This is a genomic window from Ruegeria lacuscaerulensis (genome assembly GCF_013031245.1).
Taxonomy (GTDB): Bacteria; Pseudomonadota; Alphaproteobacteria; order Rhodobacterales; family Rhodobacteraceae; genus Ruegeria; species Ruegeria lacuscaerulensis_C.
Genome location: NZ_WPZL01000029.1, coordinates 1 through 46,257, shown reverse-complemented (window position 1 = coordinate 46,257; position 46,257 = coordinate 1). Strand labels below are relative to the sequence as shown.

Here is a 46,257-nt window from a genome sequence, read left to right as displayed (position 1 = left end):
GGTCTGGCTCTCCTTGCTGGAGACCAAGACCACCCAAAAGGGTGAAACCCCGCGGCTGGTGCTCAAGACCCGCGCGGCGCAGGCGCTGGTACATTGGATCGAGGTGGGAGAGATCGAAGATGGCCCCCTGTTCCGGCCAATCTCCAAAGCGGAGCGGGTGCTGAAACGCCGACTCAGCCCGGATGCGATCTACCAGATTGTCAAACACCGGCTGAGGCTCGCTGGCCTGCCCGAGGGCTTCGCCTCGCCGCACGGGTTGCGCTCGGGCTTCCTGACCCAGGCTGCGCTGGACGGTGCCCCGATCCAGGCCGCCATGCGCCTGTCGCTGCACCGCTCCATGGCCCAGGCGCAAAAGTATTATGACGATGTCGATATTGCAGAGAATCCAGCAGCGGACTTGCTGGGGTGAAACCTTAGCAGTGATGGTGGTGGCCGCCATCAGTGACTAAGGCATCCCGGATTACGATTTGGCTGCATACGAGCTGGTTCTGGTGCCCGACATACAAAACGTTTTGAAAATCACGGGGCAAAGTATCGGTCCGACACCGAATGAGGATGTGATCCCTGGTGGTCAGAGGCTTATTCCCGTCGGCAGCTGACTGAATATCGATATATGTTGACAGATATTCCCCGCATAAGGACACTTTCCGGGAAAACCCTTTGATGGTTCAGGAGCGATAATTGCAGGTTTCATCAGCTGTCCCGTCTCAAATGAAATCGGCCTCTCCACAATTGCGCGGTGAATATCTGATCAGCATTGCCATCCTGGCGAAAGGCGATATCGCAGATATCGAGAAGACAACGCTTGAGGCGCTGGAGTTTCTGGAAAACACGACTGAATTTTTTGAAATCCTGCTGCTTGTCGCAACAACAGATTATGAGCGCAACCGGACGGTTTTTGATCGCCTGTTCAACCTGCGCAATCTGCGCAGCCTTATCCTGCGCGAGGGGACAGGTGAATATCGTGCGGCTGTAATCGCCGCAACGGAAACAATCGGTGATTTTGCAATCATTGTTTCCCCGGATGAACGAAACCTTATCGACCTGCACAAAATCTACGACACCATGACCCGCACCGGTGCCTCTGTCAGGTTGCGAAACACAAATAGGGCCAGTTTTCCAGCACGCATTGCGGCCCGGCTGCTGAGCCTGATTTCAGGTTATGAAGTCGATCCCCAGATTCTGCGATCGGCAGCATTTCACCGCTCTCATATCGGATGGATCGCCTCGAGGGCCGACCGGGAAATCGCCTTGCGCTTCATGCCACGCAACGGGGGGCATTCTGATGATGTCACGACACTGGACGTCGAACCGGGCCAGAGTTTTCGTAACAGACGCTCGATCTCCCTCAAACTTGGGATGGCCATAGAGATTCTGTCTAATTCCCCCCCCAGCATTCTGCGTTTTCTCGCAATGCTAAGCTTTTTCGTATCATTCTGCTCTGTTTTGTTTTTCTTCTACGCGATCTGCCTGTTTGTCTTCGGTGCCACGCTGCAACCCGGCTGGTTTACGACCAGCATTGCAATCAGCGGCTCAACTGCACTGGCGGGGCTTTTATTCGGTGCCATTTCAACAGCCCTTTATCAGATTCTCAGCCGGCTTCAGGACAATACGGGTGACGAAGTTATCCGGGAATTGAACAACACCGATTTTTTCAAGAATTTCCGGAGGGTCAATGTCGAAACCATGGCCCCGGATTGATTACCCGATCCACCGTGATGAACAATTCTGAAACTCCAGCACCTACGGACCGCGCAGATTTCGACGTTGTCATAATTGGCGGCGGCTTCTTCGGCTGCGCACTCAGCCTGCTGTTTCGCAGCATGACGGATCGGGTTTTGGTGGTCGAACGCGGCACGGAACTGATGACCCGCGCCTCGGCGGTCAATCAGGCACGGGTTCATTCGGGGCTGCATTATCCCCGAAATTTTGTCACCGCGCAGCGGTCCCTGAAGAATTTTCCCATTTTCACGAACGCGTTCCGGAATTGCATTCAGGACGATTTCGAAATGCTTTATGCCATCTCAAAGCGCAAGTCGCATGTACAGGCCAACCGGTTTGAGGCGATGTACAAACTTATGGGAGCCCCCATTCAGCGGGCCAGCCCATCGCAATGCGCCTTGTTCGATGCAAATGAAGTTGAGGCGGTGTTTACCTGCCAGGAATACGCGTTTGACTGGACCAGACTGCGCCAACACCTGCAAACAAGAATGTCCACGCACGAGGTCCCTGTCTGGTTCGAAACCGAAGCACACCGGGTCCGAAAAACCGCAAGCGGGCATCTTGAAATCGATCTGTCGAATGGCGCTACAATTGGTGCGAAAACCGTTTTCAACGTTGGTTATGCTCAACTCAATACGCTGCTCAGAAACAGTGGCCTCGACCTGTATCCCCTCAAGCATGAGATGGTCGAGATTGCGCTTGTCAAACAACCCGCTGAACTGAACGGCCTTGCCGTCACCCTGATGGATGGACCATTCTTTTCAATCATGCCCTTCCCGGCCGAAGGAGCCTATTCGTTGTCCCATGTCCGCTATACTCCACAGGCTTCGTGGATCGATACACCTGCTGGCCCGTCCGCATATGAACAGTTTGAGCAGCTGCAACGTCACAGCCGCTGGCGGCATATGGTCAATGACGCGGCCCGCTATATGCCCTGCCTGGCCAATATCGAATGGCAGAAGTCCCTCTTTGACGTAAAGACAGTGCTGCTGCGCAACGAATTTGACGATGGTCGGCCAATCTTAATGGACGAACACGAGCAATTGCCGGGGCTGTTCTCAATTCTGGGGGGGAAAATTGACAATATTTTTGACCTGTTCGAATTTCTCCAGGCCAGACGTCCGGACTGGGCCGGTCTGTCACCACATTTGGTGACCGAGACCTGATGCGCTTTCTTAGGTTCACAGCTATCAGTGGAATCGGCCTTGTCGTCGATATTGCAGCAGCCCTTTTTCTGCATCGGGTTATCGGATTTCCGCTGTGGCTGTCGGCAACGCTGAGCTTTTTGGTTGTCGGCGCATGCAACTATCTGATCTTCGAATTCTGGCTGTTTCGTTCTGAAACCAGTGCGGTTTCGATGCGGCGTTTGGCCGGAGTTCTGCTGAGTGCGACTTTTGCCGGATGTGCACGCATCGCGACAATCGTGATCCTTGAGTCTTTTGTTGACGTTGTGATGACAGCCAACTGGCTACGAGATGTTTTAATCCTGCTGGCGGGTGCAGGCGTGTCACTTACTGTAAATTTTATTATAAATTCCCGCGTTGTATTCGGTCGGAATATGCAAGAATTGCCGCCGGAGGAATTGTGAGCCTGAATTGCACGTCAAAGAGTTTCAAAGGAATGAGTAATGGACTGTCTTGTCGGGTACACAGGATTTGTTGGCGGTAACTTGACCCGCCAGCACAGCTTCTCGGGCCTTTTCAATTCATCAAACATTGATCAGGTGGCTGGGCATGACTGCGACACGCTTGTGGTTTCGGCTGTCCCCGCCACGATGTGGCTGGCCAATCAGAACCCCGATGCGGACCGGGCCAATATTCTGGGGTTGTTCGAAAAGCTGCGGCAGGTGCGGGCAGACCATGTTGTTCTGATTTCGACAATCGCGGTTTACCGCGACCCGTCCAGGCCGGTGACAGAAGACAGCGGTGATTTTGAAACCGAGCTTGCCTATGGCCGCCATCGCCGCGAGTTCGAGACCCTGATCGCAGACCGTTTCCCAAGCCATCTTGTCCTGCGCCTGCCCGCCCTGTTCGGACACAATCTGAAAAAGAACTTCCTGTTCGATTGCATGAACCCGGTGCCGTCCTTTCTGAAGTCTGAAAAATACGACGGCTTGTATGCCGCTGCCAGTTCCGCCGACAAACAGGTTATCAAACGCGGTTTCAGCTGGGATGAGGGCGCAAGAATGTGGCGCTGCAACCGCGACGAGATTGCAGGTACGGACACAAGCGTACGCCTGCGCGATATCTGTGAGGATGCCGGGGTGACGGCCTTGGCCTTCACACACGCGGACAGCATGTTTCAGTTCTACGGCCTGTCCAGATTATGGGATGACATCACAACAGCGCGCGAAAACGACCTATCGGTCCTGAACCTCGCAACCCGGCCACTGCGGGCGGGCGACATCTACGAAAACCTTACGGGCAACGCATTCCCATATCGCGAAGCATCGAAGGTCTCGCAGGATATGCGCAGCCGATACGCGAACCTCTGGGGGCGTGAGGACGGCTATCTGCTTGGGCGAGACGCAATCCTGTCAGGTATCCGGACGCTGACCGGGTTGGGTCAATGAAGCTCTCGGTCTCGAATATCGCCTGGTCCCCTGAGCATAAGCTCGAAGCTTATGCGCTGCTGCGCGATCACGGGGTGAGCGGCCTTGAATTCGCGCCGGGGCTGCTGTTTCCCGACCTCGATGCACCGCTGGAGGCGACCACACAGGAATGCGACCGGGTGCTTGCCGAGCTTGACGAATTCGGGCTGCGCCCGTCCTCGATGCAATCCCTTCTGTTTGGTGTCCCCGAGGCCCATCTTTTTGGCTCGTCCATGGCGCAAGAGACCCTGCAAGAGACTATGAAAGGCGCAATCGGGCTTGCCGCGCGCCTGAACTGCCGGAACCTTGTCTTCGGCTCTCCCCAAAACAGGGTGATCCCGGATGATATGGCCGCCACACAGGCAGAAGCGATCTGGCGCGACAATTTTCTCAGGATGGGAGATACGGCTGCCGCCAACGGTGTGGTCGTCGCACTGGAACCCAATCCGATGCAGTATGGCACGAATTTCATGACCAGCATTGCCGACACCCTGGCGGTTGTCAGATCGGTCGATCACCCTGCAATCCGCATGAATCTGGATCTTGGGGCGGCCATCCTGACGGGCGAGATCAAAACATTCGAAAGCTGGCTCTCCAACGCTTTGGAGATTTCGCACCATGTTCATCTCAGCGTCCCGGAACTGGCCCCACTGTCAACACAGGCACCAATTGTTCAGTCTATGTCCGAAGCTCTTGAAGCGGCGGGCTGGCAAAATTGGATTTCGGTAGAAATGCGCGGCGGGCTTGATGCGCTGTCCGAAACCCTTGCCGCCTGTTTTGGGCAAGAGTGAAAGGGGCCGAATGTCCGAGATAGAACCAGACCGGCAAGTTCCCACATATGAAAGTGAGGTCTTTCAGCCCCGTAATTCCGCAGTGGCGCTGGTCATCCCGGTCATTAACGAAGGCAAACGGTTGCTGGGTCAGTTGGATGCCATAGCCGCTCTTGCACCACCGGTAGATATCATCATCGCGGATGGTGGGTCCAATGACGGTTCAACAGATGCGACCCAGCTTGAACCCAGACGGGTCCGGGCCTGTCTGACAAAGACCGGCCCCGGCAAACTGAGCGCGCAATTACGAATGGCCTATGCCTGGGCGCTGGAACAGGGCTATGAGGCGATCATCACCATGGATGGGAACGGCAAGGATGGTGTCGATGGCATCCAGCGCATCCTCGACAAGCTCGAGGCCGGATTTGGATATGTCCAGGGCTCGCGCTATTCACGCGGGGGCCGCGCAATCAACACGCCCCTATCACGCTGGATTGCCGGCCGTTTTATCCATGCCCCTCTGGTCAGCCTTGCCGCACGTCATTGGTTCACCGACACCACCAACGGGTTTCGAGGCTATTCCAGTGCCTTTCTGGCCGACCCGGGTGTCCGCCCTTTCCGGAACATCTTCATGCGGTACAGCCTTCTGTTTTACCTGTCCGTCAGAGCATCACAGCTTGGATATAAAGTGACCGAGGTTGGCGTGACCCGCACCTATCCCGACAGCGGCGCCGTACCGACCAAAATCAATGGGTTCAGAGGGAAACTGGATCTGCTTGGAGAATTATTTGGGGCTGTAACAAGGAGATATCACCCCAAGAACTAAACACCTGAAGTGGTCCTGAGGGCAGACATGCCTGATATATCAAAGCAATTCAGGATCCCCCGCCAATACGAACTGCTGACCTATGACGAGAACGGAGATGCAAAAAAATACCAACCCCAACTGGCGAAGCGTTGTTTTTACGCTGGCCTCGTTCATTCTGGTCCTGCCATTGATAGTGTGGCTTCCGCAAGCATTCGGGCACGCGCCGGGTGTCATCAGCACGGCGCAGGCCGAAGGATATAATAACCGAATTGCACATATCACGACCGTGCTGTGGATATTCTTCACCGTAACAGGCGTCTGGGTGTTGTCACGCGGGGCGGAATTCTCTCCACGTTCCCCGGCCCAATCTGCTTCAAAATCCGGATGGGCGGCGACCCTGCTGTTGCCGTTGCTTGTATTTATTGCAATCGTATTTGCTTACTTCCCTCCGGCACTTGCACCAAGTGGGCCGTTTTTCGAAGAATCCATCCATCTGACAGCACTGCATCGAATGCTGGGTGGAGACGTACCTTATCAGGATTTCGAATTTTTGTACGGGCCTCTTATGCTCTACCCCGCATATTGGTGGACCAAGCTGACTTCGTTTTCCCTGGTTTCATTTTATACTTACGTGATGATTTTGGAACTGCTGGTGATGCTGGCGCTGCTCATCCCCATCCAGACCTACATTTCGTCTTTCTGGGCCCGATTAGGGGCGTTCCTGCTACTGTCCAGCCTGTATTTCAACACCATGCTCGGACCGAACCAGAACGGTCTGCGCAAACTGGCAGGTGTGCTGATCCTGATCAGTGTGGCCCATCGCCCTTTCCACACCGGGCTCTGTGTGCTGCATGGCATCGCTCTTGGGCTGTTGCTCAGCTACTCTCAGGACTTCGGCGCCGCCACCGCCATTGGCATTTTTGCAATCTACGCATCCATCTTCGCCAAACTCCGGGACTGGCGCGCAATCACCGCGCTTTTGCTGACGGCGGGGATATCATTCGTCATCTGGGTGGGGTGCCTGTGGTTGCTTCTGGGTCCCGCCGTCGGGGATTACTTTTCCGTCGTCCGCTATCTGACCGGGCAGTTTGATGCGGGTGAGGCAGCTTTCCGCTTTTATTGGACCGCGTCGGGCCTTGCAGTCTTTGCACTGGTCCTGATCGCCATCTGGCTGACCGGATCAGCGCTAAGCCGCAACTGGATAGATACGCCGGGACCCTCTGATCTGTTGATCATCGGTGCTTTGGCTTATGCAGCAATCCTGCTTAAAAGCGGTCTTAGCCGTGCCGATCAATGGCACCTTGTCCCCAGTGTTCTGCCTATTGCGTTCTGCCTTATACTGCCTCTACGCGCATCCTACGCCCCTATCGCCAACTCATTGCGGGGTTTAGGGATTGCCCTGACTCTGATCCTGGCACTGACATACACTTTCGGTCAGTTCACGATCGCCCGATATGTTTTCCGCGACGGATTACTGGCCAACTATCAAGCCATGATTTCCGGTCAGTTGGCGCGGCCCGACACCATCGTCAACTCCGTGCAGCAGAACCTTCTACGTGAAAAGAGCGATCCGGACGAAAATATCGTAGAACTGTCGCGCTTCCTGTCAGAACCACCGCAAAGAGGTAAGCCCGTCTTTGCCTATGACCGCCTGTGGTCTTTGCCAGCAAAGTTAGGGGTCTCAAAAGTCGGCTTTCTGACTGATAACTATATCTATGGCGATGAACGTGGCCAGTTGTTGCGTCAAATGCTCAACGAAAACCCGGATGTTCTCGTGGTTATCGATCGGGAATCCTATGACTGGATGTCATCGACCCCCGACGATGCTCCGCCCCCGCCTGGCAATCATTGGGTCAGCCGTGGCAAATATGGCGAGTTGCGGGCGATGCTGGCTTCGGTTCATGTACCTGCTGTCCCACTTGAAGCCATGCAAATGCGGACGCGCTGGCGCCGGCTCGTCGGGAATTATCTCATGGGTAACTATGCCCCGATCTTCAGCAATGATCGTTTCGTCCTTCTTGAGCGCAGTGAGAACGATCCTGCTGATGGATCGGATTGATCAACCGCAGGGCGCTGCCAGCAGGATGAAATTCTAAATGTTTCGCGCGCGAAACATCAGGTGCCACGGGCGTGCAGCCAATCTCGCAAGTCCGAAAGGAATGCCTCCGACACTCCGCGACCGGACAGCGTAAGCTGCTTCCCGTTTCGACTCTGTTTCACCTGAATATCGCCAATCGTCTCCGTTGGCGGCGAAACAGAGTCTGAATCGGACATTTTTAGAGAATTAGACCCTATTTCATTCGCCGCACGTGTCAGAACTGAGATTTCGGCGTCCCCTGTCGCTGCCCGGGTTTCATCCAGCGCCTTGGCAATCGCAGGCAAAGTCCTGGGATCGTCCTTCAGAGTCTTTGCAATCGACAGCCCCAACCGCTCGGGAATGGCCGAAGGGAACCGCAAATGTTCATCCAGCGCATGATAGATCGCGACGAAAGATCCGATCTTCGACCGTTTGGCGCGACTCGCCGAGGCGAATAGCCCGCGAAGGGCCGCAGTTTCATCCGGGTAAACCCCCTGCTCTGCCGCACGGGCCACGATCCGGGCGCGTTCGTAATAGCTCAGCCCGACACGGATCTCGTTTTCCTCGACCATGGCCACATAGGCGTCCGAGGCGCTCTGCGGCTGCCTGAGGAACGCGCGTACGGTGTCAAAGCGTGCCTCGCCCGTTTCCTGCGCCAGCGCCCGCAGCGCTGTCATCCGCCGCCAGCCTGAGATCAGGCCGTATTGTCCGCCTTCCAGTTCCACGACTTCAATCGGGGTTTGCTGCCCGCGCGCTTTCAAGCTTTCCTTCAGCGCGTCCATCTCGGCATCGTCGGCAGCCATCCGGTCGCGGACCAGGTGGGTTTCCTCGATGGCGTCCAGCGGCAGGTCCTGCACCAACCGCCCCTCAGCGCGGGCGGCACGCAATTCTTCGGACAACTCCTCCAGCGCGGCCTGAGCGGCCGTGGCACCAGCCACCTGCGCAACCGGAGGTGCGGACCGGGGCGTATCCGCCGGAAACATGGAATTCACCCCATGGGCAGGGCGGGTGTCGTCCAGATAATCCGGTCGGGCAGGGGTCAGTCGTTTGCGTTTTGCCATCGGTTTCTCCTTTTCCTGCGCGGATCAGACTCTGTTTTGGGCCACGGCAGATGTGTTTCGCGCGCGAAACATGCCTGTCAGAGTGTCAGTTCCGGCGTTCCCGCCTCTTCGTTTTGCTGTGCCAGTTCCTCGCCCCGCCAAACCCCGATCAGCAGCTTCTTGAACGAGGCATAGGTGGCGTCAAAGGTTTCCCGCCCGCGCACATAGGTCTCGCGGTTGAAGTCGCGGTAATCGGCCTCGTAAATGCCGTTGACCTGCTCTCCGGCCTGCCCGATCAGCGCTGTGTAACCCTGCCAGTGCGGCGACAGGGTACGCCCCAGATAGGCCTGCATCAGCCCGGCCAGTTCCGCCTGCTGGCTACCGTCATAGCGGGTGATGACCGTGCGCACTGCATCCCATTGAAAGGCCATCTCGGGGCGTCCCAGCGCGCGGGCGGCCATGTTTTCTCCGTCTTCGATGGACTGGAAGGTGGAATGCAGCATGTCGAAGAACCGACCGGTGGAATCGAACTCCAGAAACGACGCCCCCATGGGCACCAGCAGGATGTCCGAGGCCGCCAGCCCGTTGATGGTCAAATAGCCCAGGGCTGGGGGGGTATCGACGAAGACGATATCGTACTCGTCCAATACGCCATCTTCTTCCAGAGTGTCGGTCAGCGCATCCCACAACTTCCAGCTGCGGCCTTGCATGCGCCAGACGGGAATCTGGAATTCGGCCCAATAGAGGTTCAGCTGAGCGCCGATCAGATCGATATTCGGCCAGTGGGTTTCCTGGATCAGATCTCCGCCGCGTACTTTCAGCGCGTCTGACAGCGTGTCATCGATCGGGTGGGGGGCCTCGCCCCGGTCAAGCCGTCCCTGATTGTCGCGGCGCAGATGGGTGGCATAGTGGCGGGCGAGCAGAGGAAACACCGTCTGCCATTCATCCGTTACCTTGCCGCCGAAGATCGAGGTCATCGACCCCTGACTGTCCAGATCGATAACCAGAACCTTGTAGCCGTCCAAAGCCGCGGACATGGCCAGATGGGCGCAAGTTGACGTCTTGCCGACGCCGCCCTTGAAGTTTGCCACCGAGACGATCTTGGCCGGCAGCCCCTTGGGGCGGTAGGGGCGATACTCTTTGGCCTTGGAGCCTTCGGAGGCGAAATGCAGGCGCAGGCGCAATACCTCGTCCAGCGTGAACCACTTGGCACCACCTTCGGTTTCCGACCGCCCTTGCGGCAGATCCGGGTTGCCCTTCAGGACCCGGCGGAAATGAGCGGGCGCGACGGGGATCAGATATTTGGTAATTTCCCAGGTCGACAACAGCCGCAGTTTTTTTTGACCGTCATCCTCCAGCCCCCGGTGCGCCAGATCGGCCCGGCCTCGGGCACAGGCATCTGCGATGTCCGAGAAATCATGCGTGCCGGTGGGATCTCCAAGCTCTTCATAAGCCAGGTCCGGATCGATATTGAAATACGGGGGGAGTCCCTCGGATGTGCCTGCTCGCATCGAAATACTGCCTGTGTGCTATGTTTTCCTTAATATACCACAAAAGATGGCATGCGAAAGCATTATGAGTACAAGACTGGATTTTCTAAGCAAAAATAACGGGTAAAAGCCGTTTGAGGGGCGGTTTTAATGCAGGTTGCAAAAAATTGTTCTGTTAGAATTCTGTTATCTTATTAGTTACGGCATTCGGCCACCTCCTTTAAGTATAAGAAAAAAAATAGGTTTTTGTGACTTTTGATATCCTAAGTGAATCTGATCCCACGAAAGGGTGACTCTGAACCCACGTTGGACTGACTCTGAACCCACGATCCGGCGGCTTTACGCCTCCTGTGGATAACTTTACGGTGAGCGTCAATAAAACCACGAACGCAGATTCGGGCAGGAACATATGGGCAGGGCAGTATGAGCGGGTCAGGGGCATTGTTGCCTGACCGGCATCCAACGGGTGATTTTTTTGTATGCGATATCTTCGATGCGCTGCCCAAGACCGATATGGGGTCGATGGAGCATCCGATGTTTTCGCTCTCGACCCGACCGGACCGGCGGATTCTGAACTACGAACATAACGGGGTCGAGATTACGGTGACGCCGTCGGTGCGCGGCCTGGCGACAATCCACGACAAAGACATCCTGATCTTTTGCATCAGCCAGCTGATGGCGGCGATCAATGCAGGCCGGACGGTCAGCCAGGTGCTGCATCTTACGGCGCATGATCTGATGGTGGCGACAAACCGCGAGACCAGTGGTGACGGTTACAAGCGCCTGCGCGAAGCGTTCGAGCGGCTGGCCGGTACCCGGATCACCACCAACATCGTCACCGGTGAGACCGAGACCACCACCGGGTTCGGCCTGATCGAAAGCTGGGAAATCGTCCGCCGTACCCGGGCGGGCCGGATGGTCAGCGTCAGCGTGAAACTGTCGGACTGGCTGTTCCGCGCGGTGTTGGCCAAATCCGTGCTGACCCTCAGCCGCGATTACTTCCGTCTGCGCAAACCGCTGGAACGGCGGATTTATGAGCTGGCGCGCAAACATTGCGGGCGCCAGCCCGAATGGCGGATCTCGGTCGAGGTGCTGCTGAAGAAATCGGGTTCGGCCTCACCCCGGCGGGTGTTCCGTAAAATGATCCGGGACATGATCGCTGCCGATCACCTTCCTGATTATGAGATAACCGAAGAGCCCGGGGACCTGATCCGGTTCACGCGCCGCGGGCAGGTGGTAGAGGGGCCGGACAAGCCGATCCTGCCACCGGCAGCTTTGGAGGAGGCCAGAGCGATGGCGCCCGGCCGGGACGTCTATGCGCTGGAGGCGGATTGGCTGGCCTATTGGGCTGCGTCGGGCCGTCCACAGATCAGAAATCCCCAGCGGGCCTTCCTGGGATATGTGGCCAAGAGGGTGGCGGGTCGGGATTGAACGATCAGCCGGAATAGGCGTGATTTTGTTTCCGGATTCGTATCTTTATCGCTTTCACCGAGCAGCTAACGATGATGGTCGCCAGTATGAACATCCAGCCAACCAGCATATAGGCCCCGAATGCCATCAGGATGGAAGAGCCGGAATACAAAGCAAACCCGCCAGCGCACAGGCCGACAAGGATAGCTATTCCGATAATTCCCAACATGTTTTTCGGTCCTCCGGCATTCGCCTTGGTATGAGCGCAACCCAAAGTGGGCGATGGTCTATGCCATGGGCAGGCGCCCATACTGATTCCGTGACGAAATCATGGCAAAACTATGAACCACCTTGGGTTAAAATTTGGTTATTTTTACCTGACGGGGCTTTGCCCCACTACTCGTTCAACACCGCGTGCTTTTTTGCGGCATGAAGATGCCTGCACTTGTCGTTTTGTAAGTTATATATGGCAGCCATATCTGGCAATGGGCCCGCCAAAAACGTGCAAAGCTCCGCCGATCTCTGGGGGTGGCAGGATCACATCTTGACCAGTCGCCCGCCTGTCACCGTGATCCCCAGCTTTGCAAACACGTTTCGAGTATCGAAAACCAGTGCCGCCTCGCGCGCGACCAGAGCGTAATCCGGGGCGCTGTGATCGGTGATCACGGCCACCGCCGCATAGCGGCTCAGGTTCTCGGCTGTCAGCGGTTCGGAGGTCCGGCCGGCAAGCTGTGGGAATTCTCCGCCTTCGGGTAGACAGGGGAAGTAAGGGTCGTGATATGCGACCTCGGCCCCCAGTTTCTCCAACTCGTCCAGCAGCACCAGTGCAGGGCTGCGACGGGTGTCCTCGACATCGCGCTTATAGGCGATGCCCATCAGCAGGATGCGCTGTCCGGTCAGGGGTTGTCCGGTTTCGGCCAAGGCCGAGCCATTGCGCGCCGCCAGTTCCGCAGCCATCCGCGCGGCCAGCATGGACGGAACAGCGTCGTTGCTGGAGCGGGCCAGATTGATGATCGGTGTGTCTGATCCCGCATCCGCCGCGCGCCAGGCCAGATAGGCGGGCGAGACCGGAATGCAGGCCCCGCCAATGCCGGGGCCGGGATAGAAGGGCATGAAACCAAAGGGCTTGGTGGCTGCCGCCTCGATCACTTCCCAAACGTCCACATCCATCGCCTCGAGTGCGGTTTTCAACTCGTTGACCAGGGCGATATTGACGGTGCGAAAGCTGTTCTCGACCAGCTTCACCGCCTCGGCGGTGGCGGCCGAGCTGACCGGTACGGCGCTGGTGACGATGGCGCGATAGAAATCCTCGACCAGTTGCCGCGACAGGGGGTCGTCGGCCCCCACCACTTTGGGAATGCTGTGCGTGTCGAACTTGTCATTGCCGGGATCTTCGCGTTCCGGCGAGAAGGCCAGAAAGAAATCAGAGCCAGCACGCAGGCCACCCGCCTCGAGGATGGGTTGAACCAGCGTTGTTGTGGCGCCGGGCCAGACGCTGCTTTCCAACACCACCAGCTGTCCCGGGCGCAGATGCTGCGCAATGGTCTGGGCGGCGGCGGCGACAAAGCGCATGTCCGGGTCCTGCGCGTCGGTCAGCGGCGTCGGTACGCAGATCAGCACGATATCGGCCTCGGCCAGTGCTGCGGCGTCCTGCGTCGCGCGGAACCTGCCACTGTTCATCGCGTGCGCGATCCGGTCCTGCGCCAGATACGATATGACCTGATCGCCCTGATTGATCCGCGCAACCCGGTCGGGGTTGAGATCAACGCCGGTGGTATCGAACCCCTCATCATATGCGGTCAGCGCCAGCGGCAGGCCGACATAGCCCAGCCCCACAACGGCAACCCGCGCGTCGCGTGTGGCGATGAGCTGTCTGAGGGACTGATGGTGCGAAGTCTCGTAGTTCATAATTTACCCTGATCTTACAAAGGCAGACTGAAATCAATTCACGGTATGGCTGTCGGAAATTCTAACCCCATCCACGGATAGGGTGGAAGGGGTGCGAATCCAACAAATTTGTCAGCCTGGTTCCAGACTGCAGTACTGTGTTTCTGAGGTGGGTTCAATTTTCGTCGCAAGGTGGCATTGTTGAGGATTTCTCAAAAAAATAAATCAGGGGGAGAATTAAATTATTTTGGGTGTAATGCCTGCCGAAACGACTTTTCAGCCAATTCCGCACCTTTGTCCCAGCTAAAAATCGAAGCCTGCGCCAGCGCCTTTTGCGACAGGGCGTTCCGCAGGCCGGGTTCGGTCAGCAGGCGGACGGTCTGATCGGCCAGAGCCTGGCTTGACAGAGGATCGAAATAAAGCCCGCCATCGCCCACCACTTCCGGAAGGCTGCCGCGATCCGAAGACAGAACGGGCGTGCCGCAGGACATCGCCTCAAGCGCGGGCAGGCCGAACCCTTCCCAGAGCGAGGGGAAGACCAGCGCATCTGCAGCATTGAGCAGGGCAGCCAGTTCCGGGTCATCGATCTCGCCGGTGAATACGATGCTTTCAGAGCGGGCGGCATCAGCGGCAGCGCTGGCTTTGAGGTCCTCGACATTGTCCCAGAACCGCGCACCGGTGGTGCGTCCGACGATGGCCAGGCGGGTGTCTGGTACTTGTGCCAAGATCTGAGGCATGGCCTCGATCAGGCGCAGCACGTTTTTGTGCCGGTTGAAGCCCCCGAGATAGACCAGAAGCGGTGCTTCGGATGGGATGCCATGAGCCTGTCTGGCCTGAATTAGAGCCGAATTATCGTTGATAGGCCTGAAAATGGCTTCAGCCCCTTCGGTGATCGTGTCTATCCGGTCGCGGGGAATGCGCAGGATACGCGTCAGGTCATTTGCCGAGGCGTCCGAGATTGTCATCACCCGCGTCGCCCGCATTTTGGCCAGCCAGCACTTCGCCTGCCACAGGCGGAAGTTCAGCTTTTTGGGGAAGATGAGATCGGGAAAACGCTCGGGAATGGTGTCATGAAAACACACGACCGAGGGGCGCCGGGTCAGTTGCGGGAAATAAGAATAGACCGCCGGGTAGAAGAACAGATCACACTCCATCCGCTGCGCGGATCTCGCCATGGTGATCAGGTCCGCCCCGCCGCGTGCCGAGGCGCCGGATGAGGCCTCTGACATCGACCGGTCCGACCCGGCGATCTGGATGTCGACACCTTCGGGCACGGGCCGCGTCGGTTCCTGATCGAACAGCAACGTATAGCGGAACCCCGATTGCCGCGCCGCCAGAGCAGGGATCAGATTGCGGGTGAACCGTCCAAAGCCACGTTCATTTTCCCAGGAACTGGCGTCTACACCGATATGCAGCATGCTTTTGCCTTGATAGGGGCCCTGAAATCCGGGCCATGCGGTTGCGTTTCAAATGATGGGCATGGCGTCAGCCAAACCGGCCCCGCAAATAGTCTGCTGTCGCGGCCAATCCTTTTTCAAGCGGATAGTCGGGCTGATAGCCCAGCCGTTCCTGCGCCTGTGCGATGCTGCACCCGCCCCTGGCGGCAAAAAGCTCCAGCAGATGCCGGTTGGGATAGGCCACACCATCGCCCGAAGACACGCGCCTTTTGATGGCGCGCACCAGCACCTCGAACCGCTCGCGCCCCAGCAGGGTACGGCCAAGCGCACTGATCCGGGCCGCAACCGAAAGGGTCTCGGGGCCTGCCTCATGCTCCTCCGGCTCGGGGCCCAGCCGGTCCGAGAGGGCCTGATAAGGTTCCAGGCGGATGTCGCCCTTGCCGATGATCCGGGAATAGCCGGTCAACAAGGCGGACCATGCAACCGGTTCGGGCCCTGAAATGACAAAGCGTTCCTGCCCCAGATCCTCCAGCACCGCCGCCCGGAGAATGGCCTGCACCACATCATCGACGAACACACCATTACACAGCCCCTCTGGCTGCGGCAGAATCTGTGTTCCGGCGGCGAGATTTTCTGTTAGCTGATCCGTCCACAAGGCGCTGCCGGGCCCATAAATCAAGGTGGGTTGAAGGATGGCCGCCGGGATCGGCCCGGCCATCAGCTGTTTTTCCATCTCGATCTTGGCCTGACGGTACGGGCTGCCGCCGGGGCGTTGCATCGGACTGGTTTCATCCAGGTCCTCGTTGGGCCAGGCGTCATAGGTTACGATGGAACTGGTATGGATGATCCTGCCGATGCCAGCGTCCTGCGCCGCGCCGAATAATGCGGCAAAATCCGACAGGTTCTTTTCGGCGGTGGCCCGTACGTCATAGGCCAGATGTGCTAGTATGTTGTGTCCACGCAAGGTCTCTGCGACCGCCGCATGATCGCCAAGCGCGGCGGTGACGACATTGACGCTCTTCGCCTCCAGATCTTTCGCGCCATGGCGGCTGCGCAGCAAGGCCGTGACCCGCGCCCCGCTTTCCAGAAGGGCCGGAACCAGCCGCGCCCCAAGAAATCCCGTCGCGCCGGTCACGAAGACCTTCTGTCCCTGCAGTTTTTCCGATCCGGTGACGTTCACTGTTGCCAATCCCTCTTCAATTCAAATCAAGGCATGAAATCGTTGCGTCTCAGAAGCCTAGCGCAGGGTAGTTGCGCATGCTACTCCGCTAGCAGATGATCTGCTGTTATAGATGTCCGGGGTGTAACACCCCATGGTTTTGAGTGAGGAATTTTATGAGGATCGGTGTGATCGGAGCTGCCGGCAAGATCGGGCAGATGCGCGTGCAGACCATTATCGACAACCCCGACACCACGCTTGCCGCCGTTATGGATACGGATATGCACCGGGCCGAAGCCGTGGCCAATGGCGCGTCGGCCTTTACAGATGCGGACAGGTTCTTCGATGTCGACATGGACGCGGTCGTGATTTCCACGCCGGCGCATGTGCGCGAACCTGTGTGCCTGACAGCGTTTGAGCGGGGGTTGCATGTGCTGTCGGAAAAGCCACTGGCCAACACGGTCGAGGCCAGTCGCAGGATTGTTGCGGCGGGCCGGGCCGCGGGAAAGGCCTTGGGTGGCGGGTTCAACATGCGCTATTACCCGGCCTTCTCATACGTGAAGGATGTCATCGGGTCGGGCCAGATCGGAGAGATCGATCATGTGCGTATCTATGGCGGTCATGAGGGTCTGACGAAATTCGTGTATGACTGGGAATACAAGTCCGACATATCGGGCGGCGGAGCGTTGTGGGATGTGGGGATTCACATGTCCGACATGGCTCGTCACATGCTGGGTGAAATCACCAGCGTTTACGGCGTCGCCACCGAAAAGGTCTGGAACGAGCCCGGTTCCGAAGACAACGCAATGGCAATTTTCAAAAGCCCCGAGGGTATTCCGGCGATCTATCAGGCGACCTGGACAGACTGGAAGGGCTACAAAAGCCAGGTCGACGTCTATGGCAGCAAGGGCATGGTGCGTGGCGCTTATGCGCCGATGGAAACATTGCTGATCACCATGGATCGTCCGGGTGGCAAGCCCACTCGCCAGCATCGCCGCTATCCCGGGATCATACTGCGGGAAAAACTGAAATCCTGGAAAACCACGGCGCTGCTGTCTTTTGCCGATGAGTTGCAGGAATTTGTCGGGCTTTGTGAGGGGCAGACGGGTTTGCGCATTTCCGACGGCCATGCTGCCCTGCGGGCGATTGAGGTTGCGGATGCGGTGCGCGAAAGCAGTGCAACCGGCCAGCCGGTCACGCTTGAGGCGCTGGGGGACATGGCCGCATGACATCCGACCGGTTTCCAGACGGCGCTTGGCATCCTGACCGGGCCTTGTCAGTATCTGCCTTGAAAGGGCAGGGTTTTTCCAGTTGCAGGAGCTTGCGGTGACAGATCATCCAACGCTTTCCATTGTCGTGACGATTGTCGATGGCGGCTCTTACCTGCGCGACTTTCTGGTGTCGGTCGCCGCATTCGAAGACCCGCCGCCGCTGGATATCATCGTGCCTTATGACGCAAGCGTCTCGGATGCCGCCAATTATGCAGCGGAGTTTCCGGATGTGAATTTTCTGGACCTCGGGGCGATCACACCTGCCCGCCCCATTACATCCGAGGCGGGCCAGCATGAGCTGTTTGACCGCAGGCGCGCGGCAGGGCTGGCTGCCGCTACCGGCGATGTGATCGCGATCCTCGAAGATCGCGGGCATCCGCATCCTGACTGGGCCCGCACCGTCATGCGCCTGCATGCGGAAACCGGCAAGAATGTCATTGGCGGGGCCATCGACTGCAAGGAACCGGTCTCGCTGCTCAACTGGGCGTTCTATGTGACCGACTTTGGCCGCTACGGCCTGCCGTTTGACAGCGGCCCGGCCGAATGGGTTTCGGACGTGAATGTGACCTATAGCCGGAAGGCGCTCGAGGCGACCCGCCATCTGTGGAAAGAGCGGTTCCGCGAACCGGTCGTTCACTGGTTCCTGATCGAGCAGGGTGAAGAGTTGTTGCTGTCCAATGAGCTGGTTGTCGATCATGTCCGTCCTCCGGCCACGCTGGGTCGGCTGTTGCCGGAACGGTTTCATTGGGGCCGTCTGTTCGGCCATATCCGGGCGATGCATATGAGCGGTCCGAAACGGCTGGCCTATATCGTGTCCAGCCCGCTGATCCCGCCGGTTCTGTGGGTACGCCATGGTCTGACACAAGCAAGCAAGGGGCGGCTTCTGCGGTATCCGACAGCGCTGCCCTATATCATCATCCTGACCATCGCCTGGACCTGTGGCGAGGTCTGGGGCTATATCACGCGCAGGCCCTGAACGATGCAGGCAACCGGACCAGAATACGACGTCATCGTCATTGGCTCGGGTGCTGCCGGGGGATGGGTTGCGAAGGAAACAAGCGAACGCGGCTGCCGGACATTGATGCTGGAAGCCGGGCGTACGCTGGACCCCAAGGAAGATTTCCCCGACAGCGACCGCGCGGGCGGGTCCCGTGTCAGCATCCTCAGCCGTGTCATGGCGATCCTGCGGGGACAGCATGTGCAGGCGCGCTGCATGTCCTTTACGCCCCTGACCGGGCATCTGTTCGTCAATGACCGACAGAACCCCTACACCACGCCATCCGGCGCCCATTTCAACTGGTTCCGGTCCCGTCAGGTCGGCGGACGGCTGCATCTGTGGGGCCGCAACGCGCTGCGTCTTTCGGATCAGGAATTCAAGGCCGCCGAGCAGGACGGGTTCGGCGACAGCTGGCCGATTTCCTATGCCGATCTCGATCCCTGGTATGGCCGGGTCGAACAGTTTCTGGGTGTTGCGGGCGAGGCGGCGCAGATCGAAAACCTGCCGGATGGTATCTACGACGCACCGCACTCTCTGACCAAAGCCGAACGTGCGCTCATGGCCGAACTTTCTGAGAAATGGCCGGATCGACCCGCGACCACCTGCCGGATCATCCGCCATGTTCCCGCGCGGACGCCTCTGCCCCTGACAGCAGCGCAGGCAAGCGGGAATTTTGAGTTGCGCAGCGGGGCGGTGGTGTCAAAGATCGAAACCGATGCGCAGACGGGTCTGGCAACCGGGGTTCGCTATATCGACGCGGCCAGCGGGCAGGAGCATACCGTGAGGGCGCGGGTGATTGCGGTTTGCGCCTCGACCATTGAATCCGTGCGGCTTTTGCTGAATTCCCACGGGCCGCGTCATGAGAAGGGTCTGGGCAATTCATCGGGCAATCTGGGGCGCTACCTGTCGGATCATCTGATGGTTTTTCGGGCAGGCACCCTGCCCGAGGTCGAAGGGCTGGGGCCCGATCATGATCCTTATGATTTCGGGGCTCAGTCCGGCATTTATATTCCCGGTTTCCGCAACCGTGGGGGCCGTGAGGATTGTGGGTTCCTGCGCAGCTACTCTTTGTTGGGGTCTGTCGGGCGGATCGAGCCCGGCTGGTTCTTCATGGCAATCGGAGAGGTTCTGCCGCGCGCCGAAAACCGGATAGAGCTTGACCCCAATAAACGCGATGCCTGGGGCGTTCCGGCGCCAAAGGTCACGCTGCGCCATTCCGACAATGAACGCGCGATGGTGCAGGATATGAAAGACACTCTGAAGGACGTGTCGCAAACTTTCGGCCTGCCCGATGACCTGCTGGGGCGCGAAAGCCTGGTGTCGAAACTGGCCTACAAAATGGCCGGGCCACTGGTCTATACCCCCGACGGGGCCCTGCAGCCGGGGTCATCGATCCATGAGACCGGAGGGGCATGCATGGGAGATGATCCTGCCCGACATGTGCTGAACAGGGATCTGGAAGTGTTCGATTGCCCCAATGTCCATGTCACGGACTCGGCGTCGTTTCCAACCAATCCGTTCCAGAACCCCGGCCTGACCATCATGGCCCTGTCAGCCCGCGCAGGCGCGCGGATCGCCGAGAAGGTCACCGCAGACCGCGCACGCGGCGTCTGACGCGTCAGCCCCGCGACCGCCCTGCCAGATCGTAATAGGTTTTTTCAAACTGGTGATGCACCCAATTGGGGTCGAACCGGTCCTCCCGGCTGCGTTGCAGGGCGTTGTCTGCCAGTGTTTGACGGCGGCTCTCATCTGACAGAACATCCGCCACTGCCGTGCAGATCGCGTCGATATCGCCGATGGGCACCACCGCACCAACGCTGTCGTCGATCAGTTCGACCACGCCGGAACAGGCGGTGGCCACGGCGGGCGTTCCAGCCTGAAACGCCTCGGCGATGGTGAAGGGCAGCGCCTCCCACCGCGAGGTCAGCAGGAACAGGTCCGCCGCGCGCAGATGACGGATCGGTTTATCCGTCCGGCCGATGAATTGCAGATGTTTGCCAACCCCTTTTTCCCGCGCCAGAGCATGCAGCTTTGCCTCGTCTGGTCCGTCGCCTGCAACAACAAAGCGGTAGCCGGGATGGGTCTGCTTCAGCCGGGTGACGCAATCGATCAGAATGTCGATCCCCTTCTGCGGCTGCAGGCGCGCCAGTGTCAGGATTACCCGTTCGCCATCCCCAAGCAATTTGGCCCGCAGTTCGGCGATATCCTCTGCGCTGTCCTTGGGCGGAGGCGATACGCCCAGACCGATCACCTTCAGCTTATCCATTGGCACATTGCCGATGGTTGCCAGATCTTCGGCCGAGCGATGGCTGGGTGTGATCACCAGATCGCATTTCGCGGCAATCCGGCCAAAGGCCGCAATCCGTTCGGGCTCCGACCCGTGATAGGTGACGGCCACCGGAATGCGCCGTCCGGTGCGGGCCAGATTGGCGACCAGAGCAGGTGCGGATTCATGGCAATGGATCAGATCGACCGGATTTTCCGCCAGCCAGCGCCGCAACCGCCAGGCCGCGCCGGCCGTATGGCGCAGCCGGTTGACGATGCTGCCGCCTTCGCCTGCGACATAGCGGGTGGGCAGGTCCAGAAATCCGGCCCCCCGGTCCGGACCGGCCCAGATATCGGCGGTGCCTGCCAGCGTGATGCGATGGTTCCTGGCCTCCAGCCAGTCGCTCAACCCCAGGATATGCCGGGTGATGCCGCCCATGCCAAACTGGGAGCCCATTTCGACGACATGAAGGGGGTTTGAAGAAGGGGCGGTCTGCATCTTATGTGGGTCTGGGCCAAATTTCTCAACAATCGCGCGATCATAACACGCGCATAGTATTTGCCCATGTCATGATGGCGGACCACCGCAGCTTGCATTTATCTGCAGCAAGCCCGCAACACCGGGCACGAACCGGGTAGCCGCGTGGCTTGTGTCTTTCGATTGTTGCCGGGATCGTGTTTGATACTGGATAGTTATTAGTAGCCCGGTACAATTCGCATGCAGTCGTTGCGCATTTTGATGTTCACCACATTCTACCCGCCTTATTCCTTCGGTGGTGATGCTGTGGGAATTCAGCGCATGGCCCGCGCGCTTGTGGCGCGGGGCCACGATGTGACGGTGGTGCATGACGAGGACAGCTATCTGATCCTCGGTGGCAAGCCCCAGCCCGAAGGGGAACCTGATGGGGTACGGCGGATCGGGCTGCGCAGCCGCAATGGCATGATGTCGAACCTGCTGACCCAGCAGCTTGGCCGCCCGGTGATGCACGCCGCCAGCATCCGCGAGATACTGGGTGAACGAAAACCGGATATCATCTGGCACAATAACACCTCGCTGATCGGCGGGCCCGGCCTGTTACCGATGGGTGAGGGGCTGAAGGTCTATGAGGCGCATGAGCACTGGCTGGTCTGCCCGACCCATGTTCTGTGGCGGCATGGGCGTGAACTGTGCGATGACCGCCAATGCCTGCGCTGCGTTCTGAATTACAAACGCCCGCCGCAACTCTGGCGCTATACCGGCGCGCTGGACCGGGCGCTGGATCATATGGATCTGATCATCGCCAAAAGCGAATTCAGCCGCGCCAAGCACCGCGAATTCGGCCTGCGTCAGGACATGCAGGTACTGCCGTATTTCCTGCCCGATATCGACCAGAACGCATTACCGGACCCGGCGGCGCATGAGCGCCCCTATTTCCTGTTTGTCGGGCGTTTGGAAAAGATCAAAGGGCTGCAGGACGTGTTCCCGGCCTTCGACCGCTATCCCGATGCCGATCTGCTCATACTCGGCGATGGCGACTATGCGGATGAGCTGAAGAAACAGGCTGCGGGCAACGACCGGATCAAATTTCTGGGCCGCAAGACGCTTGAAGAACTCAACGCCTATTACCGGGGCGCCATTGGGCTGATCGTGCCGTCGGTTTGTTATGAAACCTTCGGCATCATCCTGATCGAAAGTTTCCGGCTGGGCACGCCGGTGATCGCCAGGCGGCTGGGGCCATTTCCTGAAATCGTCGAACGGGCCGAGGGCGGGTCGCTGTTCGAAACCGAGGACGACTTGATCGCCGCAATGTGCGCGTTGCAGCATCAACCCGACCGGCGCGATGCGCAGGGTGCCTCCGCGCGTAAGGCCTTTATGGAAATCTGGCTCGAGACATCTGTGCTTGAGGCATATGGGGCTGCACTGGCCCGCGCGGCGCATGGGAAAGGCGATCGGGCACTGGCCCGGGCGCTGGAGGGTGGGGCATTTGAACTTGGAACAATGAGCCAAATGCCCACCGGGGCTCCGGGAAAGCAAGAGGGATATTTGAATGGCGTTCGGTAGAACTTCGGCCAAACCAGAGAAAAGCTCCTTTGTCGGAGCAATGCTCCGACGGGTGCTGCGGCTGTTCTGGGTCATGCTGTCCGGGGTATTGGTGGTCTTCGCACTGTTGGCTGGTCTCCTCATGCTGATCGTAATTGCCAACACGGCACTGCGCGACCTTGAGATCACCATGCGTAAGACCACGGAGAAGGAAGAATTGCCTGAACCCAGGCTGTCAGGTCTGCAACAGGCCGCACTGTTCGCAACAGCTCAGGTCCTTCCGCTGCATCAGCCCGGGTATCAGATGGCCGCACCGGGTCGTGTCTTCCGCGATTGCGTGGATTGTCCGGAAATGGTTGAGGTTCCCAAAGGGTATTTCCTGCTCGGTTCCCCGATTTTTGAAGAGGGCCGGTATGCGCATGTGTTTAGCTACACGCCTCTTCGGGCTCAGTTAAAGTTCGCCAATCGGGAAGGCCCGAGGCGTCTGGTGCGCATTCCGCGCGCGCTGGCATTTTCCCGCCACGAGATCACGTACGGGCAATGGCGGCAGGCACAAGAAGACCCGGAATGGTTCGCGATAACCGGGCGCGAGCCGTATTTTCCCGAATTGGAGGCTGACTATCGTGACGACCAACCCATGACCCCGACCGAATGGAGTGATGCGAAGGCTTACGCGGCTTATCTGAGCGCCAAGACGGGGTACAGCTATCGCCTGCCAACAGACGCAGAATGGGAATACGCCGCCCGGGCCGGGACGGTAACACGGTTTCCATGGGGCAATGATATCGGAAGGAACAATACCGTTTGCCTCAATTGTTCCTCCATATGGTCCAAGCGCGAGCCGGGACCTGTTGGGCTGCACCCCCCCAATGGATTTGGGCTTTATGACATGCACGGTAATGGTTTCGAATGGGTCGAGGATTGTCATAAGGACGATCATGATTCAGGGAAAACCGACGGTTCCCCTTATGTTGAAGACGAAGAGTGCGAGTTCCGGACAATTCGCGGTGGTGGCGCGGGTGTTCCGGCATGGCAGAACCGTTCTGCGTTTCGTGTTGGCCCACATCACTACAATCGGGGTCATGGGCATGTGATCCGTCTGGTGCGGGAACTGGACTGATCGGGTCTAGGTGTCAGGGCACCAGCATTCCGACCCGATGCGCATTGGCCATGACCGAGAAGGTGATGGTCGTGGCCGGAATATTTGGCAGGCTTGAGGCATCGACAAGATGCACCCGTGACAGACCATGCGGTCGCCCAAGGATGTCGGATTGCCCCGCACCGGGCGCTTGGGCCATGGGGACCGAGCCGCCAACGTGAAAGCTGGACCCCACATCGCCCGGACGAAGGGCGAAGCTCAGCGGTGTAAGCCCCGCCAGTTTCAGGACCTGTGCCATGCGTGCCGTGGCGCGGGCCATGACCTGTTCGGTTTCGTCATTACTCTGCACGGTCGGGACAAGCCGCCCATCCGGGGCTAGCGTCAGATCGATCCGGGCGGAATGGGCCGAATGCAGAAACGCCTGCGCCACAATCAGCCGCCGTGCCAGCATTCGCCATAAAGGGGCCGATCCCGGCAGTTTAGAGCCGTAACTGCTGATCAGGTCATGGGCGTAGAACTCGTTCCAGGTATAGACCTGCGCGTGCACCAGATGGGGTGAGATATCGGGGTCGTCCAGCTCGATGAAAATCTGCGGCAGGGTGTGATAGGGCCTGCGATCCGGACGGCGCCGCGCGCGCCAGCGGTGCAGGCTGGGCAGAAAGAAATGCTGACTGTCCTGCAATTGCAGACGCGCTGCCGGGCCCGGGGATGAAGCCAGCATCAGGCGCGCCGTTTCCAGAACGCCTGCGGCGACAAATATGCGGTCAGCGTGCAGGGGTTCACCATCGTCCAGCGTGACGGTGACATGATCGGCGTGTTCCTCGAACCGGCGGACAAGACCTGTGCGATAGTCGAAAGCCGGATTGCGACGCAGAGCGTCAAGCGTTTGGCCGGACGCGTAGATCAGACCCCAGGGGCAGCCATGCAGGCACTGGCCGCAATACCGGCAGCCGGTCCCGACAGCCAGCCGCGCGGCCCCGGCATGGGCCCCCAGTTTTGCTAGCCGGGTTTTGTGATGATCCAGATACACCAGCATCCGCTCGGCCTGCGGCGACGGGGTCAGAAGGGCGCGATCCTGCATGGAAAGGGCAGGGAACAGGGTCTGCAATGGGTCCACCCGGCCACTGATGGGAAGGAATTCCGAGATGGCCCGGTAATGCGGCGACAGATCCTCGATCCCGATCGGCCAGTCGGCGATATCTTCGGCGCGATTGGGTAAAACCGCCGAGCCCCAGAGGTTGGACAGCCCGCCTGTGGCGTGCGAGGCGCGCAATCCGATCCGGTCCGGCGACACCAGCGTCTCGGCCCCCGGCACCATGGCGAAATCCGATCCGAACCGGCGCACCTGTCCGGGTGGCGTGTCGAACTGCGGAGCCTGCCAGCCCTGTACATCGGCAGCGGTCCAGGTATCCGGGTCTTTGGCGGCCAGCCCGTCGCGGCCGTCCTGGGCCGGGGCTTCCAGCCGGCGGCCTCCGTCCAGCATCAGAACCTGACGGCCCCGGTTCAGAAGGGCCGTGGCCACGGACACGCCCGATGGCCCCGATCCGATGACCAGATCAGTCACGGGACAGGACCTGACCGCTCATGCTGAAACTGGATGTTTCATTTCGGCGACGATATCATCGATGATCTGCTGCAGCGTCCGCATCGGACGGAACCCGGTGACGCGTTGTAGTTTCGAGACATCGGGCAGGCGGCGCTGCATGTCCTCGAACCCTTCGGGGTAGACCGTGTCATAAGGCACGCATTGGATTCCCGAGCTGGACCCGGTGGTCCGGATGACCTGTTCGGCCAGTTCGCGGATCGTGACCTCCTGATCGGTGCCGACATTGAAGACATCGCCGCGCGCCTCCGGCAGGGTCATCAGTCGGCACATGGCCTCGACCACATCGGCCACATGGCCGAAACAGCGCGATTGCTCGCCGGTGCCGTGCACCATCAGGGGGGCGCCTTCCAGCGCGGCCTTCACAAAGTTTGGCAACACCATGCCATAGCGCCCGGTTTGCCGCGGGCCGGTGGTGTTGAAGAACCGCAGAACCGTGACCGGCAGCCCGGATTCCCGCGCATGGGCCAGCGCCAGAAACTCGTCCAGTGTCTTGGCGCAGGCATAGGACCAGCGCAGGTTGCGGGTGGCACCGATGGTCAGATCATCCTCTTCCTGAAACGGGAATTTCGTGCTTTTCCCATAGACCTCGGAGCTGGAAGCGATAAAGGTATGCGTCTTGTTCACCAGCGCGGCATCCAGCACATTCTCGGTGCCTGCCACATTGGTCAGAATGGATCGGCTGGGCTCGTCCATGATCAGCTTGACGCCCACGGCTGCGGCCAGATGAAAGATCACATCGGCGGGGCCGGCCAATTTGGCGACCAGTTGGCGATCAAGAATACTGCCTTTGACAAAGGTGAAATCCGGATGATCGGCTACGGCGGTAAGATTGGATACCAGCCCGGTCGAAAGGTCATCGAGGATCGTGACCTGATGACCTTCGCCGATCAGCCGTTCTGTCAGATGAGACCCTATGAACCCGGCACCGCCGGTAATCAGAATATGCATATGTTCGTACCAGTCACTTTTTGAGAACCAATTTAACAGATATCACGACTCTGCAGACGTTTGCCGCTACGGCCAAGGGCGGAGTTTAACGTATCTACCATGATTTCCCCCGCACCATCGCCCGAACACCGCGCATCATTTTGCGCGCTGCAAGATAGGTTTTGCCGCGCCCCGCCAGATATGCCTTCCAGCGAGGAATATCGGTGAAATAGAACATCTCGAGTCGGGGCAGGTCGTGGATGTTATCCCCTGGTCCGGCCGCACCCAGCCTTGTGCCGACCGAAGTGTCGTAATGCTGCGCGATCTGCCTGAGCACGCTGTTGTTCGACGCACCATAGGGCGGCGCGAAATGCCGGATGGGTTGGCCGAGCCGGGCGGCAATGTCCTGACCAGAGCCGGTGACTTCTTCCTCCAGCGCCTCGGGGCCCAGCGTGGACAGATCGGGGTGGCTGACACTGTGTGCTCCGAAACAGACCCCTTCACCGGCCAGCGCTTCGACCTTGTCCCAGCCCATCAGCGGGCGGGGCGGGATGTTGCCTCCGGCCCAACTGTCGGTGCTGCCCATCAGGCCCGAGGGCAGATAGACGATCGGGCAGAAGCCGTGATCGCGCAGGATGGGCCAGGCGGTATCGGCGAAATCGGCAAACCCGTCATCGAAACTGATGATGACCACGCGGCGACCGGGCGGATTGGCCAGAGCGTCCGGCGTCACCACCGGCAGGCCGGATGCGGCCAGTGCCTGCATTTGTGCGGCAAAGATGTCGGGCGCGATCGAGGTTGGCCCCGGCGCGTCCGAGATCGAGTGATACATCAGGATATCGGCCTGCCAGTCGGGCATGAGTCAGTCTTCCACCACATGGGTGGCAAAGACCTCGCGATATTTATTCCATTTCGCGCGGTCGACCTGACCTTTGCCGTTGATGCAATCTGCTGCGCCGTAGGCCATGGCAAAGGCGTGGTGGGTATTGTCATGGGCAAACAACCCCTGCCGTCCAAATACGAGCAATCCGTCCATATCTGAGAGCCACTGATCCACAGTTTCGAACCGCGCCTCATAGCCGATATCGTAAACCGGATAGGCGTGGCTCAGCCGTCGGGTTTCGCAGCGGCGCACCGGAACGGTGACCGGCAGGCCCAGTTGGCCCAGCCATTTGGTGAACTCCTGCCCCAACTCTTCGTCGGACATGCTCCACCACTTTTCATCCGGATCGCAGGGCAGTTCCGCGCACAGCACGGTCATGCCCTTTGGCTCGCCACTGGCGTTATAGTTCTTGGGTTCCGACATCCGGCTGATCGGGATCGACAGTTCCGGGAAATAATGCGCGTCGAATTCGGTGAACTGGTCTGTCTCCAATATCAGGTACAGCAGGATCATGCCCCGAAAGCGGATCGCGCGGGCGGCTTCGACCACCTCGGGCGGGGGCGCGTCGATCAGGCGTGTCAGCCCGGTCAGCGGAATGGTCGACAGGATCAGATCGCCGGTCAGGTGCCGTTCGCCCTCTGCATCCCGGATCGTGAGCCCGGTAATGCGGTTGTCTTGTTGGTCGATGGCGGTGATTTCAGTGTTGAACAGGAATTCCGCACCGGATGCGCGTGCGCTCTCCTGCATCGCGTCCGAGATTTGCCCGAACCCCTTGCGCGGATAGAAAAAACGCCCGGCGGTTTCGCTGCGCAGCCCGGGCAACAGGCGCAGCATTTTCATCAGGATCTTGCCGACCGAGCCGCTGCCGACGCGGCGTTCGGCGAGCTTGACCGCCAGCTTGTCTGGGTCCAGCCCCCAAAGCTTGCGCACGTAGGGGAAATAGAAGTTGTCCGAAATCGTCGGCCCCAGCCCGTCATAGAGCACGGTCGAGAAGGTCTCGGGGCCGCTGTTTTTCTTGCGGAAGGGCTTCAGCACCATGTCCCCGATCAACGACAGCGCAAAAGGTTTGGGCAGACGCATCAGCGCGTCGGTCAGTTTCAGCGGGAAGTGAATCCATTTGCCACCCAGCCGGATGCGCCCATGCCGGGGGCGCAGCAGCAGATCGTCGCCCAGCAGCGTTTTCACGTCCTGCAAAACCTCAGGCTCTGCCGCCGGGTGAAACCGGTGCGAGCCATAGTCGCAGATCACGCCCTCGACCGGGAATGAGGCCGAATTGCCGCCCGCAATGGGGGCGCGTTCGATCACGGTCACCTTGGCCTGACCGGTCAAAGCATACGCGGCGGCCAGACCGGCAGGTCCGGCGCCGAGGATAATGATTTCAGGCTTGTCCTCGCCTGTTGGTCGGGAAACATCCGTCACTTGCACTCTTCCTTTTGGGAATTCGCCGGAGTGCCAAACCGCATCCCGGACATTGTCAGAACCAGCGCGCCAAACCCGCCCGCTGTAAACAGAACAACCTGCCAGACCAGCCCGGCAGCCACGACCGCCGGGGCGCTGGCGCCAAAGGGGGCCAGAAAGCCTGCCAGCGTCGCCTCGCGCAGGCCCAACCCGTTCAGCGACACGGGCAGCACCGCGATGATCTTGGCCAGCGGCCAGGCAAATATCCACGGGCCGGCAGCCACATTGACACCCGCCGCGATGGCCAGCCACCAGGCCAGCATGACCAGCAACAACTGGATCAAAACCGACGCGACAAAGGCGATGCCCAGTGTGCCGGGTTTACGCCCCAGCCCGGCCAGCGCGTCGGCCAGACGATGGGCAAACCCTTTGCCGGGCAGGGATGGGATATAGCGCCAGGGCAGGGGCAGCAGGCGCGGCAATGCGACCATACCCGCCAGTGCCGCCAGCAGGATCAGCGCCACCGGCGCGATCATATGCCCGCCTTCGGCGCTTTCCCATGTCAGGACCAGACCCAGACAGGACAGGGTCAGCAGGGCAACCATGTCGATCAACCGGTCAACGGTTGCGCCCGCGACAACCTGCGCCCCGTCTTTCATGGCGGCCTGCGCCATCCCGGCGCGTACCGTATCGCCGCCAATCGCACCGGGCAGGCACAGGTTGGCGGCCAGCCCGGCAAAATGCGCCCGGATGGCCAGCAGGGGCGGAATACCCCGGCCCAGCAGAAGCCACCATTTCAGCGCCGCACCCACATGGGCCAGCAGGAACAGGAGCAGCACGCTCAGGAATACCCAGATCGGTATCGCCTTGAATGCCGCCACGATGGCCTCGGCCGGAAGAATCCAGAACAGGATCGCCAGCACCAGCGCCGATCCGGCCAGCCGGATCAGCCAGCGCCGTTGATTTGGATCGGAAAGCAGTTTGCCGCTCATGTCAGGGTCTGAGATGCAGCCGCGAGATCATGTCGGCGATCAGCCCCAGCGACCAGATCATGATTGCTGCCAGGAATGAGAACACTGCGGTTTCGCTGAGGTTCCAATAGAAGATGTCGACGATGAATTTCACCGTGCCCAGAGTGAAAAACGCCAGACCCAGTGGAATGAAGACCCGAAGCGGGTTGAACAGGGTGCTGATACGCAGGATCAGAATGATGAAGTTCAGAAAATCGATCGGCCGGATTTTCGATTTGCCCACCCGTTTGCCGTATTCGATCGGCGTATAGATCATCCGCTTGCCGTTCGAGGTCATGCACAGCGTGATCGTGGTAGTGAACGAGAAATTCTGCGGCAGAAGCGGCAGGAATGGGATCAGTTCGGATTTGCGGAACACGCGCAGGCCGGAATTGAGATCGTTGATCTTGCGCTCGGCCAGGAACGAGGCGAAGGCGAACAGGAATTTCTTGGCAGGCCGCCGCAGCAGCGGCACGTTCTTCATCGCGGCCCCACGGTCACCCACCACCATATCCTGATCCCGGCACATCGCCAGCATCTCCGGCAGATAGCGCGCAGGGTATGTGCTGTCGGCATCAAGAATGGCCACATATTCATGCTGCGCCATCCGAACGCCGCGCTTGAGGCTGGCCCCATAGCCGGAATTGACGTCGTTGAAAGTGACGGTGGCGCCGCTGGCTTCGGCTTCGGCGCGGGTGTTGTCCTGGCTGGCATCGTCCACCACGATGATCTCGTAAGGAATGCCCAGCGGTTCGAGATGGGTGCGCACATCCTCGACGGTATGACGGACGGCGTTTTCTTCGTTATAGGCGGGGATGACCACGCTCAGGCTCATGCCTGATGTGTCCGGCTCACCGGGTGTTGTGTTGTCCGGGGTGATCTGCTCGGCAACCTTGTTCATGAAAATGGAAACCCTTTACGTACTTAATATGTATTCTGCCCCGCCTCGTCCGCATGGCATGTGTGATATTCAGCGTGCGACGGGCTTAATTCCTTCTGACGCCCATAGTATTCAAACACAGACAAGCTGAACATAGACAATAATTTTGACCAAATTCGATCTTTCTGGCGTCATGTTTTGTACGGCGCCTACGGTTTGTAATCTTTGCTTGTTTTTCCAGAAAGGTAACGATGGTTTCAACGGCCCCGATGAATGTGTCTACGCGCAATCGCAGGTTTTCCAATATGTTCGACCATTTTGGGCTGTGGGCATCGCGCCGCGAATGTTTCCAAATTTGCCCCTATAAGGACCAAGGGTCTGGTTTGATTTTAAATTAGCTGAAAAGTTCAGATTTGCAGCGCCGGTAAGTGCTGATGGGGTATTGGCAGGATATGCCAAATGTCCGCGACTTTTGTCCGAGAGGGTCTGAGAATGGAGGCTGACCAACAGCCGCGTCCAAAAACCAAAGAGCAGGAAGGAGTGTGATGTCACTGGGGCAGCGTTTCTCCCGCGGCGTTGCTTGGATGTCCGTTGGCGTCTGGGTGGAACAGGCGTTCAATTTCATAATCATTGCCATCCTAGCACGGTTGCTTGGTGCCGAGGCCTTTGGTCTGCTGGCAATGGCGGCGGCCTTTGTCCTGTTTTCTGAATTCCTGGTGCGCGAGTCGATCTCGGATATCCTGTTGACCCGTGACGAACTGTCTCCGGCCCGGTTGAATTCGGTGTTCTGGCTTTTGGCGCTGCTGGGCGCGGTCCTGATGGCAGTGCTGTTTCTGGCCGCAGGTCCGGTTGCGAGGTTTTATGGCGAAGACGTGGTGCAGGGTCTGCTGATCGGGCTGTCGCCCACCGTCATGATGATCGCACTGACCGCTGTTCCCGTTGCAATCCTGCGGCGCAAGATGGAGTTTCGGGTGCTTGCCTTGCGGGCCATTGCCGGTGCGGTCATTGGCGGCATCGTGGGTATTGGTATGGCGCTGGCGGGGTATGGGGTCTGGGCTCTGGTCGGCCAGCGACTGGCCCTGACTGCCACGAACATCGTTATGGCCTGGGGGGCGGTCTCATGGCGGCCGGGCCTTTCCGTGTCACGCAAGCATATCCGGGAGATACTGCATTTTGGCCACCGAATCCTCGGGCTGCGAGCGGCTGAACTGGCGGCAGTGCAGTCGCCGGTCGTGATCATCGGTGCGCTTATGGGGCCGGTTCAAGCGGGATACTATGCCATCGCCTGGCGTGTTGTCGAAGTCGCGTTTTTCGTGTTGATAACACCGCTTCGGATGGTTGCTCAGCCCGCGTTCGGTGCGGCGGCGCGCGGGGGCGGGCGGGCGACGGATTTGTTGCTGGATGTCATGCGCCTGACCGGGTTTCTGGCCTTTCCGGCCTTTGCCGGGCTGGCGATATTATCGGAACCGGTGCTGGTGCTTCTGTTTGGTCAGAAATGGTCTCCGGCCGCTCCGGTCCTGAGCTTGATGGCAGTGTTTGGCATGTATCTGAGCGCTGAAAAGGTGCAGCAGACTTTCTGCCTGGCTGCGGGTCGGCCCGGTCGTCTGGCGATCCTGTCCTGGATTGAGGTGGGGCTGGCCGTGGTGGTGATTGCAGTGGTTGCCCCTTATGGGTTGTCGCTGACAACTGCCGGTTTTGTGGCGGTTTTTCTTCTGATTTGGCCTTTCAAGTTTGCCAATTTGGGACATATTGTGGGACTGCCCGGCATGGAGTTGATGCGACAGCATGTTGTGCCGCTTCTGCTATCGGCGGGTATGGCCGCCTCGGTGCAGGGAGTTGCGTGGCAATTGGACGGGAAGTCACCGGCTCTGATCCTGCTCGTCGGCACCGCGGCCGGAATTGCAGTTTATTGCCTTCTGGCAGCTTTGTTTCAACGCAACAGATTGCGCCTGCTGTTTTCGATGGTGCGCTCTCATGGCGAAATCGATACACGGGAAGTCGGAGGATAGACGGCGATCACTGTTTACCGTCTATGTGGATAGTGCCCAAGAGAAGCTTACCTACCACAGCGGGGTCCCCAGACGGAAGTTTACTATCTTTTCCTCGCCATTAAGTTTCTGGAGGCGAGCAGTGATATTGTTTTCCGTGTCTGAAGGAGCCAGCTGAAAATATGCCTTGGCCGTGTCACCATTCTGCGTGAAGCTAACCAATTCTGCCATGTCACCGTTAACCTCAATCGCGGCGGCGTGAACATCAGGCTCGCCGATCAACATCTCGACATCAAGAGGGTCTCCGCGCCTGAGAGGGGTCTCCATGACCAGCCGGGCCACCAAGGGGGCTGCGTCGATCGGAAACGCTCTGGTCTTGTCATGAGACGTGGGGCCAAATCGGTAAAAGGCGGTGACCAGAATGCCTGCCAGCAGCAAGAGATAGCCCCACCGGGTCCATCCCATGCCATGCCAGATTCGCCGTAACGGCCCGCGAGGCGTAGTATCAGACGTCAGCCGGGCGGCGAATATCAGGGCACCGGTAAACGCAAGACCGGTGGCTGTCAGCCCGAGTACAATCCAAAGCGCCATCGAAAACCCACCGCCCCAGGTGCCGAAATGCAGCTTGTTCATCAGGGGCTTCCAATAAGAAAGGCCCTGGATGTCATTCGGTGTGAACGCCCCCAGAACCTCCAGCGTCACCGGGTCGATTGCCACGCCGGAGTTCGAGAAGATTTTGGCGCCCCCCGAGGGGCCCTCGAAACGAAGGCTGTCGGTCTTTTTGTCGGGGAAGAGGATGATGGATGGTTCAAACCCCGTCAAAGCGTCACGGGCACGCGCTTCGGCCTGATCGATAAGGGTCGCGTCGAAATTGGCCGGCAAAACAGCCTCGCGCGGGGCGGGCGGTTGCGCTTTGGGTTTGGCACCTTCAAGCCCCAGACTGCCCAGCAGGAAATAGAAACTGGTCACCGAGATCAGGATCAGCAGCGTCGCCGCCCACACGGCGGTCAACCGATGCGCGCTGCCGGTCCAGGACCGGAAGCCACCCGAACGGTTGGGCAAGCGGAAAAACCCTTTCCAGAATCTCCGATATGTGATGAGCCCGCTGACAATCTGAAACAGCAGCAGGACCGACGTGGCGCAGATCAGCAGAAAGACGATCCGTTCCTGGGTCAGGAATGTGTCATGCAAATCACGCAGGATGTTGCGAAATCCATTGGGCCGCGTTTCCTCGACGACTTCGGCGGTCACGGGGTCTGTCCACAAGCTGACCTTTTCCCCCCAGCCCATGCGGACAAACGTGCGGTCCACGAACCAGGGGGTCGGACGTCTGACGATGACGGAAATTTTGCTTTCGGGATGGGTTTCCCTGATGCTTTCGTAAATCTCGCCGAAGCTGGCGGTGCGATCTTCTTTGGCCGCGGTGGTCCAGATTGCCGGACGACCAACGGATTCCAGCTCGAAACCGGCGACAAGCAACGTGCCCGTCAGAAACATGAACGTGAAAAACAACGACAGGTGCAGACCCAGCCAGGTGTGCAGCTTAAAGAGTGTGTTGCGGGTTTTGCGGTTCATCTAAATAGCTGTCGGTTTACAATTCCTAAGCATACTAAACGGAGTAATTGCATAGGAAACAATAGCTGTACGATTTTATTGCCGGGCGTGAATGGATTTGGCCTTCTGTATGGCGGCTGGCATAGGGTATTGTGCGATATTTCTGCAGGTTAGGTGTTGTGCGAATCCCGAACTTCGCGGGATGGTGTGATTGTACCTGAGTATTGGTGGGGTAAGCCGTTCTGTTTGGTGTTAAATAGAGTTATGAAAACAATTTCCATTGTCTCGCCATGCTTCAATGAAGAAGACAACGTGGCGCATTGCTATGAGACCGTAAAGGCGATTTTCGAAAGAGAGCTACCGGGCTACAGGCTCGAACATATCTTCGTTGATAATGCTTCGACCGACCGGACCGTCGAAATTCTCCGCGAGATTGCGGCAAAGGACCAGGATGTGAAAGTCGTGGTCAATGCCCGTAATTTCGGGGTGTTCCGCTCTGCCTTCAACGGGTTGCGTTATGCCGAAGGGGATGCGGTCATCGTAATTTTGCCGGTCGACCTGCAGGACCCACCCGAAATGATTCCGGAATTCGTAAAGCTTTGGGAAAGCGGTTACGATGTGGTGGCCGGCGCCCGCAGTACGCGCGAGGAAGGTTTCGTGATGCGCACCGCACGCGGTATTTTTTACACTATTGTCAATAGCTTATCGGACGTATTGCTGGAACCTTCGGTGGGAGAGTTTCAACTTATCGACCGCAAGGTTCTAAAGGCGGTGCTGTCGCATAATGACCATTACCCTTATATTCGTGGCATTATCGCAAGCTGTGGTTTCCGCAGGATCATCGTTCCCTATGTCTGGCGAGCCCGGGAAAGAGGTTTGTCCAAACATAGCCTGATGGCGCTGACGGATCAGGCGCTGAATGCAATTTTCTCATTTACACGGGCACCAATGCGGTTCTGCACGTTCAGCGGGCTGGTGATTGCCATAAGCTGTATTCTGTTTTCCCTGTTTGCCGTGCTGATGTATCTCCTCAACCCGGATCTGGCACCGCGCGGGACGACGACCATCATAGTGGCATTGTTCTTCCTCTCAGGCATTCAGATGCTGTTTATCGGCATGCTGGGGGAATACATCACCTCGATTCATAATCAGGTGCGTGGCGGGCCGATAGTGACCGAGCAGGAACGTATCAATATCGAAGGTCCGGCGCGGGATCCCTCATTGATCAAAAACGAACATCTGGCATGATGACACGTCTGGCTCCACTGCGGTGGTGTGGTGTTGCGTTAGCCTTCTGGGCATATGGCGGGCAAGCCTGGGCCGCGGAATCTGTGGCCACAAATGCCACGCTGGCCGAGATGCGATGGTGGTTTGTCGCGGTAGTTGCAGTGTCAGTGCTTTTGCTGGTCGCGTTTTGGCATCGCGGGCAAGCGCTCTTTGGTCTTCTGGGCGTGGCCATTCTTTTGGGCAGTTCGGCCCGGTTGTGGCTGACCCAGCCGCTTTGGTTTCCACGACTTGAGATATCGCCCGATCCGCCCGAAAATCTGATCATGCTGGTGATCCTGGCGGCGCAGGCAGTCTTGACCGGAGTTGTTCTGATGCGGCCTGCGGGGCGGGCAGTTATACGCGGCCTTGTCACGGGCGCGGGGATTTTTCGCCTGTTTCTGCTGATGGTTCTGGTCGGGGTTTTCTGTCTCTCCGCAACGCCTTATGTGGCCTATGGCCATCATGTTGCCTTTGGGTTGCAGATCGGTGTTGGTGGGGCGCTGTCCTTTGTCCAGATGGCCACACTGGTTGTCATGTTCGCCGTGGCGGGGCCGGATCGCATACCGCGCATCCCCGTCGGTGCTCTGGCGTTTTTTGCGACGTTCGTCAGCGCCATACTGGCCTGGACGGCGTTTGACCGTGTCCCCCATGTCCAGGATGAGGTGGTGTATCTCTTTCAGGCGCGCACTTTTGCGGCTGGCGCACTCTGGAGCCCGGCCCCGCCCGATGCAGCGTTGCCTGCACTGGAATACTATCTTCTCGATGTGACCGGTGATCGGTGGATTGGCGTACCGGCACAGGGCTGGGCCGCTGTTCTAAGCCTGGGCGTTCTGATCGGGGCACCCTGGTTGGTCAACCCGATCCTGACCGGCATATCCGTATGGCTGGCCCATGACATTGTCCGTCGTGCCCTTAGCCGGGAGCGTGCCGATATGGTCGCACTGCTCATGGCGACCTCGCCCTGGGTGCTGGCCACCGGAGCCTCGCTGATGGCGCATTCAACGATGCTGATTGCGGTGCTTCTGGCCTGGTGGAGTCTGATCCGGGCCGGGGAGAGTTTAACCCGCATGGCGGTATTGCTGGCCTTTGTCGCCGGGCTGGCGCTGGGGTGGGGCTTTGTGACCCGGCCGCTGGACGGGCTGATCGTGGGTGGGTTGACGGGCCTGTGGCTGTTACGACGACTGCCTGCCGGATTAGGTCAGGTCCTAGCCTGTGCCATGGGCGGTATCTTGTCCGGATCTGCTCTGTTTCTGATCAATTACGGGATCACCGGCGACGCGCTGCTGACTCCGCAATCCGATTATCTGAGCCGGTTGTGGCCTGAAACGAAGAACGCGTTCGGATTTGGCCCCCATGTGGGCCCGCCTGCCAAAAGCTGGGGTTCGCTTGACATCTGGGTTGGCCACAGCCCGGCCGAGGGTCTGCTCAATTTGCTCAACAGTATTGCATCGCTCAATCTTGAGCTTCTGGGTTGGACATTCGGGTCCCTGGTGCCGATCTGGATCGTCTTTATCTGGCGCAAAAGGCTGACCGGGTTTGACCGGGCTATGCTGGTGATCATTGTGACGTTTGTGGGGGTGCTGTTCTTTTATTGGTTCACGGGCACGTTCTATCTGGGGCCACGCTATTGGCACACGGCGCTGCTGCCCATTCTGGTTCTCTCAGCTGCTGGCATTGAGGCGACCAATGACCGGCTGTCCGAACAGTATCGAGGCCGGCTGTACTGTGTTGTCCTGCTGCTCTGTGCGGTATCCGTTGTCAGCTTCACGTCCTGGCGCGGGGTCTCCAAGTACCAGGGATATGGCAACTATTCCGGGGATATAAGGCGGCAGGCTCAGGCCGCAGAGCTGGGCAATGCCCTGGTCTTTGTCTCTACAAAAGGGGATATCGGATCCGCGCTTTATCTCAACGACCCGTTCTTGCCGCTGGACCGGCCAATTTTCCTGCGTGATCTCGGGCCAGAGCAGAACGCGGCTGTCATCGCAGCGTTCCCAGGACGCGAGACTGTCTATCTGAAGGGTGCCGAATAGGCACGGGCTTATTCAGCGGCGTGCTGTTTTTTGGTGGCCACGAAATTGCGCCTGAAGTCATTCGCGAACATCGTTCGCGTAAACCGGCCAAGCCCCGATGCATGTTCACCGAAGGTCTCGATCCGGGACAGCAGCGTCGTTTTCACGCGCGGATCGACCTGCGTCTGGAAATCGCGGGGTGTGTCGAACCGATAGTCTTGAAGCGCACCTTCATATCCCGAATTTCGCCAGGCCTCGACATCGAAGGATGAACTCCAGACTGGCTCGTGTTCCAGACTCTCGGAAAATGGTACATGCAACATCACGGCACTGAAGTAGTTTATGATTGTATCAAGCATCATGTGTGCATTTTGGTCGTCCTCGTCCAGCAGATCGGAAATGGCCTGTCTGAGGAAATCCAGCGCCTCGGTGAGCACAATGAAACGGCCAATCATCGAATACTTGCTGAGCAGATTGCCACCTAGTTCACCGCTGATCAGATCGTCATAATTCCTTTCTGCCCAAGCCGCACAATCGCTACGGGTTGCGAACAGTTCTTTCTGGTTCTCTGCCAGATACCCGGTGATGGTATCGCGCAGGGCTTGTGGCGCTTGATCGAGAATCTCCTGCATATGCCGGACAACCTGAAACGGTCTTATGCCGTGCGCCCGAGCAAACCGGAACGCTTCTTCGAAATTGTCCTCATAATAAAAGATCGTCAGCAGTAGGTGGAAAACCCGCGTATCCAGATAGTCCTGGAACGAGAAATGTTCGGATTCCACAACCATCTCTTCAGTCTCGACCACCACGTCACCGGTATATTTACCCAGGCAACGTGCCACCACGCGATGGCGGGTCTTGAAGCTGAACTTCTCGCGGCTGTCGGGATTGGCCAGCGGCGCGCCATGCAGCAGCATCAGCTGATGCGCTGCCACCCGGCTGACACCGGTTTCGATCAGCTGATCGACAGCATCCATGAAGGATGCCTTTGTTTCTCCCGGCATGCACAGGATCAGTTCGCCATAGGATTGCATGCCGTTGGCATGCAATTCCTGCTGCACCTCGGAATAAGTATCCAGGCTGATGTTATCGCGCTTGATGTTTTTCAGGACTTCCGGATTCAGGGATTGCACCGACGAAGTCATCGGCAACCGGCCCTTGGCTTTGCGCATCACCTTGATGATCCGATCGCCGCGGTTCTTGCCGGTTGTGGTCCGGATGTACTTGGGCCAGTCGTATTTCTCCATCAGATGACCCAGATAGTCGGCCACCTCTTCATCCTGCAGGTACATGCCGAAATTATCGTCGGCAAAGCAAAGCGGGCTGGCATGGTTGATGCGGGCCACGACATAGTCAAGGTCGGCCTTGGTCCGCTCGAACGAATGGCGGAATACTTTCGAATTCGATTTGACAGCCGAATTGCAGAAGGCGCAGGTAAAGGGGCAGCCCCGCGCGAGCTGCATCAGGGCAAACAGGCCAGTGTCAAAGAATTTGTCCATTAGCCCGGCAAGGTAGGGGGATGGAATCTCGTCCAGGTCGCGGATGCGGAGCAACTCTTCACCGCGTAGGATCTCTTCGCTTTGGGGGTGAACGAAAATCGCGCCGTCGATGGCCTCGTCCCACATACCTTCGCGGTGGGCGCCCACGTCGATGAACCGCTGCAGCGTATTCAGAAAGGCGCGCTCGCCCTCATAGGTGGGGCCGCGCACATGCATGTCGATCTGCGGCATCGTTCGAATCCAGCTGTCCTGTTCTTCCTCTGTCAGCGGAAAGTTGGGCCCGCCCATCAGGGTCAGGGTGTCGGGATTGGCAGCTTTGGCGTAATCGGCAAAGGACAAAGCCAGATGATGGTTCCAGGAATAGCTAGAAAAGCCGATCACATCCGGAGTGGCTGTGTCGATTGCGGTTTTGAGCTCCTGAGGATCGCGAAAGATCGCAACGTCAATCGGTGACGGGCTTCTTGCATACGCTTTGGCGAATGTCGCGAGATTTCCGACACCCAAGGGGTAGGTGTCTGATGTTGCGGTCACAAGATTGTGGCCCAAATCTGCTAGATAAATACGCATCAAATACCCTTATGTCGCAATACTAGTTACAGGATACGGTATGACTTAGGTAAACAGTGAAAAGGCTAATGTACGAACCCACCTTCTGTCCAGTTCACCAAGCCACACCTTACGTGGTCTGCACAAAGTTTATGATTTTTTCGTTTTGTTTACATATTAGACCCAATAAAACGCCTATTTAGCGCGTGCATTGTGGCATTGTCTCGAAATAGTCCGGGGCCAGCACTTCTGCGTGCGTGACCACTTTGTTGTAATTTTCGTTCAGATAATTGTTGAATTCACGCACAGTCTGGCCATTTGCGGCGATCTCGATCACGGCGCTGACGCGATGTACCTCCTTGTCGGACGTAAAGCCCGAAATCAGCGTGGCCCCGCACGCGAAGCCGGATCATGGACGATCTACTGCGACGGCACGTTGGAGTATCTGAAGATTTGCCATGGCAGCCGCTACCGCCGGTACTGAATGAATGTCTTAAACTCCGCAATCGCGATGGACATCAAGGCGTATGGCGGTGGGCGGTAGCGAGCCGTCGCGATTCCGAAAAAGTACGTCGTCACTGAGCAACCGGCTGCAAACGTCACAAGGTGAGCCGGTTTCGGACTTTCCCCTCCTTCGTACCACCTCTACTCAAGCGCTTACGTTCCTTTCTCATAAGCCGTCGACGAAATGCCCGGTTCTGATTGTCACCGCACCCGCCGCGCACAGCATCAGTGCTCCTGCGCAAGCAGCCGCAGACTTTGCAGGTTATGCCGGCGCTGCCCATCCAGAAGGTTGTCAAAGTCGATGTTTTCAATCGGACGGGTGGTGACCCGCCCGAGTTCGTCCACCAGCCTGTCAGCGTGAGGAGAGTCCCGACGCACATAAAGGAAATGCGTGTACTCCTCCGGGGAGGGGTAAGGATAGGGGATCTCTCCGACCGCAATCCAGCGATCGCGCAGCTCGCGCATCCGGATGTGCAACATCTCGAGCCGTTCGTCGTAGGTCATCTTGCCTATGATGCGGTCGTATTCGGCAAAGATCACCGGCTGCAGCAGGATCTTCTGCACGTATTCGCTCTGCACCAGCGGGTCGTCGCGGCCACTCTCCGCACCCGCGCTTGCCGCCGGCACCGGGCCGAGATAGACGTCCGGATCGGACCCCCAGATATACTGTTCACGCTCCGTCGGCGTAATCGGCTCGCGCCCGGACAATACGTTGTCCGTCAGCCCGATCGGATCGATCAGCGAGAACCCGCTAACATACGGAATGTAACCGGCCGAATCGAAGACAAGCGTCCCGTCGGACCCCGCCTCGGAGCGCGCGAGCGCATCGGCAATCGGCTCATAGTGCAGTATCTGTATCCTGCTGAACCATTTCTGATGACGCGAGCTGTCGAGTTCAAATTGGACCGCCAAAGCGCAGAGTGCCACACCGGCAACCAGAACCCGCCCGCCAGCTGATCCGAGTGCTCGTCCGGCAAACTCTTGCAGCCGCTCGGTGGAACGACCCGAGGAGAGCAGCCAACTCAGCCCGATCCAGAAGAACACGGCCATGGGGTATTCGAACCGATTGAAGAAGCCCACGAGATGAAGCGTGGTCGTGTAGTATGCCAGGAAGACGGCAACAGGAACGACGAGCAGCGCGACGCGAGCGGGCACTTGATTGCCGTGGTCGCCCCGAAAACGCCAATCGACGAATATCAGCAACGGGACCAACAGCCCTATGCGCCAAAGCATATCGCCGAGGAATCTCGCGACCGGTTGAATTCCATTAAACGCCAGAGGATCCGATGCCTTCACATAGAAGGAGTTGGGCAGGACATATCCGAAATAGCTGTACTTCCACGCCAGGAAGGTCAGCCCCATTGCGACCAGCACCGCAAACGAGACGGCAAGCTGCCGAATGAAGAGTGTGTTCGCCTGCGTCAGCCAGGCCCGCAGCGCAACGATGGCCAAAACAAGCCCTTGGCCCATGATGAAGGGAGCCGCATCCGGTCGGCACAAGAGACAAAAGAAATTCACCACCGCCAGCCCCAAAGCTGCGGTCCAGGTCCGGCGATCTAGCAAGACCAAGCTGGTCAGGAAGCTGGCGGAAATCAGAGTCAGAAAAATCAGCGTCTCCATCCCCGAGTTCAAGTGAACAGAGAAGGCCACGCCGGAAAAGAACATCGCGAGCGGAAGCGCAGCCGCCACGTCAAAGCGACCGGTCAGGTTCCTGATCGTGAGGTAAAGGATGACGACCAGGGACGCGAGGCCAAGGGTGTTCATGGCATAAGAACTGACGGCCAAGGACAGGCCGAGTTTGAAGGCCGCCGCGTAGAGCAATGTCTGCAGGAAAGAAGTGGAGCCTTCCACTGGAGGTCCGTCAACATTCCAAACGATCCCCAGGCCCTGACTGAGGTGTTCGGCAAAGCGGATCGTTATGTAGGCATCGTCCGGGAAATAGCCGCCGAAGCGCGCTGAGCGAAAGGCGGCAAGTAGTAGCGCCCCAACAATTAGCAGCCACGGGACGTATTTTCGGAACATGCGTAAAGCCTCTGCTCTTGCTTCTTCGGGCATCATCATATCTTTAGCCTCTTGAAAACCCGCTCTGGAATATTCCGGATGATCAGCATAATCAGCCGCCAGATCGGGCGAAAGTAGACCACGTCCTTTCTGCCTGCGACAGCACGCGCGATGGCATCCGCGACCTCGCCTGGTTCGGCGGTCAGCTTGGCCGGCAGGTCCATGCCTTCGGTCATTTGGGTCGAGACAAAGCCCGGAAGGACCGTCAAGACATGAACCCCGCGTTTGGCGAGACGATTTCGCAGGCCTGACAAGAAGGCCGTGAAGCCTGCCTTTGCTGAGCCATAAACGTAGTTCGTCGCCCGGCCACGGTCCCCTGCGACCGAACTGATGCCGACGAGGGTGCCGCTGCCGCGCGCCTCGAAGCTGTTGGCAAGGACCGCAAGGATGCTCGCCGGGCCTTCGTAATTGCTGCGCATCACACGGCAAGCCGCCTGGATATCGCGCTCGTTTTCCGCTTGTTGGCCCATAAGACCGACGACACAGACCGCGACTTCGGGCAGCTGTGGAAGTGCCGCGACGAAGGCGTCGTGGGTTTCAGTCGCCAGCGCTTCGAATTCGTGCAGGGTCACCGAAACCCCGTGGCGCAACTCCATATCAGTCTTGTCGGCTTCGAGGGTGGAGGCGTTGCGGGCGGCCAATTGGACGGGATGGCCAAGCGAGGCAAACTTGTGGGCGACAGCCTTGCCGATGTCGGATCGAGCGCCGAGGATGAGCACGGGAGGCTTTATCACAGGGCCAGCCTTTCGGATTGGGCCGATCTGAACCGGCTTGTGTACCCATGGCTGTCGCGGTGGGCGCGGAAATCAGCGGCGCGTGTGTCTGAGGCGCGCAGCGTTTCGGCGCGCATCCGGCTATCTTTCGCAAGGTAAAAGCGGCCGCCGTGCTCGATGGTGATCTGGTCCAGTTGCTCCAGCAGCGCGAGGGTTTTCCTCGTGACCGTAAAGTCCAGCGCGAGCGTGTAGCCATCCATCGGAAAGGAGAAAGCACTGTCCTGCTTGCCGAAGCGTTTCAACACCGCAAGGAAGGATCCGGAACCGGCCTTGGCGATCTCGGCCAAGAGTGCCGTCAGCCCGGCCTCGGATTGGTCCAGCGGTAAAGCGCATTGGAATTGGACAAAGCCTTTGCGGCCATAGATGCGGTTCCAGCCCAAGATCGCGTCGAGCGGGTAGAAGTAGCTGTCCCAATCTACGAGGTGCTCGGCCGTCTTTCGCGCGCCGGCCCAGTAGTAGAGGGCGTTGAAGGCACGCACGGTCAGGCTGTTCAGGGCAAAGGCCGGGAAGTCGATCGGGACCGAGAGCTTCCGTTTGGTCTTGGTCTGGAAAGGGGCCTGCGCCTTACCCGTCGGCAGATCGCGGTGGGTCGCATGCTCTCCGAGCATCACCAGGCATCGACCAAGATTGCCGCGGGTGCCGAGGCAATCGATCCAGGCCACGGAATAGGTCGCGTCCTGCGTTGCCTCGAAGGCGGCCATGGCTGCCTTAAGATTGGGTGCGAGGATGGTGGTCTGGCGAATCCAGGCGGTTTCGACTGACCGCAGACGGATGGCGGCGCGCAGGATGACGCCGGTCAGCCCCATGCCTCCCAAAGTGTGGTCGAACATTGCTGCATCGTCCTGTGGGGAGCAACGGCGGATTCCACCATCGGGCCCCATGACATCGATCCAGTCGACGCAGGATCGGAAACTCCCGTCCTTGTGGTGGTTCTTGCCATGGACGTCCGCCGCGATGGCACCGCCCAGCGTGACGAACTTGGTCCCGGGCGTTACCATCGGGAACCAGCCTCGGGGCAGAAAGGCGGCAATGATGTCGCCAAGCAGTACTCCGGCCTCCGCGACCAGCTGACCGGAGGCGGGGTCGAAGGCGATCATTCGGTTGATGTGCCGCGTCTCTATGGTGGCGGACGTGTTGATGGCGCTGTCGCCATAGGCGCGGCCATTGCCACGGGCGATGAGGTTCGGCTCGGAGAGGACCAGGTTCCGCAATGCGTCCACGCTGCGCGGCCGATGGGTCCTTGCCTCCAGCACAGGATATCGCCCCCATCCCGACAGCTTCATGCCGACGCCGCCATTTGCCGATCGGTGAACACAAAGCGCCGATCGAGTTTGTACTTCACGACATAGCCGACCGAAAGCCCCAGGATCGCGCCCAACTCGCGCATCATGTCCGTCTGCCAGATCAGCCAGAACGCTGTTTCGGTGCCCCAGAAGATCGCCGTTGTGATGAGCCCCATGGACGTATAGAGCGAGAACTTCCGGCCATGGTTTTTCGCGCCAGTCTTAATGTCGTAGAAGATCCAGCGCTTATCGAGGACATACTTGATTACGAGGCCAACGATGGTTCCCCCGCCCACGGCGGCGGCGAAATGACCACCAGTATCCCCGAACTGCAGGACCAAACGCTGGGTGGCAAGGTTGGCAATCGTCGCCACAAGGGCGAAGGCCGCGTATCTCAAGATGAGCGTCTGCAGCGTCATGCCAGCGCCCCCCCGAGAACAAAGCCCAGAATGATCAGCAGGCACATCTGGCTGATGCGGTCCTTTGCCGCGTAAACCACGGGGTCGTCATGCATGTGGCCACGGTGCGCGACCATCACTGCCCGGGTGATCCAGTAGAGCAGGACGGCGCAGACGCCCCACAGGGCTTCGGGATGCGCGTAAAGTTCGACCACAGCGGGCGAATTGACGTAAAGCATCATCACCAGCACGGAAACGTACCCGGAGCCGATCGCTATCATCGATATGATCGGCAGGTCGTCCACGTGGTATCCCCGCCTGCTGGCCTTGAGGCTGCCGCGATCGGCGCTGTCGATGAGCTCGGTTTGGCGTTTGACCGCGGCCAGCGACAGGAAGAAAAACACCGAGAATGCGAGCAGCCAGACTGACAGCGGAATGCCGGTGGCGACCCCGCCCACAATAATCCGGGTCGTGTAGAGGCCTGCCAGCACGCAGATGTCGATGACGATTTTGCGTTTGAGATGCAGGGAATACGCGGTGGTCAGCAGGTAATAGGCCACCATCGCCAGCAGGAATGACAGGCTGATGCTGATTGCAAGCATGCCGCCGAGAATAAGCAGCCCCGCCGCCATCCATGTGCCGTGGGCAATCGGGATGCTGCCAGAAGCAAACGGGCGGTTCTTCTTGTACGGGTGGGCTCGGTCTGCAGCGAGATCAAGCAGGTCGTTCAGCACATAGACGCTCGACGCCACCAGGTTGAAGCAGACGAAGGCGAGCAATGACAGGAGGAAGGTCTGACTGTCCAGCTGATGCGCAGCCAGCATTGGCAAGAAGACGAGCACGTTTTTCAGCCACTGGTGGGGCCGCAGCGCCTTGATGTAGGATTTGACCGATTTTGCGTCGGTGACGAGATGCTCGACGTTTTCACAGACGCGTTCAGCTTCCCGGCGCAATCCGGCAGGGGCGTTCACGGTGATAGCCTTGGCGGCCCGCTCCCAGACTGGCAGATCGGCTTTGGCATCCCCCATATAGGCGAAGCCCCTCGACCCGAACCGCTCTGCCAGGAATTGCCCTTTGTTGTCGCCCTTCAGGTTCAGTTTGCCATCAGAGCCATGCACCTCGTCAAAGATGCCCAGATGCCCAGCGATTGCTTCGGCAAAATCACGATCACTGGCTGTGACGAGTGCCGTTTTTCCTCCAGACCCGCGCCAGGCTTTAACAAAGGCTATCACCTTGACGTCATACGGAAGGGTAGCGGATTCGACTGCCGAAGCTGCGGCCAGATGGCGCTTGAGAGATGCCCGGCCACCAGCCAGCGCCGCAACGGAGAGGAACGGGCTGCGCCAGTCCCGACCAAAGGCCGACCAGAAGCTCTCATGGAGCATGTCGCTGCGCAGGAGCGTTCCGTCAAGGTCGACCACCAACATGCCCGGAGCGGAATCATCAAGATTGTTAAACAATACTGCTGTCACGTGCCACTCCGAAAACCTTGGCTTAGCTTAGCGCCCTATTCTGCACTCAGCCGGACTCGACCCCATAGTGCTCTGGGCTACCGCCCGCCAGCCCCGGAAGCCATCGTCCAGATGGACTAGAGGCCAGTAATGCACTAACAATCAAATTGCTCCCTCGTTAACCACGAAGTCAGCCACTAATTAGCCGGCCTATAACCT

The 46,257-nt window shown here is 58.7% G+C and carries 38 protein-coding genes; 18 read left to right on the top strand and 20 right to left on the bottom strand.

Translation table 11 applies throughout. From position 1 onward, the window contains the following. The 8 genes from GOX66_RS21225 to GOX66_RS21190 all read left to right on the top strand — a co-directional run. Positions 1-409: tyrosine-type recombinase/integrase (locus GOX66_RS21225; protein ID WP_170765264.1), on the top strand; the 409-nt coding region annotated here is incomplete at its 5' end. A 272-nt stretch (positions 410-681) separates the two neighbouring features. Beyond that, positions 682-1,701: a hypothetical protein gene (locus GOX66_RS21220; RefSeq protein WP_170765262.1), complete on the top strand. Its 1,020-nt coding sequence runs from the start codon at positions 682-684 to the stop codon at positions 1,699-1,701. 17 nt (positions 1,702-1,718) lie between these two features. Continuing rightward, the gene (locus GOX66_RS21215; protein ID WP_170765260.1) at positions 1,719-2,888 is read left to right on the top strand and encodes an FAD-dependent oxidoreductase; all 1,170 of its coding nucleotides are present in this window, start codon (positions 1,719-1,721) and stop codon (positions 2,886-2,888) included. After that, positions 2,888-3,310, top strand: coding sequence for a GtrA family protein (locus GOX66_RS21210; protein ID WP_170765258.1), 423 nt, complete (start codon positions 2,888-2,890; stop codon positions 3,308-3,310). The genes GOX66_RS21215 and GOX66_RS21210 overlap by 1 nt, the downstream gene beginning before the upstream one ends. A gap of 39 nt (positions 3,311-3,349) precedes the next feature. Then, positions 3,350-4,294, top strand: a complete 945-nt coding sequence (locus tag GOX66_RS21205) for an NAD-dependent epimerase/dehydratase family protein (RefSeq protein ID WP_170765256.1) — start codon at positions 3,350-3,352, stop codon at positions 4,292-4,294. After that, positions 4,291-5,103: a sugar phosphate isomerase/epimerase family protein gene (locus tag GOX66_RS21200; RefSeq protein WP_170765254.1), complete on the top strand. Its 813-nt coding sequence runs from the start codon at positions 4,291-4,293 to the stop codon at positions 5,101-5,103. Before GOX66_RS21205 ends, GOX66_RS21200 begins: the two co-directional genes overlap by 4 nt. Before the next feature lie 10 nt (positions 5,104-5,113). After that, entirely contained in the window at positions 5,114-5,908 is a 795-nt protein-coding gene (locus tag GOX66_RS21195; RefSeq protein WP_170765252.1) for a glycosyltransferase family 2 protein, read from the top strand. A gap of 97 nt (positions 5,909-6,005) precedes the next feature. Continuing rightward, positions 6,006-7,949, top strand: a complete 1,944-nt coding sequence (locus GOX66_RS21190; RefSeq protein WP_170765250.1) for a hypothetical protein — start codon at positions 6,006-6,008, stop codon at positions 7,947-7,949. A gap of 56 nt (positions 7,950-8,005) precedes the next feature. Here GOX66_RS21190 and GOX66_RS21185 read toward each other — a convergent pair whose 3' ends face one another. Beyond that, on the bottom strand, positions 8,006-9,028 hold the full coding sequence (locus GOX66_RS21185) for a ParB/RepB/Spo0J family partition protein (RefSeq protein ID WP_170765249.1): 1,023 nt from the start codon (positions 9,026-9,028) through the stop codon (positions 8,006-8,008). Between the two features lie 77 nt (positions 9,029-9,105). Then, positions 9,106-10,518, bottom strand: coding sequence for an AAA family ATPase (locus tag GOX66_RS21180; RefSeq protein ID WP_170765248.1), 1,413 nt, complete (start codon positions 10,516-10,518; stop codon positions 9,106-9,108). Between the two features lie 402 nt (positions 10,519-10,920). On the opposite strand from GOX66_RS21180, the gene GOX66_RS21175 reads away from it, so the two are divergent. Beyond that, entirely contained in the window at positions 10,921-11,928 is a 1,008-nt protein-coding gene (locus tag GOX66_RS21175) for a replication initiator protein A (protein WP_170765247.1), read from the top strand. 4 nt (positions 11,929-11,932) lie between these two features. Here GOX66_RS21175 and GOX66_RS21170 read toward each other — a convergent pair whose 3' ends face one another. The 4 genes from GOX66_RS21170 to GOX66_RS21155 form a co-directional block, all read right to left on the bottom strand. Continuing rightward, positions 11,933-12,136, bottom strand: coding sequence for a hypothetical protein (locus tag GOX66_RS21170; RefSeq protein ID WP_170765246.1), 204 nt, complete (start codon positions 12,134-12,136; stop codon positions 11,933-11,935). A gap of 308 nt (positions 12,137-12,444) precedes the next feature. Beyond that, a complete protein-coding gene (locus GOX66_RS21165; protein ID WP_170765245.1) occupies positions 12,445-13,815 on the bottom strand; it encodes a nucleotide sugar dehydrogenase in 1,371 nt (456 codons plus the stop codon). A 221-nt stretch (positions 13,816-14,036) separates the two neighbouring features. After that, positions 14,037-15,212, bottom strand: coding sequence for a glycosyltransferase family 4 protein (locus GOX66_RS21160; protein WP_170765244.1), 1,176 nt, complete (start codon positions 15,210-15,212; stop codon positions 14,037-14,039). Between the two features lie 67 nt (positions 15,213-15,279). Then, positions 15,280-16,371 carry an NAD-dependent epimerase/dehydratase family protein gene (locus tag GOX66_RS21155; RefSeq protein ID WP_336509516.1) on the bottom strand — a complete coding sequence of 364 codons (1,092 nt, stop codon included), beginning with the start codon at positions 16,369-16,371 and terminating at the stop codon, positions 15,280-15,282. Positions 16,372-16,538: 167 nt separating this feature from the next. Between GOX66_RS21155 and GOX66_RS21150 the strand changes: the two genes are divergently transcribed. The 3 genes from GOX66_RS21150 to GOX66_RS21140 all read left to right on the top strand — a co-directional run bounded on the left by GOX66_RS21150 (position 16,539) and on the right by GOX66_RS21140 (position 20,232). Continuing rightward, complete coding sequence (locus GOX66_RS21150; RefSeq protein WP_170765241.1) at positions 16,539-17,579, top strand: Gfo/Idh/MocA family protein; 1,041 nt, start codon at positions 16,539-16,541, stop codon at positions 17,577-17,579. A 97-nt stretch (positions 17,580-17,676) separates the two neighbouring features. After that, on the top strand, positions 17,677-18,597 hold the full coding sequence (locus GOX66_RS21145) for a glycosyltransferase (RefSeq protein ID WP_170765240.1): 921 nt from the start codon (positions 17,677-17,679) through the stop codon (positions 18,595-18,597). A gap of 3 nt (positions 18,598-18,600) precedes the next feature. Then, positions 18,601-20,232 carry a GMC oxidoreductase gene (locus GOX66_RS21140; protein WP_170765239.1) on the top strand — a complete coding sequence of 544 codons (1,632 nt, stop codon included), beginning with the start codon at positions 18,601-18,603 and terminating at the stop codon, positions 20,230-20,232. A gap of 4 nt (positions 20,233-20,236) precedes the next feature. Here the strand turns inward: GOX66_RS21140 and GOX66_RS21135 are convergent, their stop codons facing one another. Beyond that, the gene (locus tag GOX66_RS21135; RefSeq protein WP_170765238.1) at positions 20,237-21,340 is read right to left on the bottom strand and encodes a glycosyltransferase family 4 protein; all 1,104 of its coding nucleotides are present in this window, start codon (positions 21,338-21,340) and stop codon (positions 20,237-20,239) included. Between the two features lie 261 nt (positions 21,341-21,601). Here GOX66_RS21135 and GOX66_RS21130 point away from each other — a divergent pair, with 261 nt between their 5' ends. Continuing rightward, the gene (locus GOX66_RS21130; protein WP_170765237.1) at positions 21,602-22,924 is read left to right on the top strand and encodes a glycosyltransferase family 4 protein; all 1,323 of its coding nucleotides are present in this window, start codon (positions 21,602-21,604) and stop codon (positions 22,922-22,924) included. Beyond that, positions 22,911-24,023 (top strand): formylglycine-generating enzyme family protein, encoded by a 1,113-nt coding sequence (locus tag GOX66_RS21125; RefSeq protein WP_170765236.1) that lies wholly within the window; start codon positions 22,911-22,913, stop codon positions 24,021-24,023. The genes GOX66_RS21130 and GOX66_RS21125 overlap by 14 nt, the downstream gene beginning before the upstream one ends. A gap of 13 nt (positions 24,024-24,036) precedes the next feature. Here the strand turns inward: GOX66_RS21125 and GOX66_RS21120 are convergent, their stop codons facing one another. The 6 genes from GOX66_RS21120 to GOX66_RS21095 all read right to left on the bottom strand — a co-directional run bounded on the left by GOX66_RS21120 (position 24,037) and on the right by GOX66_RS21095 (position 30,727). Further along, positions 24,037-25,566 carry a GMC oxidoreductase gene (locus GOX66_RS21120; RefSeq protein WP_170765235.1) on the bottom strand — a complete coding sequence of 510 codons (1,530 nt, stop codon included), beginning with the start codon at positions 25,564-25,566 and terminating at the stop codon, positions 24,037-24,039. 18 nt (positions 25,567-25,584) lie between these two features. Then, complete coding sequence (locus GOX66_RS21115) at positions 25,585-26,556, bottom strand: NAD-dependent epimerase/dehydratase family protein (protein ID WP_170765234.1); 972 nt, start codon at positions 26,554-26,556, stop codon at positions 25,585-25,587. A 94-nt stretch (positions 26,557-26,650) separates the two neighbouring features. Next, positions 26,651-27,394: a polysaccharide deacetylase family protein gene (locus GOX66_RS21110; protein ID WP_170765233.1), complete on the bottom strand. Its 744-nt coding sequence runs from the start codon at positions 27,392-27,394 to the stop codon at positions 26,651-26,653. Between the two features lie 3 nt (positions 27,395-27,397). After that, on the bottom strand, positions 27,398-28,837 hold the full coding sequence (locus tag GOX66_RS21105; RefSeq protein WP_170765232.1) for an FAD-dependent oxidoreductase: 1,440 nt from the start codon (positions 28,835-28,837) through the stop codon (positions 27,398-27,400). Continuing rightward, positions 28,834-29,808 carry a lysylphosphatidylglycerol synthase transmembrane domain-containing protein gene (locus GOX66_RS21100; protein WP_170765230.1) on the bottom strand — a complete coding sequence of 325 codons (975 nt, stop codon included), beginning with the start codon at positions 29,806-29,808 and terminating at the stop codon, positions 28,834-28,836. Before GOX66_RS21100 ends, GOX66_RS21105 begins: the two co-directional genes overlap by 4 nt. Before the next feature lies 1 nt (position 29,809). Next, entirely contained in the window at positions 29,810-30,727 is a 918-nt protein-coding gene (locus GOX66_RS21095) for a glycosyltransferase family 2 protein (RefSeq protein ID WP_170765228.1), read from the bottom strand. Positions 30,728-31,251: 524 nt separating this feature from the next. On the opposite strand from GOX66_RS21095, the gene GOX66_RS21090 reads away from it, so the two are divergent. After that, the gene (locus tag GOX66_RS21090; RefSeq protein WP_170765226.1) at positions 31,252-32,715 is read left to right on the top strand and encodes a lipopolysaccharide biosynthesis protein; all 1,464 of its coding nucleotides are present in this window, start codon (positions 31,252-31,254) and stop codon (positions 32,713-32,715) included. 51 nt (positions 32,716-32,766) lie between these two features. Here the strand turns inward: GOX66_RS21090 and GOX66_RS21085 are convergent, their stop codons facing one another. Then, positions 32,767-34,269 (bottom strand): PepSY-associated TM helix domain-containing protein, encoded by a 1,503-nt coding sequence (locus GOX66_RS21085; protein WP_170765224.1) that lies wholly within the window; start codon positions 34,267-34,269, stop codon positions 32,767-32,769. A 243-nt stretch (positions 34,270-34,512) separates the two neighbouring features. Here GOX66_RS21085 and GOX66_RS21080 point away from each other — a divergent pair, with 243 nt between their 5' ends. Beyond that, the gene (locus GOX66_RS21080; RefSeq protein ID WP_170765222.1) at positions 34,513-35,496 is read left to right on the top strand and encodes a glycosyltransferase; all 984 of its coding nucleotides are present in this window, start codon (positions 34,513-34,515) and stop codon (positions 35,494-35,496) included. Beyond that, on the top strand, positions 35,493-37,544 hold the full coding sequence (locus tag GOX66_RS21075; protein ID WP_170765220.1) for a glycosyltransferase family 39 protein: 2,052 nt from the start codon (positions 35,493-35,495) through the stop codon (positions 37,542-37,544). Before GOX66_RS21080 ends, GOX66_RS21075 begins: the two co-directional genes overlap by 4 nt. Before the next feature lie 8 nt (positions 37,545-37,552). Here GOX66_RS21075 and GOX66_RS21070 read toward each other — a convergent pair whose 3' ends face one another. After that, a complete protein-coding gene (locus GOX66_RS21070; RefSeq protein WP_170765218.1) occupies positions 37,553-39,589 on the bottom strand; it encodes a B12-binding domain-containing radical SAM protein in 2,037 nt (678 codons plus the stop codon). A 232-nt stretch (positions 39,590-39,821) separates the two neighbouring features. Between GOX66_RS21070 and GOX66_RS21065 the strand changes: the two genes are divergently transcribed. Further along, on the top strand, positions 39,822-40,052 hold the full coding sequence (locus GOX66_RS21065) for a hypothetical protein (RefSeq protein ID WP_170765216.1): 231 nt from the start codon (positions 39,822-39,824) through the stop codon (positions 40,050-40,052). Between the two features lie 245 nt (positions 40,053-40,297). Here GOX66_RS21065 and GOX66_RS21060 read toward each other — a convergent pair whose 3' ends face one another. The 5 genes from GOX66_RS21060 to GOX66_RS21040 are packed head-to-tail and all read right to left on the bottom strand — an operon-like array spanning position 40,298 to position 46,014. Then, positions 40,298-42,133 (bottom strand): hypothetical protein, encoded by a 1,836-nt coding sequence (locus GOX66_RS21060; protein ID WP_170765214.1) that lies wholly within the window; start codon positions 42,131-42,133, stop codon positions 40,298-40,300. After that, positions 42,130-42,852, bottom strand: coding sequence for an SDR family oxidoreductase (locus GOX66_RS21055; RefSeq protein WP_336509514.1), 723 nt, complete (start codon positions 42,850-42,852; stop codon positions 42,130-42,132). Before GOX66_RS21055 ends, GOX66_RS21060 begins: the two co-directional genes overlap by 4 nt. A gap of 11 nt (positions 42,853-42,863) precedes the next feature. Further along, entirely contained in the window at positions 42,864-44,189 is a 1,326-nt protein-coding gene (locus GOX66_RS21050; RefSeq protein ID WP_170765210.1) for an FAD-binding oxidoreductase, read from the bottom strand. Beyond that, positions 44,186-44,608 carry a GtrA family protein gene (locus GOX66_RS21045; RefSeq protein WP_170765208.1) on the bottom strand — a complete coding sequence of 141 codons (423 nt, stop codon included), beginning with the start codon at positions 44,606-44,608 and terminating at the stop codon, positions 44,186-44,188. Before GOX66_RS21045 ends, GOX66_RS21050 begins: the two co-directional genes overlap by 4 nt. Then, positions 44,605-46,014, bottom strand: a complete 1,410-nt coding sequence (locus GOX66_RS21040) for a UbiA family prenyltransferase (RefSeq protein ID WP_170765206.1) — start codon at positions 46,012-46,014, stop codon at positions 44,605-44,607. Before GOX66_RS21040 ends, GOX66_RS21045 begins: the two co-directional genes overlap by 4 nt. Positions 46,015-46,257: the final 243 nt, after the last annotated feature.

Excerpts from the sequence above, each read along its gene's own strand:
- GOX66_RS21215 (WP_170765260.1), top strand. The coding sequence starts at position 1,719 with ATGAACAATTCTGAAACTCCAGCACCTACGGACCGCGCAGATTTCGAC.
- GOX66_RS21210 (WP_170765258.1), top strand. The coding sequence starts at position 2,888 with ATGCGCTTTCTTAGGTTCACAGCTATCAGTGGAATCGGCCTTGTCGTC.
- GOX66_RS21205 (WP_170765256.1), top strand. The coding sequence starts at position 3,350 with ATGGACTGTCTTGTCGGGTACACAGGATTTGTTGGCGGTAACTTGACC.
- GOX66_RS21200 (WP_170765254.1), top strand. The coding sequence starts at position 4,291 with ATGAAGCTCTCGGTCTCGAATATCGCCTGGTCCCCTGAGCATAAGCTC.
- GOX66_RS21195 (WP_170765252.1), top strand. The coding sequence starts at position 5,114 with ATGTCCGAGATAGAACCAGACCGGCAAGTTCCCACATATGAAAGTGAG.
- GOX66_RS21190 (WP_170765250.1), top strand. The coding sequence starts at position 6,006 with ATGCAAAAAAATACCAACCCCAACTGGCGAAGCGTTGTTTTTACGCTG.
- GOX66_RS21185 (WP_170765249.1), bottom strand. The coding sequence starts at position 9,028 with ATGGCAAAACGCAAACGACTGACCCCTGCCCGACCGGATTATCTGGAC.
- GOX66_RS21180 (WP_170765248.1), bottom strand. The coding sequence starts at position 10,518 with ATGCGAGCAGGCACATCCGAGGGACTCCCCCCGTATTTCAATATCGAT.
- GOX66_RS21175 (WP_170765247.1), top strand. The coding sequence starts at position 10,921 with ATGAGCGGGTCAGGGGCATTGTTGCCTGACCGGCATCCAACGGGTGAT.
- GOX66_RS21170 (WP_170765246.1), bottom strand. The coding sequence starts at position 12,136 with ATGTTGGGAATTATCGGAATAGCTATCCTTGTCGGCCTGTGCGCTGGC.
- GOX66_RS21165 (WP_170765245.1), bottom strand. The coding sequence starts at position 13,815 with ATGAACTACGAGACTTCGCACCATCAGTCCCTCAGACAGCTCATCGCC.
- GOX66_RS21160 (WP_170765244.1), bottom strand. The coding sequence starts at position 15,212 with ATGCTGCATATCGGTGTAGACGCCAGTTCCTGGGAAAATGAACGTGGC.
- GOX66_RS21140 (WP_170765239.1), top strand. The coding sequence starts at position 18,601 with ATGCAGGCAACCGGACCAGAATACGACGTCATCGTCATTGGCTCGGGT.
- GOX66_RS21135 (WP_170765238.1), bottom strand. The coding sequence starts at position 21,340 with ATGGGCTCCCAGTTTGGCATGGGCGGCATCACCCGGCATATCCTGGGG.
- GOX66_RS21130 (WP_170765237.1), top strand. The coding sequence starts at position 21,602 with ATGCAGTCGTTGCGCATTTTGATGTTCACCACATTCTACCCGCCTTAT.
- GOX66_RS21125 (WP_170765236.1), top strand. The coding sequence starts at position 22,911 with ATGGCGTTCGGTAGAACTTCGGCCAAACCAGAGAAAAGCTCCTTTGTC.
- GOX66_RS21115 (WP_170765234.1), bottom strand. The coding sequence starts at position 26,556 with ATGCATATTCTGATTACCGGCGGTGCCGGGTTCATAGGGTCTCATCTG.
- GOX66_RS21110 (WP_170765233.1), bottom strand. The coding sequence starts at position 27,394 with ATGCCCGACTGGCAGGCCGATATCCTGATGTATCACTCGATCTCGGAC.
- GOX66_RS21100 (WP_170765230.1), bottom strand. The coding sequence starts at position 29,808 with ATGAGCGGCAAACTGCTTTCCGATCCAAATCAACGGCGCTGGCTGATC.
- GOX66_RS21095 (WP_170765228.1), bottom strand. The coding sequence starts at position 30,727 with ATGAACAAGGTTGCCGAGCAGATCACCCCGGACAACACAACACCCGGT.
- GOX66_RS21090 (WP_170765226.1), top strand. The coding sequence starts at position 31,252 with ATGTCACTGGGGCAGCGTTTCTCCCGCGGCGTTGCTTGGATGTCCGTT.
- GOX66_RS21085 (WP_170765224.1), bottom strand. The coding sequence starts at position 34,269 with ATGAACCGCAAAACCCGCAACACACTCTTTAAGCTGCACACCTGGCTG.
- GOX66_RS21080 (WP_170765222.1), top strand. The coding sequence starts at position 34,513 with ATGAAAACAATTTCCATTGTCTCGCCATGCTTCAATGAAGAAGACAAC.
- GOX66_RS21075 (WP_170765220.1), top strand. The coding sequence starts at position 35,493 with ATGATGACACGTCTGGCTCCACTGCGGTGGTGTGGTGTTGCGTTAGCC.
- GOX66_RS21070 (WP_170765218.1), bottom strand. The coding sequence starts at position 39,589 with ATGCGTATTTATCTAGCAGATTTGGGCCACAATCTTGTGACCGCAACA.
- GOX66_RS21060 (WP_170765214.1), bottom strand. The coding sequence starts at position 42,133 with ATGATGATGCCCGAAGAAGCAAGAGCAGAGGCTTTACGCATGTTCCGA.
- GOX66_RS21050 (WP_170765210.1), bottom strand. The coding sequence starts at position 44,189 with ATGAAGCTGTCGGGATGGGGGCGATATCCTGTGCTGGAGGCAAGGACC.
- GOX66_RS21045 (WP_170765208.1), bottom strand. The coding sequence starts at position 44,608 with ATGACGCTGCAGACGCTCATCTTGAGATACGCGGCCTTCGCCCTTGTG.
- GOX66_RS21040 (WP_170765206.1), bottom strand. The coding sequence starts at position 46,014 with ATGTTGGTGGTCGACCTTGACGGAACGCTCCTGCGCAGCGACATGCTC.